The following is a 46,685-nucleotide window of genomic DNA, read 5'->3' on the forward strand; positions in this document are numbered from 1 at the left end:
TCCGCCTGGCGGCAAGACGGGGCCCATGGCGCGAGCGTGTCGCCTAGACGCCTTCCGCAGAGGCGCTCGCTGAGCGGACTCCCGGTGGTTGAGGTGCGAGGCGCCCCGGCGCCGAGCCTCGAAAACCTCCGGGCCCACGCACCGTGCTGTGCCCGTGGCGGCCGCGTGCGGCGGCGCGGGCCGAGGGCACCCGCGGGCGAGGCCTCGGCAGCAGCGAGGGCCTCACGTCGTACGGCCGGAACCCTCAGCCGGGCCGAAGTCCCGGCCGATGTGAGAAAGTCGGCACCCTTCGGCGTGTCGAGTGGAAATTACAACGATGTAGTTACTCACGGGACCTTTCCAGACTCCTGTGACTCATGTGAAAGTTGCTACTCGTGTGACTCCTTCCCCGCACACATGTCTGGAGCAGAACCATGTCGAGCAACACCCCGCAGGCGCCTGAGCAGGGCGGCCGGCTGCGGTTCGTGACCCTCAGCCAGCGCCTCCTGGCGCTCGCCCTCGTCGTCGCCGTGCTGACCCCGGCGGCCCGCACGCTGACGATGGACGTGCGACCGGCGGAGCCGGGGCAGGGGAGTGTCGTCCCCGCCGACGTCGCGCTGCGCGCGGCGGAGGTGGAGGTCCCGACCGAGCCGGTCGAGGCCGAGGTCGAGGAGTTCGCGCTGACCACCGCGCAGGGGAAGGCGGCCGGCAAGGCGGCGCGGACGGCGCGGTCCACGCCGAAGGGCGAGCAGGTCGTCGGCAGCGAGGTCGTGCCCGTCGAGGGCTACGGCACCGTCGGGGTCACCTGGGCCCCCGGCAGCGACGTGGCCGAGGACGACATCGAGGTGGAGGTCCGCACGAAGACCGGCGGCACGTGGTCGGACTGGACGGTCGCGGAGTACCACGACGAGCACGGCCCGGACCCGAGCACCGCGGAGGGCCGCAAGGCCCGTCCCGGCACCGACGTGCTGCTCGTCGGCGAGGTCGACGCCGTCCAGGTGAAGGTGACCACCGAGGGCGAGGCGCCGGCCGACATGAAGGTCGCCGTCATCGACCCGGGCAAGGCCAGCGCGACGAAGAAGGAGCGCCCGGCCATCGACACCGCGCGCCTCACCACCGAGGACGACGGCACCGCGACCACCGACGAGCCGGTCGAGGACCCGGCGCCGACCGGGGACGGCGACCTGTCGATGCAGGCCGGCTCCTACACCCCGAAGCCGCAGATCTACTCCCGCGCCCAGTGGGGCGCGGACGAGCGGATCCGGGACAAGGCCTCGCTGAGCTACTACGAGATCCACGCGGGCTTCGTCCACCACACGGTGAACGCGAACAACTACACCGCGGCCCAGGTGCCGGGGATCATCCGCGGCATCTACAACTACCACGTCAAGACGCGGGGCTGGAGCGACATCGGCTACAACTTCCTCGTCGACAAGTTCGGCCGGATCTGGGAGGGCCGCGCCGGCGGTGTCGACCGGCCCGTGGTCGGCGCCCACACGCAGGGCTACAACCAGTACGCCTTCGCCATGTCGGCGATCGGCAACTTCGAGGTCACCCGGCCGAACACGGCCATGATCATCGCCTACGGCGAGCTCTTCGCCTGGAAGCTCTCGCTGCACGGCATCGACGCCGGCAGCACCTCGCAGAAGGTCGGCAGCCGCACCTTCAAGGCGATCAACGGCCACCGCGACGCCGGGCAGACCGCCTGCCCGGGCCGCTATCTCTACGAGAAGCTCGGCGCCATCCGCAACCGGGCGAAGGGGTTCCAGAAGGCCTGGAAGGGCCGCGAGCTCGAGTCCAACTTCGCCGGCTCCGCGCTGCCCGACCTGGTCGCGCGCCGCAAGAAGGACGGCCGCGGCGTGATCCTCCCGATCACCAACGTGGAGGGCAAGTACCGCCTGGGCAAGGCCGTGGACACCGGACGGAGCTTCTCCGGCCTCTCGAAGGTGTGGTCCGTCGGCGACTGGGACCGCGACGGCAAGTCCGACGTCATCGGCCAGCGCAAGAGCGACGGCGCGCTCCTGCTCTACCGGGGCCGCGGCAGCGGCAAGCTGACGGCGCCTCAGGTGATCCGTCAGAACACCGGGAGCTGGACCATGATGGCCGCCGTCGGCGACGTCACCGGTGACGGCTACCCGGACATGATGGCGGTCCCCGGCAAGGGTGCGATGCGGATCCTGCCCGGCCGCGCGCTCAAGGGCTTCGGCAACAGCTACCCGGCGCACTCCGCGGTCCCGGGCAGCCTGCACATCGGCGTCGGCCGGTGGGACAAGGACGGCGCTCCGGACAGCATCGTGCGCGACGGCTCGAAGCTGCGGGTGTACGTCGGCAACGGACCCGGCGGCTGGACCCGCTCCTTCCAGCTGCCGCAGTCCGCGGCCGGCTACAACGCGATCGTCGCCAAGCCCAGCATCAACGGTGACTGGCACACCGACCTCGTCGCCCGCGACGGCGACGGCCGCTTCCACCTGCTGCGGGGGACGCCGGACCGGATCGCCGCCCCGATCGCCATGGGCCGCACGACGACATACGACCTCCTGGGGTGAGGAGTGACTAGCCCGTGCTGGTCGCCCGGGCAGGGAAGCGAGCGGTGGCGCGCTCGGCGGCGCAGGCCGCCTCGAGTGCCTGCTGCTCGGCCCGGGCGACCAGCACGAGCGAACCGCCCTGGGTGAGCGGTTCGCAGAAGGTGAGGGGCTCCGCGACGGGGTTCGCCACCGAGAGGAGGCGGCCGCCGCCGACCAGCGTGCCGGCGGCTGCCTCCCTCCACAGCTCGGCCTGGGTGGTGCCCGGGTCGAGCGCGGGGTCGTCGCCGGTCGGCGGGTCCCAGGGGATGAACGCGTCGGGCTGCGACCAGATCTCCACCCCCACGTCGTGCACGCCGTCCGGCAGCGGGTCCGTGAACCGCACGCCGAGGGGCAGCAGCGCGCAGGCGAGGACCTCGGTGCCGGGCTGCCCGGCCCACGCGGCGACCGTGTCCGGGCCGCACACCACGGCGGCGAGGTCCGGCGTACCTCCCGGCTCCGGGGCCGGCACCACCACCAGCCCGGCGCTCCACGCGGCGCCGAGGAAGACCGTGCCGAGCCAGTGCGGCGGCAGGTCGATGCCGAGCCGGTCGCCGCGCTCGAGGCCGAGCTCGTCGACGAGCAGCGAGCCGGCCTTCGCCACCCAGTTCGCCCACGTCGTCACGGACAGCTCGACGCGCTCGCCCGTGGCGTGGTCGTAGAAGGTCACCAGGGGCTGGCCGGGGTCGTTGCGCAGGCGTCGCTGGAGGACGTCGGCGAAGGTGGTCTCGGGAGTCACGTCACGAGCGTATTCGGCACCGACTAGGGTGCCGCGCATGCCTGCTGACGAGATCCCCGGCTTCTGGGCCGTCGTCCCCGCCGGGGGTGCCGGCACGCGGCTGTGGCCGCTGTCGCGCTCCGGGTCGCCGAAGTTCCTCCACGACCTCACCGGGTCGGGCCGTTCGCTGCTCGAGCAGACCCGTGACCGGCTCGCACCGATCGTGGGGGACCGGCTGGTCGTCGTCACCGGCACGGCCCACCGCGACGCCGTACGACGCCAGCTGCACGAGCTGCCCGAGGACGGTGTCATCGCCGAGCCGTCGGCGCGTGACTCGATGGCGGCCATCGGGCTGGCCGCGGCCTTCCTCGAGCAGCGCGGCGCCGAGGTGATGGGCTCGTTCGCGGCCGACCACGTCATCGCCGACGACGCTGTCTTCGCCTCGGCGGTGGCCGACGCCGTCGCCGCCGCCCGTGACGGGTGGCTGGTCACCATCGGCATCGAGCCGACCTTCGCCTCGTCCGCCTTCGGGTACATCCACCAGGGCGACACCCTCGACGGCCACCCCGGCGTGCGCACGGTCGTGGAGTTCGTGGAGAAGCCGTCGGTGCCGGTGGCCGAGGAGTACCTCGCGACCGGCAGCTACCGCTGGAATGCCGGCATGTTCGTCGTCCGCCCGAGCGTGCTCCTCGACCTGCTCGCCGAGCAGGACCCCGAGTTCGCCGCGAACCTGCGCGCGATCGCCGCCGAGCCCGACCGCCTCCCCGAGCTGTGGGAGAAGCTGCCGCGCATCGCCATCGACCACGCCATCGCCGAGCCCGCGGCCGCCGCGGGCAAGGTGGCCACCGTCCCCGGCGCCTTCGGCTGGGACGACGTCGGCGACTTCGACTCCCTCGCCGGCCTGCTGGGGGAGCAGGAGGACGTCACCGTCCTCGGCGACGACGCCCTCGCCCAGGTGATCGGCAGCAGCGGCATCGTCGTCCCCGGCTCCGGCCGCATGGTCGCCGTCGTCGGCCTCGACGACGTGGTCGTCGTCGACACCCCCGACGCCCTCCTCGTCACCACCCGCGCCCGCGCGCAGGAGGTCAAGAACATCGTCTCCGCGCTCAAGGACCAGGGGCGCACCGACCTGACGTGAGGCGGGCGGGAATCACCGCCTGGGCGGTGATTCCCGAGGTTGGTGGCTGCTGCAGCGGCCACCAAGTAGGAGAAGCGGCCACCAGGTAGGGCGGCGAGTCGGCCTCCCGGGCGTGAGGACTTCCTGACCGTTGCTGGTGCTTCCTGGCCGTTGCAATGGTCAGGAAGCGTGGGAATCGCCTCTGAGGAGGTGATTCCCACGGCGGCCGGTGGGGCGTCGACCCGCCAGAAATGACGTCTCAACCCGCCACAAGTGACGTCTCAACCCGCCACAAGTGACGTCTCAACCCCCGGCAGGACCACGGGGAGCCGGGTGCCCGCGAAAAAGCAGAGCGGGCGCGACCCGGGTCACCCAGGTCGCGCCCGCGCCGGGCAGCTCAGTAGACGAAGGGCTCCGGGGCGTCGGTGAACGGGTAGTCCGTCATGAACTTCTTCAGCGCCTCGCCGCTGGCCTCGGTGCAGTACTGCCACGCGCCCCACTGCTTGCTGGCGGCGGCGTCGTTGCGCCAGTGCGTGAAGGCGATGTGCTGGCCCTTCGGGAAGTCCTTGCCGGTCTCCTCGGCGTCCTCGGACGTCCACGGGGCGGCCTTGAACTTCAGGCGCTGGTTGGTGTCGTTGGCGTCGAGCGTGGCGGCCATGGCCTTGATCGCGGCGACCTGGCTGGAGTCGTCGGCGATGGTCTCGTCGTACCAGAGGATCGTGTAGCCGTGCTCGAGGTTGTGCACCAGCGACTCGAGCTCGGGACGGCTGTCCTTGGTGTAGTACCGCTCGTTGATCGGGGCCGGGGCCAGGCCCGCCTCGTTCCAGTGCGCACCGAAGGCCGGCGGGGCATGGTCGTAGGTGACCTGCTGGCTCTTGTCGACGTGGTCGCCGCTGCCGGTGGCCTCCTCCTCGGTGACCTCGCCGCAGACGTCGGCGCCCGCGCCGATGTCCGCGAGGTCCTTGCCGGAGTAGCGGGCCTTCTCGATAGCGGTCTTGATCGGGCTGTACGCCGCGGCACCGATGATCAGGAGTGCGACGAGCACGCACACGCCGACGATGGCCCTGCCCTGACGCTTGTCGGCGCTCTTCTGCTTGCGCCGGATCTCGTCGATGACTTGGCGACGGTCCGACTTCTCGGACTTGCTGGACTTGGCCACGGTGCGGGGTACCTCGTCTGGATGGGTGCGCGGAACGCGGGAAGTCTACGGACTGACCGGCTGGAGCCGCAGGTCGGTGCCGAACTCGGTCACGACCCAGCCGTGCGCGAAGGCCACGATGTCGACGGCGACGCGGCGGTCGGTGGGGCAGCGGACCTCGCCCGCGGGGCTGCCCTGGGCGGTGATCCCGGCCCGGGCGAGGGCGTCGACGAGCTCCTCGGCGCTCACCGGGGCGCCGAAGGGGGACCGGTCCTCGTCGCAGCCGGCGACGGCGCGCAGCACGGCCTCGCGGGCGCCGTACCCGAACAGGTCGGCGCCCTCCGCGCGGATGAGGGAGGCGGCACCGGGGCCGTCCTCGCCGGCGGGCAGGACGAGGTCGGCGCGCCCGCGGACCAGCGCGAACGGCCGGGCGCCGAGCTTGCCCTGCGCGAGCTCGACGGCGCCGGCGACCTCGTCGGCGACGGCCGGGGCGGTCACGGCGAGCTCGTTGCCGTGGCCGTCGACGCGTCCGGCGAAGGACTCCAGCACCGTGATGCCGGCGGCGCCGATCGCGATGTCGGTCTGGCCCTCGCGCCACGGTCGGCCCGCGGTGTCGGTGACGACCACGCCGACGTTGGCGCCCACCCGCTCCGCGACGGTACGACGGAGCGCCCGGGCCGAGGCGTCGGGGTCCTCGGGCAGCAGCACGATGGAGCCGGCGGCCACGTTGGAGCTGTCGATCCCGGCGGCGGCCATGGTCAGCCCGAGCCGGTTGCGCACGATGCGCGTGGCGCCGCGCTGCGCGACCACCCGGGTCGTCTCGCGGCCGATCCATTCCTCGCGGTCACCGGTGACGACGCGTCCCTCGGCCTTGCTGACGATCTTGCTGGTGACGACCAGCACGTCGCCGTCGGCGACCTGCTCGGGGGCGAGGGCGGTGAGCAGCACGGCGGCGAGGTCGTCACCGGCCACGACTTCCGGCACTCCGTCGGGGGCGAGGATGCTGAGCGAGCCGGGCATCAGGACCGCACCAGGGCGACGGCGGCCGCGGCCATGGCGGCGGTCGCGTCGTGGTCGGTCATCATCAGCGGGACCGCGGCGGTGGCGATGCCGGCCGCCTCGAGGCGCTCGACCTGGGCGGCGTCGCGCTCGTCGACGAGCCAGCCGTCCAGGACCCCGCCGGCGCTGCGGGCGCCGTAGTTGAGCCCGACGCCGGCGGCGCTGACCTCGACGCCGATCGCGGTCAGCACCTGCTCGGCCATCCCGCGCACGTGGGAGGTGCCGACGATGGGGGAGAGGCCGACCACGCGCGCCGCGGTCGCCCGGACCGCGTCACGCAGGCCGGGCACGCCCAGGATGGTGCCGACCGAGACGACCGGGTTCGACGGCGGCAGCACCACGAGGTCGGCCCCGGCGATCGCCTCGAGCACGCCGGGCGCGGGGGTGGCCTGGTCGAGGCCGACGAAGACGATCGTCTCGGCGGGCACCTCCGCGCGCAGGCGCACCCAGTACTCCTGGAAGTGGACGACCCGCTTGCCGCTGGGCGCCTCCGGGTCGGCGATCGCGACGTGGGTCTCGGCGCGGTCGTCCGTCATCGGCAGCAGGGTCAGCTGCTCGCCGTACCTCGGAGCGAGCCAGCGCTCGCACAGCGCGGCGGTCACCGCGGAGAGCGGGTAGCCGGCCTCGAGCAGCTGGGTGCGGACCAGGTGGGTGGCGATGTCGCGGTCGCCGAGTCCGAACCAGGTGGGCTCGACGCCGTAGGCGGCCAGCTCCTCCTTGGCGCTCCAGGTCTCCGCGCGCCGGCCCCAGCCGCGCTCGAGGTCGATGCCGTCGCCGAGCGTGTACATCACGGTGTCGAGGTCCGGGCAGACCTTGAGGCCGTGGATCCACCAGTCGTCGCAGGTGTTGGCGACGACGGTCACCCGGGCGTCGGGCGCGACCCCGGGGAGCGTGCCGGCGGTGATGCCGTGCAGCAGGCCCTGGAGGAACTTCGCCCCACCCATGCCGCCCGACAGGACGGTGATGCGCCGGACCGGATCCGGTGTCGTCTTGCTCGAGTCCACGGGGCACAACTGTGCCTCACGGCCGGGACGATCGTCCTCCGGGGCGGTGTATAGCAGATTCCGCCTTGACTACTGGGGTATGACACATATGTAATTCCAACGATGTCACTTGGTCCTCAACTGGCATCGGGTCGAGTCAAAGGGGCGTCACATGAGGGAACTCTTCCTGGTCGAGGCAGAGACAGAGGAGCTGGGGTGGCAGGAGCGCGCACTGTGCGCGCAGACCGACCCCGAGGCGTTCTTCCCCGAGAAAGGCGGATCGACGCGCGAGGCGAAGAAGGTGTGCCAGACCTGCGAGGTGCGCCTGGAGTGCCTCGAGGCCGCACTGGGCAACGACGAGCGCTTCGGCATCTGGGGCGGTCTCTCGGAGCGTGAGCGCCGCAAGCTGAAGAAGCGGGCAGTCTGACTCGGGTCAGGCCCTGGCGCGACGGTTCGCCCCCTTCGGACCGTCCCACTAGGGTCTGACCTCGTGTCGCACGAAGCCAGGGTCGCCGTCCTCCTGGTGAGCCACGACGGCGCCTCGTGGCTCCCGGCCGTCCTCGACGGCATCCGCGCGCAGACGGCACCCCTCGACTCCGTCGTCGCAATCGACACCGGCAGCAGGGACGACAGCCCCGAGCTCGTCCGGCAGGCACTGGACGGGCACGTCCCGCTCGCGGTGCGCCGGATGCCGGCCACCACCGGCTTCCCCGACGCCGTCGCCGACGGCCTCGCCGCGCTGGCCGCCGCCGGCCGCGACCCCGAGTGGGTCTGGATCCTCCACGACGACGCGAAGCCGGCACCCACCGCCCTCGCCGAGCTGCTCGCCGTCGCCGCGCAGCGGCCCGAGGCCGACATCCTCGGCCCCAAGCTGCGCGAGTGGCCCTCGCTGCGCCGCCTGCTCGAGCTGGGCGTCACGATCAGCGGCACCGGCCGGCGCGAGACCGGGCTCGAGCGCGGCGAGTACGACCAGGGCCAGCACGACGAGGTCCGTGAGGTCTTCGCCGTCAACACCGCCGGCATGCTCGTGCGACGCGCCGTGCTCGAGGAGCTCGGCGGCTTCGAGCCTGCGCTGCCGATCTTCGGCAACGACCTCGACCTCGGCTGGCGCGCCGCCGCGGCCGGCCGCACCACGCTCGTCGTCCCGCGCGCCGTCGTCTTCCACGCCGAGGCCGCCCACCGCGGCGTACGACGCACGGAGCTGACCGGGCGCCACACCCACTTCCAGGAGCGGCGCGCCGCCCTGTTCACGCTGCTCGCCAACGCCCGCACCCCCGCCCTGCCGTTCAAGGTCGTCCGGCTCGCGCTCGGCACGGTGCTGCGGGTGCTCGGGCTGCTGTGCGTGCGCGCCGTCGGTGAGGCCCTCGACGAGGTCGCCGCGCTGGTCTCGGTGCTGCGCCACCCCGGGCGCATCCTCGCGGCGCGCCGGGACCGGCGGCAGGCGGTCGCCGCGCTGCGGGGCCCGGAGGGACCGGACCGGGCCCGCGTCCGCCGGCTGCTGGCGCCGTGGTGGCTGCCCTACCGGCACGGCCTCGACCTCGTCGGTGACCTCGTCGCCGCCGCGACCAACCAGGCCGCCGACGTCGCCGAGCGCCGCCGGGCCGCGGCTGCCGAGCGCGACGCCGCGGTGGCCCCGCCGCCCGCGCGGCACCGGGACGAGGAGGACGACTACGCCGACACCGGCTGGGTCGTCCGGTTCTTCACCAACCCGACCGCCGTCGCCACGGCGGTGGTCGTCATCGCCCTGCTGGTCGGGGTGCGCGACGCCTTCGGCGGCGTCAGCGGTGGGGCGCTGTCGCCGACGCCGGACGGCGTCGGCGCCTGGTGGCGCCTGCACACCGAGGGCCACCACCCCATCGGCTTCGGCTCCGACCTGCCGGCGCCCGCCTACGTCCTCCCGCTCGCCGTGCTCGGCCTGCCGGTCGGCCCGTCCGCGCTCATCGGCCTGCTGATGGCGCTCGCCGCCCCGGTCGCGCTGTGGGGCGCGTGGCGGTTCCTGCGCGTCGTGGGCCGCTTCGCCACGCCGTACGGCGCCCCGCGGTGGCTGCTGCTGTGGGGCTCGGTCGTGTGGGCCCTCGTCCCGCTCGCCTCCGGCGCCTGGGGTGGCGGCCGGTGGGGGGTCGTCGTCGCCGCTGCGGTGCTGCCGTGGCTGGCGCACGCCGCCCTCGGCTTCGCCGACCCCGACGCCGGCCACCGCTGGCGCGCCGCGTGGCGCACCGGACTCGCGCTGGCCCTGCTGACCGCCGTCGCGCCGTCGTCGTGGCTGGTCGTCGCCGTGCTGATCGGCGTCGTGCTCGGCTGTGCCTTCCGGCTCGCGCCGGGGGAGGTCCGCGACCGGTCCGTGTGGGGCCCGCCCGTCGCCGCGCTCGGCGTCCCCCTGCTCGTGCTGCTGCCGTGGTGGCTCCCGGCCCTGCTGGAGGGCGCCGCCGGCACGCTGGTCCTCGACGTCGGCCGCTGGCCGACCGAGGCGACCTCCGGGTGGGACCTGCTCGTCGGCCGCCTCGGCGACCTCGGCGCCCCGGCCGTGATCGGCCTCGTCCTGCCCGTCCTCGCGCTCGCCTCGCTGCTGCCCGCCGCGACCCGCGTCGCGGTCGTCGCCTGCTGGGTGCTCGCCGCCGTCACCGCGATCGTCGGGATCCCGCTCGCGGTCACCTCCGTCGGCCTCGCCGGCGGCGACGGCCAGCAGCCCGGCCTCGGGGTCGTGCTGCTCCTGCTGCAGGGCGCCTGGCTCACCGCAGCCTTCCTCGGCGGCCTCGCGCTGCACCACCTCGGCGAGAAGCCGCGCCCGGCCCAGGCGGGCCTCGCGGTCGCCGGGCTCGCCGGCCTCGTCGCGCCCCTGCTCGGCCTGGTCTGGTTCGCCGGCTGGGGCGGCGAGGACCTCACCGACCACCCGCCGGCCGACGTGCCGGTCTACATGGCCCAGCGCGCCGAGCAGGCCGACCACGACGGCATCCTCGTGCTGCGCGGCAGCATCGAGGACGGCCTGCGCTACGAGGTCCACCGCGGCGACGGGCGCACCCTCGGTGAGGACGAGATCACGGCGCTGACGCCCGAGGACCGCGACGCCACCGCGGCGATCCGCAGCCTCGTCACCGCGCCCGATCCCGAGGCCGTCCAGGAGCTGTCCCGCCGGGGCATCCTGTACGTCGTCCAGGCGGCCCCCGCCGACGGCGCGGTCGCCGCCAGCCTCGACGCCACCTCCGGGCTGGTCCAGGCCAGCACCAGCCGCGGGACCCGCGCCTGGCAGGTCGACCCCGCACCCGGGCCGCTGCCCGAGCACCACGCGTGGGGGCGCACCGTCCTGCTGCTCGTGCAGGGCGCCGCGATCGCGGTCCTGCTCGTGCTGGCCCTCCCGCCGATGCGAAGGAGCCGAGATGACTGAGCCCGGACCCGCCGCCGACCGCAGCACCGGCCAGCGCGCCGGTCGCCGCGCCGCCGTGTCCCGCAGCCGCCGCATCGACCTGCTCGTCGGCCTCGCGATCCTCGCGCCCGCCGTCGTCGTGCTCAGCGTCGGCACCATCGGCGGCGAGGACAACCAGCTCGCCGGCCCCCGGCCGCCCGACACCTCCGCGCTGACGTCGGCGACGACCGTCTGCCCGAGCGGCCTGCGCGGCGCCGGCCCGGTGCGGGTCACCCGCACCCCGGACGTCCCCGGCGGCGAGCTCGCCGTCGCCACCGCACCCGCCGGCCGCGGGGAGGCCGCCGCCACCGAGGCGGGGGAGCCGGTCACCGTCGACCAGGGCAGCAGCGTCGTGGTGCCGTCCAGCACCGGCCCGACCGTCCTCGACGGCCGCGGTGCCGCAGCCCCCGGGATCGCCGCCGGCCGGGACGGCCGGCTCGCCGTGCCCGAGTGCCGCGGCCCGTCGTACGACGAGTGGCTGGTCGGCGTCGGCGCGTCGGCCCGGCACGCCACCACGATCGAGCTGGTCAACCCCGACGACGGCGACGCGGTCGTCGACCTCGCCCTCCACGACAGCACCGGCCCGGTGGAGGAGCCCGCGCTGCGCGGCATCGAGGTCCCGCCGCACGGTGTGCGCCGGATCGACCTCGCCACCGCCGCCCCGCGCGCCGAGGCCACCGCCGCCCACCTGACCGTGGTCCGCGGCCGGGTCACCGCGTCGGCGCAGACCACCTGGGACCCGCTCGGTCGCGGCCGCGTCACCACCGACTTCCTGCCCGCCGACGCCGAGCCGTCGGCCCGCAGCCTGATCCTCGGTGTCCCGGCCCGGCCCGTGCAGCCCACGCTCCACCTGGCCAACCCCGGCTCCGACGAGGTGCGGGTCAGCGTCCGCTTCGTCACCGAGCAGGCGACGTTCAGCCCGACCGGGGCGCCGGACGTCACGGTCGCGCCCGGCGCGATGACCTCGGTCGACCTGCGGCGCCTGTTCCGCGGTGCGGCGGCCGAGGGGGTCCTCGGCATCGAGCTCGAGGCGACCGGACCGGTGGCGTCGTCGTTCATGGCGTTCACCCGCGACGACCTCGTGCTGCTGGCCCCGGCGCCGGTCCTCGAGGAGCCGGCCGCGGCCGTCGTGCCGTCGGGGAGCAAGGGTGTCGTCCTCGGCGGCGCCGTGCGGACCGCCGTGGTGCACGTCGTCTCCTACGACGCCCGCGGGCGCGAGGTCCGTGCCGACCGGGTCGAGATCGGCGCCGACCGCGGCGCGGTCCTGTCCCTGCCCGACCGGGCCACCTCGATCACCGTGGTCGCCCGCAGCACCCCGGTGCGCGCCGTCGTCACCGCCACCGCACGCGGCCGCGAGGCAGGCCTCGCGACCCTGCGGGTGCGTCCGGCCGACCTGCGCGCCTCCATCCCGGCCGTCTCGCCCGAGTAGGTAGCCCGAGCAGGTGGCTCAGTCGTCGTCGCGGGGGTAGCGCGGGTCGACGTCCGCCGGCTCGATGCCGAGCAGTTCGGCGACCTGCTCCACCACGACGGTGAGGATCAGCGCCTCCAGGTCGGCGCGGTCGCTGGCGCGGTGCTCCACCGGGCGCCGGAAGACCACGAGCCGGGTCGGCTGCTGCCCCGACCCGCGCACCAGCGACGACAGCGGCACCCGGTCGGAGTCCCAGTCGTCGGGCAGCTGCGGGGTGTCCTCGACGGCGTACTCCACCAGCCCGAGGTGCTTCGACCACCGGGCGTCGACCTCGGTCACCACGTCGAGCAGGATCCGGTCGAAGAGCTCGCGGCGGCGCAACGGGCGGGGCGGCCGGTGGCCGGGCTCGGGCCAGGTCAGGGGGAGCACGGCAGGGCCGCGCATCCCGCGCCCCCGGCGGTCGCGCCGGGGCCGGGCGACCCGGGGCCACGCAGCGTCGTCTGGCTCCACGACCAGCGAGCCTATCCAGCCGGACGAGCCGGGGACGGTACCGTCTGCCGCGTGAGCGCGATTCCGGCACCGCAGGGCATGCGTACCTGCTCGCGCACCGCGTGCGCCCGGCGCGCGGTGGCGACCCTGACCTACGTGTACGCCGACTCCACGGCCGTCCTCGGCCCGCTCGCGACCTTCGCCGAGCCCCACGCCTACGACCTGTGCGAGCAGCACAGCGAGCGACTCTCGGCCCCGCGCGGCTGGGAGGTCGTGCGGCTCTCGCTCGGCACGCAGCAGGCCGGGCCCAGCAGCGACGACCTGCTCGCACTCGCCGACGCGGTCCGCGAGGCGGCCCGCCCGGTCCCGCCGCCGGCCGTCGAGCAGCCCCGGGAGACCGGTCGCGAGGTCGCCCGCAAGGGCCACCTGAGGATGCTCACCACCGACTGACCGGGGCGCTGCGCGGGTGCACTAATGTCCGGTGCATGGCCACGACCTCACCCGACAACCTGAGCAAGTGCTTCAAGGCCTACGACGTGCGGGGCATCGTCGGCGAGCAGCTCGACGAGGACCTGGCGCGCGCGACCGGCGCGGCGTACGTCGAGGTCCTCGGCGTCGACGCGATGGTCATCGGCTACGACATGCGGCCCAGCTCGCCCGGCCTGGCCGGCGCGTTCGCCGAGGGCGCGACGGGTGCGGGCGCCGACGTCACGATGATCGGCCTCGCCTCGACCGACCAGCTCTACTTCGCCTCGGGCCACCTCGGCCTGCCGGGCGCGATGTTCACCGCCAGCCACAACCCGGCGCAGTACAACGGCATCAAGATGTGCCGCGCGCACGCGCAGCCCGTCGGCATGGAGAGCGGCCTCGCCGAGATCCGTGACCGCGTCGCCGCCGGCGCCCCGGCCACCGCGGAGCGCACCGGCTCCACCAGCGAGCAGGACGTGCTCGAGGCGTACGCCGACCACCTGCTCTCGCTCGCGCCCGTGCAGGGTCGCCGGATCAAGGTCGTCGTCGACGCCGGCAACGGCATGGCCGGGCACACCGCGCCCGCCGTCTTCGGCAAGGTCGGCGACGCCGTCGAGATGGTGCCGATGTACTTCGAGCTCGACGGCACCTTCCCCAACCACGAGGCGAACCCGATCGAGCCGGAGAACCTGGCCGACCTGCAGAAGCGGGTGCTCGCCGAGGGCGCCGACATCGGCCTGGCCTTCGACGGCGACGCCGACCGCTGCTTCCTCGTCGACGAGCGCGGCGAGCTGGTCTCGCCCTCTACGCTGACCGCGCTGATCGCGGCCCGTGAGCTCGCCAAGGAGCCCGGCGCGACGGTGATCCACAACCTGATCACCTCCCGGGCGGTGCCCGAGATCGTCTCCGAGCTCGGCGGCAAGCCGGTGCGCACCCGCGTCGGCCACTCCTTCATCAAGGCGACGATGGCGGAGACAGACGCGATCTTCGGCGGCGAGCACAGCGGGCACTTCTACTTCCGCGACTTCTGGCGCGCCGACTCCGGCATGCTGGCCGCGCTGCACGCGATGGCGGCCCTCGCCGAGGCCGACGTCCCGCTCTCGGAGCTGCTCTCGACCTACGAGCGCTACCCGCTCAGCGGCGAGATCAACAGCACGGTCGAGGACCAGGCTGCGGTGCTCGCGGCGCTGGAGGAGACGTGGGGCTCCCAGGAGGGCGTCACCGTCGACAAGCTGGACGGGCTGACCGTCAGCCACGCGGACTGGTCGTTCAACGTCCGTGCCTCGAACACCGAGCCGCTGCTGCGGCTCAACGCCGAAGGGAAGGACGAGTCCACCATGGCCCGAGTCCGCGACGAGGTCCTCGCCACCATCCGGGGCGGGGCGAGCGCATGAGCACCCCCGAGATCTCCCCGGAGCTGCTCGCGATCATCGTCTGCCCGGCGTGCCGGGCCGACCTGGCCGTGACCCCCGCCGGCGACGCCACCGAGCTGCTCTGCAGCGGGTGCGGCCTGGCCTACCCCGTGCGCGACGGCATCCCGGTGCTGCTCGTCGACGAGGCCCGCAAGCCCGCCTGACCGGGAGGCCCGCCATGGTCTGGTTCGACGAGTCCCGGCTGGACGACGAGAGCGCCCTGGCCACCGCCGACCTGCGGCTGCGCACGCTGGCCGAGTCCGGCTCGCGGGTACGACGCGAGGTCGGTGGCTCCTCGGAGGCCATCGCCGAGGCGGTCGCCCGCGCCAGCGAGACCCGGCCGCGCGCGGTGATCGCCGCCGGGCCCGACTCCCGGTTGCTGCGGGCGGTGCTCGAGCCGTTCTGCCCGGTCCCGTTCGTCGCCTGGCCGTCCCCGGCGCTGCCGGGCTGGGCCGGCAGCCTCGACCTGGTCGTCGTGCTCGCGCCCGAGGGCGGCGACGCCGGCACCGCGCTGGCCGTCGCCGAGGCCGCCCGCCGCGGCTGCCAGCTCGTGGTCGCCACCCCGCCGGACTCGATCGTCGCGGAGCACGCCACCGGTCGCTGGACCACGCTGCTGCCGACCGGCACCGGCGACCAGCTGGCCACCGCGGTGGCGATGCTGTCCTTCCTCGACCAGGTCCAGCTCGGCCCCACCGCCGACCCGGAGGCGGTCGCCGAGGCCCTCGACGACGTCGCCATCGCGTGCTCGCCGAACCGTGACATCTCGATCAACCCGGCCAAGATGCTCGCCATCGCGCTGGCCGACGCCAGCCCGCTGGTCTGGGGCGGGTCCGTGCTCGCCGCCCGGGCGGCCCGCCGCGTCTCGGAGTCGATCCGTCGTACCTCCGGGCGCACGGCGCTCGCCGGTGACGCCGAGCACCTGCTGCCCGTCATCGAGGCCGCCCGGCCGCGCAACGTCTTCGCCGACCCGTTCGCCGACGGTGCGGGGGAGCGGCGCCCGGTCCTCGTGATCCTCGACGACGGCGTGGACGACCCGGTCGTGCGCGACCAGCGGATCCGCCTCGAGGAGGCCTGCGCCGCCCACGACGTGCGCATCGAGCACGTCTCCTCCGACGCGGTCGGCGAGGTCGCCCGCTACGCGTCGCTGCTGCTGCACGGCACCTACGCCGCGGAGTACCTCCGCCTGGGCCTCGTCGCCGACTGACCGCCGAGACTGACCGCTGATCCACCACGACCGGCGCGGTCCCGCGGTTGTCTGACACTTCGACTCGACCGCGGGCGAGCGGGTACCAAGGAGTGATGCCTGCCGTTCGCGATCCCTGGCTCGACAACGCGAAGATGGGTCTCATCGTCCTCGTCGTGGTCGGGCACACGTGGGCCCTGCTGCCGACCGACGACACGGTTGCCTGGCACCTCTACGACTTCGTCTACCTGTGGCACATGCCGGCGTTCATCTTCCTGTCCGGCTACCTCTCCCGCGGCTTCGCCTACCACCCGGCGCGGATGTGGAAGCTGGTCACCGACCTGCTCGTGCCCTACGTCCTCTTCGAGGGTGCGCTCGGGCTGTTCCGCCTCCACGTCGGCGGCGAGGACCTCCAGGACCTGTGGCTCGACCCGCACTTCCCGATGTGGTACCTCCTCGCCCTCGCCGCCTGGCGGCTCGCCACCCCGTTGCTGCGGCCGCTGCCCGGCGCCGTCCTCGTCGCGGTCGGCATCAGCCTGGCCGGCGGATTCGTGCAGGGCGCGTGGACGGAGTACCTCGACCTGCCGCGGATCCTCGGCTTCCTGCCGTTCTTCGTCCTCGGCCTCAAGGCGACGCCGGAGTCCCTGGAGTGGCTGCGCGGCCGGTTCCCGGCCCTGCTCGGTGTCGTGGCGTTCGGGATCGTCGCCGTGCTGGCGGTGGACCTCGACCGCTGGGCGTCCACCGAGTACCTCTACTACCGACCCTTCGACGTCGTCGGCGACGACGGCGGTGAGGCCGTGCTGGCCCGCCTCGGCGTGCTCGCCCTCGGCCTCGTCGGTACCTTCGCCTGGCTCACCCTCGTCCCCCGCGTCAGCGGCTGGTTCACCCGGATGGGCGCCGCGACGATGATCGTCTACCTCTTCCACGGCTTCGCGGTGAAGGGCCTCGAGTACGCCGGCTTCCGGGACGCGGTCGCCGGCAGCCCCGCCCTCGGCCTGGCTGCCGCCACCGGCCTCGGCGTCGCCGTCGCCCTGCTGCTGGCCCTCCCACGGGTGCGCGGCGTGCTGGGCCACGTGGCCGACCCGTTCGGCCTCGCCCACCGCCGGGTCGGCGAGGCGGTCGACCTCGCGGTGGTCGTGCAGGAGCACGAAGCGGCACAGGACGCCGGTCCCGAGCCGGTGGAGCGGCACGAGGAGACCGGCGCCTCCCGGTAGCCTTCGGGGCATGAGCGCCGGCCTGTTTGGACTCCTCGACGACGTCGCTGCGATCGCGAAGCTGGCCGCAGCCTCGGTGGACGACGTCGGCGCGGCCGCCGGTCGGGCGACCGCCAAGGCCGCAGGCGTGGTCATCGACGACACCGCGGTGACCCCGCAGTACGTCCACGGCCTCGCCGCGGAGCGCGAGCTGCCCATCGTGAAGAAGATCGCGCTGGGCTCGATCCGCAACAAGCTGCTGATCATCCTGCCCGCCGCGCTGCTGCTCAGCGAGTTCCTGCCCGGCCTGCTGCCGGTCATCCTGATCCTCGGCGGGACCTTCCTCGCCTACGAGGGCGCCCACAAGATCTGGCACATGGTCTCCCACCACGACGACCACGAGACCCCGGTCGCCGAGGTCGGCCCCGAGGCGGAGAAGGACCTCGTCGCGGGCGCGGTGCGCACCGACCTGATCCTGTCGGCCGAGATCATGGTCATCGCCCTCGACTCGGTCAGCGACGAGAGCTTCTGGACCAAGCTCGCCACCCTGCTCGTCGTCGCCTTCGTCATCACCATCGGCGTGTACGGCGTGGTGGCGCTCATCGTGAAGATGGACGACATCGGCCTCCGCCTCGCCCAGCGCAGCTCCGCCCTCGCCAAGCGCGTCGGGCTCGGCCTGGTCTCGTTCATGCCCAGGCTGCTCTCGATCATCTCCGTCGTCGGCACCGTCGCCATGCTCTGGGTCGGTGGCCACATCCTCATGGTCAACGTCGCCGACAACCACGGTTCCGGCCTCGACCTCTGGAACGCGCCCTACGACTGGGTCCACGGCATCGAGCACGACATCCACCACGCCATCGAGGGCTTCCTCGGCGACGCCCTCGCCTGGCTGGCCAACACCGGCATCTCCGCCGTCATCGGCCTGGTCGTCGGCGCCGTCGTGGTCCTCGTCGTCCAGCTGCTCCCGTTCGGCAAGAAGGACCACGCCTGAGCACCACCTCAGGCACCGGCGGTCGGGCCTGCCCGATGATTGCCCCTCGGTCGGAGCCCGCTTGTAGGGTGGGTCACGTCATGCGCGGGAGATCCCGACGAAGCGCAGATGCGCCGCAGGACGTCACTCTCGAACCTCGAGGATCTGTTTCATGGACTACAAGGTTGCTGACCTGAGCCTGGCCGAGTTCGGCCGCAAGGAGATCGAGCTCGCCGAGCACGAGATGCCCGGCCTCATGGCGATGCGGGAGCGCTACGGCGCCGACCAGCCGCTCAAGGGCGCGCGCATCGCCGGCTCGCTGCACATGACCATCCAGACCGCCGTCCTGATCGAGACGCTCACCGCCCTCGGCGCTGACGTCCGCTGGGCGACCTGCAACATCTTCTCGACCCAGGACCACGCCGCCGCCGCGGTCGTCGTCGGCAAGGACGGGACCGTCGACGCGCCGGCCGGCACCCCGGTCTTCGCCTGGAAGGGCGAGACCCTCGCCGAGTACTGGGACGAGGCCGAGAAGGTCTTCGACTTCACCGACGCCGACGGCAACCCGGTGGGGCCGAACATGCTGCTCGACGACGGCGGCGACATCACCCTCCTCGTGCACAAGGGCGTCGAGTTCGAGAAGGCCGGCGCCGTGCCGAGCCAGGACTCGACCGACAACGAGGAGTACAAGGAGGTCCTCCGGGTCCTCGCGCGCTCCGTCGAGCGTGACCCCAACCGCTGGACCAGCATCGCGGCCGGCATCAAGGGCGTCACCGAGGAGACCACGACCGGCGTCCACCGCCTGTACGAGCGGTTCAAGGAGGGCTCCCTGCTCTTCCCGGCGATCAACGTCAACGACTCGGTCACCAAGTCGAAGTTCGACAACAAGTACGGCTGCCGCCACTCGCTCATCGACGGCATCAACCGCGCCACCGACGTGATGATCGCGGGCAAGACCGCCGTCGTCTGCGGCTACGGCGACGTGGGCAAGGGCTCCGCCGAGTCGCTGCGCGGCCAGGGCGCCAAGGTCATCGTCACCGAGATCGACCCGATCTGCGCGCTGCAGGCCGCGATGGACGGCTACGAGGTCAAGCGCCTCGAGACCGTCGTCGAGCACGCCGACATCTTCATCACCACGACGGGCAACTACGACATCATCAAGGTCGAGCACTTCGAGAAGATGAAGAACCAGGCCATCGTCGGCAACATCGGCCACTTCGACAACGAGATCGACATGGCCGGCCTCGCGAAGATCCCGGGCATCGTCAAGGACGAGATCAAGCCCCAGGTCCACCAGTGGATCTTCCCCGACGGCAAGAAGATCATCGTGCTGTCCGAGGGCCGCCTGCTGAACCTCGGCAACGCGACCGGCCACCCGTCGTTCGTCATGTCGAACTCGTTCACCAACCAGGTCCTGGCGCAGATCGAGCTCTTCACCAAGACCAGCGAGTACGAGACCGGCGTCTTCGTCCTGCCCAAGCACCTCGACGAGGAGGTCGCCCGGCTGCACCTCGACGCCCTCGGCGTCGAACTCACCGAGCTGACCAAGGAGCAGGCCGCCTACATCGGCGTCGACGTGGCGGGCCCCTACAAGCCCGACCACTACCGGTACTGATTGCGCGAGCGTGTCGCCGCTGATCGCCGCCGCCGCGGACGGCGTCGGCGGCGACACGCTGCCGCGCCGCAGTTGGCTCCCGTAGGTCCTGCCTCCGCCTGGCGGCAAGCGTGCGTGCCAGCCCTAGGATGGTGGACATGACTACCGCCGCCGGCGCGTCGTTCGCCACCAAGGGTCGCGTCCTCGTCGTGGACGACGACGCCGCGCTGGCGGAGATGCTGGCGATCGTCCTGGGCCAGGAGGGCTTCGAGTCGCGGATCTGCCCGCGCGGCGACACCGCGCTGGCCGAGTTCCGCGACTACCGCCCCGACCTGGTGCTCCTCGACCTCATGCTGCCCGGCAAGGACGGCATCGACGTGTGCAAGGAGATCCGGGCCGAGTCGGTGGTCCCGATCGTGATGCTGACCGCCAAGGGCGACACCGTCGACGTCGTCGTCGGCCTCGAGTCCGGCGCCGACGACTACGTCGTGAAGCCCTTCAAGCCCAAGGAGCTGGTCGCCAGGATCCGGGCCCGCGTGCGCCGTACCGAGCCGGTCGCGCCGGAGACGCTGTCGGTGCGCGACGTGCAGATCGACGTGGCCGGGCACTCGGTCACCCGCGACGGCGTCGAGATCCCGCTGACGCCGCTGGAGTTCGACCTCCTGCTCTGCCTGGCCCGCCGGCCCGGGCAGGTGCTGACCCGCCAGGTCCTCCTCGAGGAGGTCTGGGGCTACCACCACGCAGCCGACACCCGGCTGGTCAACGTCCACGTGCAGCGGCTGCGCTCCAAGGTGGAGCACGACCCCGAGCACCCCGAGATCGTGCTGACCGTCCGCGGGGTCGGCTACAAGGCCGGCTCCGCCTAGGAGCGCACTGTGCTGCGCGACCTCTGGAACCGACTCTCCCCGGCGGTACGACGGGCGCTCACCTTCTGGCGACGCTCGATCCAGGCGCGGGTCGTCGCCAGCACGCTGGTGCTGTCGGCGGTCGTGGTCAGCGCGGTCGGCTGGATCCTGGTCGAGCAGGTCCGGCAGGGACTCCTCGAGCACCGCGTCGACGTCGTCCTCGGCGAGGTCGACGCCGAGATGGCCGAGGCCCGGGCCCGGCTCGAGGCTGCGTCCGGCCGCGAGGTCAACGTCGGCCGCCAGCAGCGCGACCTCGTCGACCCGATCATCGACCGCGGCGCCGGCCGCGGCTACAGCGTCGTCCTCGCCGGCCCCGAGGGAGAGGGCGGATCGCTGCGCGACGGTGGCAGCGAGTACACCAGCGGCCTCGACCTGGTCAGCGTGCCCGACTCGCTCGAGGAGCACTTCGACGCCGCCGGCCGCAGCACGGCGTGGACCTACACCGAGATCGTCACCCGCGCCGACGGGCGGGGCGAGGCCACCTCGGAGCCGGGCATCATCGTCGGGTCGCAGCTGCAGCTGCCGGCCGACGGCAAGACCTACACCCTCTACTACCTCTTCCCGCTGACCGAGGAGCAGGAGACCCTGCGGCTGGTGACCCGCGCCCTGCTCACCGCCGCGGGCCTGCTGCTGGTACTGGTGGCCGGCATCACCTGGCTGGTGACCCGGCAGGTCGTGACCCCGGTCCGGATGGCCCGCAAGGTCGCCGAGCGGCTCGCCGCCGGACGGCTGCAGGAGCGGCTGCAGGTGCGCGGCGAGGACGACATCGCGCGGCTGGCCTACACCTTCAACCAGATGGCGACCAGCCTCCAGCGGCAGATCCGCCAGCTGGAGGAGCTCAGCTGGGTGCAGCGGCGCTTCGTCTCCGACGTCTCGCACGAGCTGCGGACCCCGCTCACGACCGTGCGGATGGCCTCCGACCTGCTGCACGACGCCCGCGAGGACTTCGACCCCACGGCAGCCCGCGCCGCGGAGCTGCTGCAGAAGGAGCTCGACCGCTTCGAGAACCTGCTCGTCGACCTGCTCGAGATCAGCCGGTTCGATGCCGGCGCCGCGGTGCTCGCCCCTGAGGACGTCAACCTCGACGACATCGTCAACCGGGTGGTGACCGCCGCCCAGCCGCTGGCCGACCAGCGCGGCGTCCGGGTCGTCGTCGAGCACCCCGACGACCCGGTGCGCGCCGAGGTCGACAGCCGCCGCGTCGAGCGGATCCTGCGCAACCTCGTCACCAACGCCATCGACCACGCGCTCGCCGACGACCCGACCGAGGCGGTCGTGGTCCGGCTCGCGTCCGACGAGGAGGCGGTCGCGATCACCGTGCGCGACCACGGCGTCGGCCTCGCCCCCGGGGAGGCGGCGATGGTGTTCAACCGGTTCTGGCGCTCCGACCCGGCCCGCACCCGCACCAGTGGCGGCACCGGCCTGGGCCTGGCCATCGCCCAGGAGGACGCCCACCTGCACGGCGGCTGGCTGCAGGCGTGGGGCCGCACCGGGCAGGGCGCCCAGTTCCGGCTCACCCTCCCGCGCCGGGCCGGCGGCACCTTGCGGCACAGCCCGCTGCCGCTCATCCCCGAGGACGCCGCCTCCGTCGACGCCGCGATCGTGGCCGGGCCCGGCGACGTCGTACCCGCCCGGGAGGTGGAGCGATGAGCCAGGCGCGCCGTGCCACCACCGCGGTTGCCGGGCTGCTCGCGGGCCTGCTGCTCGCCGGCTGCGTCTCCCTGCCGACCGAGGGACCGGTCGTCGACGCCGACGTTGCCGGCGCGGACAGCCCCCACCGGGCCAGCGACATCGACGCCCGGCCCCCGACCGAGGGCGCCTCGCCCGCCGAGGTCGTCAGCGAGTTCCTCGACGCGATGACCGCGTGGCCCCAGCAGATCAACGTCGCCAAGCGCTTCCTCACCGAGGAGGCGGCCGCCAGCTGGAACCCCGAGCTCGCCACCGTCGTGTACGCCGACGCCCCGCTCTCCGTGCGCGAGACCGGCAACGCGGTGCGGGTGGACCTGCCCGCCGCCGACGGCCTCGACCGCGCCGGTGCCTGGCGCGGGCAGCTCCCGGCCGCCGACCGGGCGATGACCCTGCACCTGTCCATCGAGCGGGGCGAGTACCGCATCGCCGACCCGATGGACGCCCTCGTCGTGCCCGCCAGCTGGTTCCAGCAGCGCTACCGCCAGGTGTCGCTCTACTTCTTCGACCCGATCGCGCAGATCCTGGTGCCGGAGCCGGTGTTCGTGCCGCAGGGAGAGCAGCTCGCGACCAACCTCGTCGCCGGCCTGCTCGACGGCCCCCCCGCCGCGTGCCCGTGGGGTCGTGCGCTCCTTCCTGCCGAGCGGCCTCTCCGTGGGGCTGTCCGTCCCGGTCGACGACAAGGGCGTCGCCAACGTCGACCTCGTGGGCGACGCGCCCCGGCTGACGGCCGAGGAGGCCGAGCTGATGTTCGCCCAGCTCGCGTGGACCTTGCGCCAGGCGCCGGGGATCGCCGCGCTGCGCGTCACGATCGGCGGGGAGGACGTCCCGGTGCCGGGCGGCGCCTCGCAGTACCCCGTCGACGGCGGCGGCGCCTTCGACCCGGCGGGCACCCGCGGCACCACCCTCGCCGGCCTGAGCAAGGGCCGGCTCGTGCTCGGCCGTCCCGGCGACCTCTCCTTCTCGACCGGCCCGTTCGGCGTGGCCGGCGCGAGCCTCGACGCCGTGGCGCTCCGGCCCGACGCCGAGGTGGTTGCAGCGGTCGACACCGGTGGCGACCGGGTACGCACCGTCGAGGTCGGCGCCGACCCCGACGACCCGGTCCGGACGGTGGTCACCGGCGGTGACTTCGCTCGCCCCACCTGGGACGTGGCGGGCCGGCTGTGGGTCCTCGACCGGCGCGGCGGCAACGCGCGGGTCCTGCTCCTCGAGGCCGGCCGGGTCCGCGAGGTGCGGGTGCCCGGCCTCACCGGCCGCGCCGCCAAGGCGATCGTCGTCTCCCGGGACGGCACCCGGGTGGTCGGCGTCGTCACCACCGCCGCCGGCGACCAGGTCGTCGGAGCCCGCGTGCTGATCAACGGTCGCGGCCGGGTGGCGCGGGCCGGGTCGCCGTTCGTCGTCCGACCGGCCGAGGACGCCGCGATCGCCGACCTCGCCTGGAGCGGGCCGAACAGGATCGCACTGCTCTCCTCGAGCTCGCCGACGTCCTTCCACGAGGTCGACGTCGTCGCCGCCGACGGCGCCACCGTCGGCGTGGACGGGCTCTCCACGATCCTGTCCGGGAGGGTCGTGGGCCTCGCCGGCGCGCCGGTCTCCAGCTCACTGGTCTACGCGGTCTACGGCGACCGCTACGTCGACCTCGTCGCGCAGGAGGAGTACGACGCCGGCAGCCTCACCCTGACCCAGCTCGACTTCGCCGGCTGACGCCGGGGGCCGACGCCGCCATCCACAGGCCCGCGCCGCCGCGTTGTGCCGCCCGCCCGGCCTTGGTGGGGTGGGGGAGTGCCGCTCCTCCCGGACCTCGCCGACGCCTTCCGCGACCTCGTCCTCGGCGTCGCCTGCGTGGGCTGCGGACACCCGGGCCGGGCGCTGTGCCGCTCCTGCCACGCCGGCCTCCCGGCCCTGGCCGCCCCGCACTGGCCGACACCCACGCCGCCCGGCCTCGTGCCGCCGTACGCGGTCGGCGACTACGACGGGGCGCTGCGGGCGATGGTGCTCGCCCACAAGGAGCGCCGCGTCCTCGCGCTGGCGCGCCCGCTCGGGGAGCTGCTGGCGCGGTCGGTCACGCAGGCGCTCGCCGACCTCGCCGTGAGCGGCCCGGTGGTGCTCGTGCCGGTGCCGTCGCGGCCGCGGGTGGTGCGCCAGCGCGGGCACGACCCCACGGCCGCCACCGTCCGTGCGGCCGTGGCCCGGCTGCGCGCCGAGCACGACGTGGTCAGCGCCCGGCTGCTGCGCGTGCGGCCCGGCCTGCAGGACCAGGCCGGCCTCGACGCCGCCGCCCGGGCAGCCAACCTCGCCGGGTCGATGGCGGTCCCCGCGACCTCGCTGCGCCGGCTCGCCCGGGGCTGCCCGCGGGCCCACGTCGTGGTGTGCGACGACGTCCTGACGACGGGCGCCACGCTGCGCGAGGCGCAGCGCGCCCTGGAGTCCAGCGGCCTGTCGGTGGCCGCCGGGGCGACGGTCGCAGCGACCCGGAGGAGGGCGCCGGCAGCGGGCCGCACCCCCACTTTCGGGCCATCCCTTCCGCCGTCACCACCGACCGACTAACGTCTCAACATGGAGTCCGCTCGGGTCCGTGGTTGCGCCGCCCAGGCAGGGCGCGAGCCCCGCCGGGGCTGGCAAGCCGATGCCAGTCGCAGGCGAAACGGCCCACGTAAGTCGACCCCCGGGTCGACGATCACGGTGCGGCTTAGTCGTAAGTCCTGCCTCGGACCGGACGTCAGATGCGTCCGGCTCCGGGAGAAGGCCGGTAGTGGCAACAAGCTGCGGAAGCCTCAGCAGGCGGGTGTGGGGACGAAGACCAGGTCGGCCGACCGGACTCCGAGGCAGGGCCCGGGACACTTCTGCTCCCGTGGCCCTGCCGACCCCTCTCACGCGTCCCGTCCAGCAACGGCGGGAGACCCCATCACCGAATCCCCTTGGAGGTAACTGATGGACGTTGTGGTCACCGGAAGGCACTGCGAGATCTCGGACCGGTTCCGGGCGCACGCCGCGGAGAAGCTCTCGAAGCTGGAGAAGCACGACCATCGGATCATCCGGGTGCACGTGGAGGTGGATTGTGAGCCGAACCCCCGCCAGCACCCCCAGGCCGTCCGCGTGGAGCTGACCGCCTTCTCCAAGGGCCCGGTGATCCGGGCCGAGGCCGCAGCCGACGACAAGATGGGTGCCCTCGACCTGGCCCTCGACAAGATGGCCTCGCAGATGCGCAAGGCCGCCGACCGCCGCCGCGTCCACCGCGGTCGCCGCACCCCGGTCTCGGTCGGCAAGGCGCTCTCCGACGTCCCGCTCGACATCGACGACACCACCGAGGACGAGGAGGACGTCGCCAAGGAGCGGAAGGTCGGACCGATCACGGTCACCGGCGACGGGCCGCTGGTGGTCCGCGAGAAGACCCACCCCGCCAGCCCGATGACCCTCGACCAGGCCCTCTACGAGATGGAGCTCGTCGGCCACGACTTCTACCTGTTCGTCGACAAGGAGAGCGAGCGTCCCTCGGTCGTCTACCGCCGCAAGGGCTACGACTACGGCGTGATCTCCCTCGACGTGGACCACCAGGGAGGGTGAGCCGAACGTGCGACGACGGCCGATCGGGCGGCTGAGCAGTCCGGGGCGTGCGGCGTGCCGGAACCGGTGCGCCGCGCGCTTCCGTCGGGGGCTCGTGCCATGATGCCTCCGTGGCGAGTGGGAATTCGCCGGCAGCGACAGGACCGGGACACCCTGTGAGCGAGCCGGTACGTGTGGTCGTTGTCGACGACCAGGAGCTGTTCAGGCGCGGCCTGACCATGCTCCTGGGCATCGAGCCCGGGATCGAGGTGGTCGGGGAGGCCAGCAACGGCGTCGACGGTGTCGCGCTCGTGGTCAGCTCCGCACCCGACGTGGTGCTCCTCGACGTGCGGATGCCGAAGCAGTCCGGCATCGAGGCGTGCGTGGCCATCAAGGAGGCCGTGCCGACCACCAAGATCATCATGCTCACGATGTCCGACGACGAGGCGGACCTCTACGAGGCGGTCAAGAGCGGCGCGTCCGGCTACCTGCTCAAGGACTCCTCCATCGAGGAGGTCGCCCAGGGCATCCGCGTCGTCGCCGACGGCCAGTCCCTGATCAGCCCCTCGATGGCGGCCAAGCTGATCGACGAGTTCAAGACGATGTCGAAGCCCGAGCGCACCGCCGGCCCGGCCCTCAAGCTCACCGAGCGTGAGCTCGAGGTGCTCCGCCTGGTCGCCAAGGGCCTGTCCAACCGCGACGTCGCCGGCGAGCTCGCCATCAGCGAGAACACCGTGAAGAACCACGTCCGCAACATCCTCGAGAAGCTGCAGCTGCACTCGCGCATGGAGGCCGTCATGTACGCCGTCCGCGCGAAGCTAGTCGAGCTGGATTGAGGGAGCGCCCGCGGCTTGTCGGTGGACATCCCTAGCCTGAGGGCGTGAGCACGACGCAGGTCCTCTCGCGGGCGCAGGCGCGGCGGGTCGCGCTGGCGGCGCAGGGCTTCCTCGACCCCGCCCACGCGGTGCCGACGCTGCGCACCTTCGACCGCACCCTGGCCCGCACGGGGGTGCTGCAGGTCGACAGCGTCAACGTGCTGCAGCGCGCCCACTTCATGCCGCTCTACTCGCGGATGGGGCCCTACGACGTCGACCTGCTGCGGCGGGCGGCGTCGGGCCGGCAGCGCCGGGTGGTGGAGTACTGGGCGCACGTGCAGGCCTTCATGCCGGTCGAGCTCTGGCCGGTGATGCGGCACCGGATGGAGGACTACCGCGCCCGCCGCGGGAAGTGGTTCACCCTCGACGAGGACGACGAGCTGGAGCGGGCGCTCCTGGCGGAGATCGCCGACCGCGGCGCCAGCACCGCCCGCGAGCTCGACGACGGCCTGCCCCGCAGCAAGGACCAGTGGGGGTGGAACTGGTCGCGCACCCGCCGGGTGCTCGACTACCTGTTCACCACCGGCGACCTGGCCATCACCGACCGCACCAGCCAGTTCGAGATCCGCTACGACCTGCCCGAGCGGGTGCTGCCCCGGCAGTACGTCGAGGCGCCGGCCGTGCCCGCGGCCGAGGCGCACGTCGAGCTGGTCCGGCGGGCGGCCCGCTCGCACGGGGTGGCGAGCGCGCAGTGCCTCGCCGACTACTACCGGCTGCGACCGGCGGACGCCCGGGCCGCGGTCGAGGCGCTGGTCGACGCCGGCGAGCTCGAGCCCGTCCGCGTCGAGGGGTGGCACCGCCAGGCCTACCTCCACCGCGACGCGCGCCTGCCGCGGCGGGTGCGGGCGAGGGCGCTGCTGAGCCCCTTCGACCCGGTGGTCTGGGAGCGGGCGCGGGCGGAGGCGCTCTTCGACTTCTCCTACCGCATCGAGATCTACGTGCCGGCCGCACGGCGGGTGCACGGCTACTACGTGCTGCCGTTCCTGCTCGGCGACCGGATCGTCGGCCGGGTCGACCTCAAGGCCGACCGGGCCACCTCGCGGTTGCTGGTGCAGTCGGCGTGGGCCGAGCAGCACGCCCCGTCCGAGACCGCCGCTGAGCTGGCGGTGGAGCTGGGCCGCCTGGCCGGCTGGCTGGGCCTGGCGGACGTGGTGGTGGCGCCGCGGGGAGACCTCGCCCCCGGCCTGGCGGACGAGGTCTCCCGGGTGGCGTGAGCGGTCAGCCCACGCGGGCACGGCTCACGCGTAGAGCCGCTCGAGCACGTCGGCGTACTTCGCGTGCACGACGCGCCGCTTGAGCTTCAGGGTCGGCGTCAGCTCCTCCGACTCCGCGGTCCACTCGACCGGCAGCAGCTCCCAGGCCTTGACCTGCTCGGGCCGCGACAGCCGCTCGTTGGCCGCGTCGACGGCCTGCTGGGCCATGGCGAGGATCGCCGGGTGCTGGGCGAGCTCGGCCAGCGACGTGCCGGCCGGGATGCCGAGCTGCTGCGCGACGACCGGGGCGATCTCGGCGTCGAGGGTGAGCACCGCGACGACGTACGGCTTGCCCTCGCCGAAGACCAGGGCGTGGCCGACGACCGGGCTCTCCTTGAGGTAGTTCTCGATGTTGGAGGGCGCGATGTTCTTGCCGGAGGAGGTGATGATCATCTCCTTCTTCCGGTCGACCACCTTGAGGAAGCCGTCCTCGTCGATCTCGCCGATGTCGCCGGTGTGCACCCAGCCGTCGGCGTCGATGAGCTGCGCGGTCGCGTCCTCCTGCTTGTAGTAGCCCTTCGAGGCGACCGGGCCGCGGGCGAGGATCTCGCCGTCCTCGGCGAGGGTGACCTCGATGCCGGGCAGCGCCTTGCCGACGGTGCCGAGACGGAACTGGTCGGGTCCGCACGCGGTGACGGCCGCACAGGTCTCGGTCATGCCGTAGACGTCGTAGATGCGCATGCCCAGGCCCGCGAAGAACTTCGCGACCTCCAGCGGCATCGGGGCCGCGGCCGACGCCGCCCACTCGCAGCGGTCCAGGCCGAGCAGCGCGCGCAGGAAGGACAGCAGCCCGGCGTCGGCCGCCTGGTAGCGGGCCTCGAGCTCGGGGGTGACCGTGCCGCCCTGCTGGAGCGCCTCGACGTACTCCAGCCCGATGGCGAGCGCGCCCTCGACCTGCGCCTTCTTCTCCGGGTCGGTCTCTGCGGCGAGCTTGGCCGAGACGCCGGTCTTGATCTTCTCCCACACCCGCGGGACGCCGAAGAAGCGCGTCGGGTGCACCTCGCCCAGGGCGCCCAGCAGCAGCGCCGGGTCGGAGATCAGGTGCACGTGCGCGCCGTACGACTGCGGGATGTACATGCCCAGCGTGCGCTCGGCGATGTGCGCGAACGGCAGGTAGGAGATGAAGTCGTTGTGCTGGGTCGGGGCGGCGACCTCGAGCGAGCAGGCGCACTCGTAGAGCACGGCGTGGTGGGTGAGCACGACGCCCTTCGGGTTCCCCGTCGTGCCCGAGGTGTAGAGGATCGTCAGCGGGTCGTCCGGCGAGATCTGGTCGATCCGCTGCTGCAGGGCGTCCGCGTTCGCGGCGCGCCACGCGGCGCCCTCGGCGACGAAGTCGTCCCAGGTCGTGAACCGGTCGTCACCGGCCGGCGCCTCGGCGTCGATGACGACGACGCGGCGCATTGAGGAGCTCTCGGCGAGCGCCTTCTCCCACCGTGCGACGTGGTCGGCGGACTCGAGGACGGCCACCGCCGGCTCGGCGTGCCCGGCGACGTAGGAGACCTGCTCGGGGGAGAGGGTGTTGTAGACCGACATCGACACGGCCCCGGCGTGCACGGCGCCGAGGTCGGCGATGACGTGCTCGATCCGGTTGCTGGCCATCAGCGCCACCCGGTCGCCCGGCGCGACGCCGGCAGCGGCCAGCGCACCGGCCACGTCGAGGGCACGCTCGCCCAGCTCGTTCCAGCTGACGGTGCGCCAGCCGGGTGCGTAGCCGCCGGACAGGTCGATGCCGACCTTGTCCGAGTACGCCGGGGCGTCGCCCTCCGCGGCGACGGTCCGGGCGAAGGCGACCGGCAGGGTGAGGCCGGCGATCCGCTCCTCGATGGCGGCGCGCTGGGCCAGGGTGTCGGTGCTCATCGTGTCTTCCTCTCGGGATGGGGGTGGTGCGGTGAGGTCGTGGGCGTCACTGCCGGGGGACGGTGGCCGAGCCACGCCCCTGGGTGCCGTCCGGCGGGTCGGTGCAACGGACGTGGGTCTGCGGCTTCCGCTTCGTGACGTCCTGGATGTCGCGCTGGACCGAGCGGTCGTAGACGCAGTTCTTCAGCACGCGGGGCACGAGCAGGACGCGTCCGCTGCCGCCGCGGGTGCTGCCGGCCATCACGTCGGCCTGGAGCGGCACCCAGTCCAGCCAGTGCTGGAGCCCGCGCAGGTGCCGGGCAGCCATCTCGGTGAGCGGCACGCCGGAGCGCAGGAGGCGGCGCACGTCGGGCGACGCGTCGCGCCACCAGCGCTCGAGGCGGGGGAGCAGGTCCAGCGAGGTGACGACGGTACGACGCACGTCGGGTGCCGCCTCGGCCAGCGACGCGGCGATCAGCTCGAGGTTCGCGGCCATCGCGCGGATCCGCGGCCCGAGGTCGGCGACGGTGCGCAGCGGCCGCTCGGCGCGCCGGGCGAGGCGGGTCAGGTCCGGCTCCAGGCGGCGCAGCATCGCGAACGCGGTCTCCATCTCCACCGCGAGCGCGCGCAGGTCGACGTCCTCCGCGCCGTTGCCGAAGATCGCCTCGGTCTCGGCGGCGATGGTGCGGATGTCGGCCACGTCGAGGTGGGACATCAGGCCCTGGGCGTGGGCCAGCACGTCCGGGACGCTGACCGGCACGGCGACCGAGGAGACCGGGACCGTGGCGCCGTCGGCGAGCCAGGGCCCGCCGGCGCTGCGCGGGCGGACGTCGAGGTACTGCTCGCCCACCGCGGACAGGTTGCGCACCTCCACCGCGCTGTCGACGGGGATCTCGACGTGCGACTCGATCTCCAGCTCGGCGACGGCGCCGACGCCCTCGTCGGCGCTGAGCCGCACGTCGGTGACCTCGCCGATCCGCTGGCCGCGGTAGGTGACGACCGACCCCTCGTGCAGCCCGGCGGCCTGCGGCAGCTGCACGGAGAGGTGGTAGGGGTTGCGGAACAGCGAGCCGCCGACGACGGTGTCGGCGACGTAGAGGACGCCGGCGACGAGGATCACCAGGATCAGCACCTGCGCGGTGTGCACGCGGCGACGCCATCGCCGGGCGGTGCTCGCGAGCTCGTCGGAGGGGTTCACCGGTGCGCACCCCCCGTCGCGGCGAGCGCCTCGAGGTCGAGGAGGACGGTGAGGTCGAAGTTCACGAAGTCGCCGGGGGACGCGACGTCACTGCCCCCGGCGAAGGCGATCAGCCCGCGCATCACGCCGTCGATGTCGCGTCGTCCGGCCAGCAGGGTCCGCAGGACCGGTTCCATGTCGCGCAGCTGCGCCAGCAGGTCGCTGCGGACGGCGTTCGTCAGCGGGGTGGCGACCACGTCGAACTGGTTGAGGGACTCCATGGCCGCGACCAGGTCGGCACGCTGGCGGTCGAAGGAGGTGACGAGGTCGGTGAGGTCGGTGAGGGAGCGGGTCACCTCGGGCAGGTCGCCGGCCAGCCGCGTGGTGAGCCGGTCCAGCGCCCTGGTCAGCCGGTCGATGCGGGGGAGCTCGCCGTCGAGGTCGGTGACCGCGGTGTCGAGCCGCGACAGCAGCCGCCGCACGTCACCGGCGTTGCCGGTCAGGGCGGTGTTGAGCTCGGTGATGATCGTGGAGATGTCGGAGAAGCTGCCGCCGGTGACGACGGTCGACAGTGCGGAGAGCAGGTCGGTGACGTCGGGCGCCGACCCGGTGGCGGCCGCGGGCAGCGTGGCGCCCGCGGCGAGCACGTCGCCGCCGGTGCCGGGGAAGAGCTGGACGAAGGCGGTGCCCATCGGCGAGGTGAGTCGGATCTCCGCCCGGGAGGTGTCGCGGAGCTCGACCGACGTGGACAGCGCGAGCTCGACCTCGGCGACGTACTCGCCCGCCTCGACGGCGGTGACCTGGCCGACGGTGGCCCCGTCGAGCTTGACCGGGGCGTCCACCGGCAGGTTGAGGGCGTCCTCGAACTCGACGGTGAGCTCGTAGGTCGGGCCGTCGACCAGCGACGGCAGCGGCACGTCCTCCAGCTCGAGGCCGCAACCGGCCGCGCCGGCACCGACCCCGATCAGGACCGTCGCGGCGACGAGGGCGCGCCGCACGCCGTACCGACTCACGGGATGCCTCCCGGCAGGCCGTCGTAGATGCCGTCGAGGAGCGGGTCGAGCAGGCCGCGGCCGTCGGTGGTGAAGAGCAGGCCGCACATGTCGGTGCCGAGCTCGCCGGCCATGGCCGCGAAGACGTTGCAGGTGTGGCTGCGGAAGGCGGCCGAGAAGGGGCCGGCGCTGAACGCGAACTGCACCCGCAGCCGGCCGAGGTCCCAGTCGTAGGCGCGGGCGAAGTTCTCCGCCATCGTGGGCATCACGTCGAAGGCCTCGGCGAGGGAGTCCTGGTGCTCGCGCACGGTCCCGACGACGTCGGCGAGCCCGGCGAGGTCGTCGCCGAGCACCTCGGCGTTCTCCGTCAGGATGGTGTTGGTGAGGCGGGTCAGCTCGTCGAGGGCGTCGAGCGTGGCGACCAGCTCCTCGCGCTGGTCGGCCAGCACCGCGGTGGTGTCGGCCGTCGCCGTGGTGAAGTCGCGGATCCTCTTGTCGCGGCGGCCGAGCGTGGTGACGAGCTCGACGAGGTTCTCCGACACCGCGGTCAGGTCGGCCTCCTTGGCGTTGACGACCTCGAGGGCGTCGCGGCTCTCGGCGAGGGCGCGGCGCAGGTGCGCGCCGTTGCCCTCGAGCGCCGCGGCCGTCGTGGAGAGCATCTCGCCGAGACCGGCTCCGCCCTTGCCGTCGAGCCCGGCGTCGAGCGCCAGCACGAGGTCGTCGATCGCCTTCGCGACCTCGTCGACCGTCGCGGGGGACCGGGTGTGGGCGGCGTCGATGTGGGCGCCCGACGCGAGTGTCGGGCCGCCGTCCCAGGCGGGGCCGATCTCGATGAACCGGTCGGTGACCAGCGAGCCCTGCAGGATCTCCGCCCCGGCGTCCTCCGGCACGCGGGTGCGCGGGTCGAGGTGCATGACGACGCGCATCGTGGTGCCGCGAGGCTCGACCTCGACGATCTCACCGACCTCGACCCCGAGGTAGGTGACGTCGTTCCCGACGTACACGCCGGTGGTGTCGGCGAAGTCGGCGGTGACCCGCAGTGCCTCCGGGTCGTCGCCGCCGAGCCAGCCGACCAGCCGCGCGCCGGACACGGCGAGGGCCAGGACGAGCGCGCCAGCGAGGACGCCGAGGACGGTGCGCCGGCTCATCGGCAGTCCTCGGGGGTGATCGAGCAGACCAGGTCGTCGGGGATGACGGCCCACGGCGCGTTGACGCCGAGCCACGGCCCGTCGCCGGTGGCGTTGGTGAAGACCCGCATGGTCGGGCCGGCCAGCCGCATCGTGCGGTCGAGCTGGGCGTCGTGCTTCTTCAGCACCCGCAGCACCGTGCGCAGGTCGCGCAGCGCCGGCTCGAGCTGCGGCGACGTCGTCCGGACGAGCGTCGACAGCCCGGTCACGAAGCGGTGCGCGTCGCGGAGCAGGGCCCGCAGCACCTCCTTGCGCTGCTGGACCATCAGCATGACGGCGGCGCCGTTGGTCATCACCCGGTCGAGCTCGTCGGTCTGCTCCAGCACCAGGGAGGTGACCTTGCGGGTGGAGGCGAGCAGGTCGTCGACCTGCTGCTCGCGCTCGGTGACGATCGCGGACACCCCGGCGATGCCGTCGACGGCGTCGCGCAGCGCGGTCGGGGTCACCGCCAGGTCCGTGGCGAGCACGTCGACCGCCTCCTGGACCCGGTCGAGGTCGAGCGCCTGCACCTGCGGCGTCGACTCCAGCCAGAACCGCTCGATCGTGTAGCTGTCGACCGCGTGCTCGAGCCCGATCGTCGCGCCGTCGGCGAGGGTGTCGCCAGAACCCGGCGTCAGCGACAGGAAGCGCTCGCCGAGGATCGACAGCAGCTTCACCTCGACCGTGCTGTCCTCGGTGAGGCCGAGGTCGGCCGGGGCCTGGTTGAGCGAGAACTCCACGTCGACCTGGTCGCGCACGGCCTCGACACCGGTCACCTTGCCGACCTTCAGCCCGGCCACCCGGACGTCGTCGCCGGACTCGATGCCGGCCGCGTGCCGCAGGCGCACGTGGTACGACGCCTCGCCGGCCAGCGTGCGCACGCCGACCACGACCAGGCCGGCCACGAGGGCCAGTGCGACGACGCGGAGCGGCCAGCCGAGGCCGCGCCAGGTGAGCAGGGCGGTCATCGGCGGCACCTCCGCGAGAAGCGGTCGCCGGTGACCCCGAGGTCGACCTTCGTCGGGACCCCGTCGAGCTGGGCCGACAGCGTGCACACGTAGGTGTTGAGGTAGCTGCCGTAGCCGAGGGTGCGCAGGTAGACCTCGAGCTGCTGGGGGACCGCGGACCCGGTGCGGGCGAGCAGGTCGCCGCGGCTGGCGAGGTAGTCGAACCACGGCACGGACGAGGCCACCACGTCGGTCAGCGGGGAGCGGGCGTCCTCGACGAGGTCGGCGGTGGTGGCGGAGAGCCGCGCGATGCCGTCGAGGCTGGTGGCGATCCGGCTGCGATCCTTCGCGAGCCCCGCCGTGAGCGAGTCCAGGCCGCGAACCAGGCCGGTGATCTCGGCACGGTGGGCGTCGGTGGTCTCCAGCACCAGGGTGACGTTGTCGACCACCCGGGCGAGCGTCTCCTCGCGGTCGGTGAGGCCGGTGGTCAGCTCGGCGGTCTGCTCCAGCAGGTGCTGGATGGTCGGGCCCTGGCCCTGCAGCACCCGGACGATGTTGGCGGCGAGCAGGTTGACGTCGCCGGGCTGCAGCAGGTCGAAGACCGGCTTGAACGCGTTGAACATCGCGGTCAGGTCGAGGGCCGGGCGGGTGCGCTCGAGGGGGATGTGCGCGTCGCCGTCGAGCCGCCGCGCCTTCGCGCCGGTGCCGGGGCGGGCGAGGGCGACGTAGCGCTGGCCCATGAGGTTGAGGTAGTCGATCGTCGCCGTGACGTCCTCGTGCAGCACCTGGTCGGCCGAGACGCTCATCGTGACGACGGCCAGGCCCTTGTCGTCCCCGGTGCCGACGCGGGTGTCGGTGACCCGGCCGACCCGGACCCCGGCGACCCGCACGTCGTCCCCGGCGCGCAGGCCGGTGGCGTCGCGGAAGACCGCGGTCAGAGTGATCGAGTCGCCGCGCTGCGAGCGGGAGAGGGTGCCGGCGACCATCGAGGTCAGCACCAGCGCGAAGGCCGCGAACAGGGCGACGCCGATGGCCGCGCCCTTGTGGCGCCGGAGCTCGCTGAGCTGGCGACTCATCGCGCACCACCCCCGCAGGAGCCGCGGAGGCCGCGGTAGGTCGGGCAGTCGTCGGGGTTCGTGGCGTCGTACGGGTCCATCAGCTGGGGCGCGAGGACGCCCTCCATCTGGACCCGGCCGTCCTTCGCGGCGTTCGCGCCGTTGCGCAGCAGCGCCGGCAGCTTGTCCAGCAGCGAGGCGAAGGCGGGGTAGCGGTCCGCGAAGACCTCGAGGTTGGCGGCGGTCGCGTTCAGCAGCCGCGCGGTCTCGTCGCCGTTCTCACGCAGGAAGGCGGTGACGCCCTCCTCGCCGCTGAGCAGCCGGGAGATGCCGCGCAGGAGCGTGCGCGTCCCCTTCTCCTGCGAGACCAGGGTCCGTGCGAGCGGGCGCGAGTCCCGCAGGGCGGAGACCAGCTGTGGCTCGACGTCGGCGAGCAGGTCGCTGTCGCGGGTGAGCAGGTCGAGGTCGCGGCGCAGCTGCGGCTGCAGGTCCGTCCAGCGCCCGAGGAAGGCCTCCCCGTCGCGGACGAGGGTGGCGAGCCGGGCGCCGCGGCCGTCGAGGGAGTCGGCGAGCTGGGAGAGCGCGACGTCCCACTGCGCCGGGTCCACCGCGGCGAGGAGCCGCTGCGTCGCGGAGAAGGTGTCCATCAGCCGCAGGGTGGCCCGCGACGTGTCGGCAGGTACGACGGCGCCGTCGGCCAGGCTCGCGGCGCCGTTGCCGCGGGCAGCCACCAGGTCGACGTACTCGTTGCCGAAGAGGGTGCCGGGCAGCACCCGGGCCCGCACGCCGCCGGGGATCAGCGCGGCGTGGTCCGGGTCGACGAGCACCTCCGCCGTCGGTCCGTCCCACCCGGTCTCGCCGGCCTGGGCGACCGGCTCGACCCGGACGACGCGACCCACGCGCAGGCCCTGGTACTTCACGTCGGAGTTGATGCCGAGGGTGTCGCCGACGGTCGTCAGCTGCACCGTGAGGCGGACGTCGCCGCTGAGGGTGCCGAGGGTCTGCAGCGCCAGCACGCCGGCGAGCAGGCCGAGCGCGGCGACGCCGGCGAGCCCGGCCAGGGCCAGCCGCAGGCGCAGCCCGCGCCGGTCGGCCCCGTGGTGGGGGAAGAGGATCTCGCTCATCCGACCCGCCTACCCCGAGATCTGGACCTGCTGGTCCGCGCCCCACAGCAGCAGCGTCAGCAGGATGTCGACGACGGTCAGGGAGATGATGCTGGCGCGGATCGCGCGACCGGTCGCGCGGCCGACGCCCTCGGGGCCGCCGCTGGCGGTGAAGCCGTGGTAGCAGTGGATGAGCGTCACCACGGTCGTCAGCACCACCACCTTGATCGCCGAGTAGAAGACGTCGATCGGCGCCACGAACGTGCGGAAGTAGTGGTCGTAGGTGCCCGCGGACTGGCCGTAGAAGGTGGTCACCATGAAGTCGGTCGCGACGTAGGTGCCCACCAGGCCGATCAGGTAGAGCGGCAGCACGATGATCCATGCCGCCACCAGCCGGGTGCTGACCAGGTAGGGGATCGGCCGGATCGCCATCGACTCCAGCGCGTCGATCTCCTCGCTGATCCGCATCGCGCCGATGCGGGAGGTGAACCCGCAGCCGATCCGCGCCGCGAAGCCCAGCGCCGCGACCATCGGCGCCAGCTCACGGGTGTTGGCGTAGCCGGAGATGAAGCCGGTGAGCGGGGCGAGGCCGATCACGTCGAGGCCCTGGTAGCCCTCGAGGCCGACCTCGGTGCCGGTGAGGGTGGAGAGCAGCAGCACGACACCGACCACGCCGCCGCCGACGAGGAAGATGCCCGAGCCGAGGGTGACCTCGGCCAGGACCCGGGCGACCTCGCCGCGGTAGCGGGTGACGGCCACCGGCAGCGCCGCGATCGCCCGCCACGCGAGCACGAGCTGGAGGCCGATGCCCTCCAGCGGCCCGACGGCCCGGTCGACGGCCCGGTCGACAGCCTGCTCGATGGCGGTCACCCGATCGGCCCTCCCGCGAAGGTGCTGTGCACCTGGGAGATCACGAAGTTGGCGGCGAAGAGCAGCACGAAGTTGGTGACCACCGCGCTGGTGACGGCCTCGCCGACGCCGGTCGGGCCGCGGCTCGCGCCGAGGCCCTTGTACGACGCCACGACGGCGCAGATCACCGCGAAGATCGCCGCCTTGGCCAGCGACAGGTAGAGGTCCGAGACCTGGGCGAGTGTGGTGACCGAGGCCAGGTAGCTGCCCGGCGGCAGGTCCTGGACCACGACGCTGATCGACAGCGTGGTGAGGATCGTGAAGAACATGACGACGCCGTTGAGCAGCACGGCCACCACGACGATCGCGAACATCCGCGGCACGACGAGCCGCTCCATCACCGACAGGCCCATGACCTCCATGGCGTCGATCTCCTCGCGGATGCGCCGCGAGCCGAGGTCGGCGCAGATCGCGGAGCCGGCCACGCCGGAGAGCATCAGCGCCGTGATCAGGGGAGAGGCCTGGCGCACGACGGCCAGGGTGTTGCCGGCGCCGGTGAACGCGACGGCGCCGACCTCCTGGGCGAGCACGCCGACCTGCAGGGCGAGGATGATGCCGAAGGGCACGGACACGGCCAGCGCGGGCAGCGTGCAGACCCGGATGGCGTACCAGGTCTGCACCACGGTCTCGGCGAGCGGGAAGCGGCGCGCGGTGAGGGAGGTGAGCACCGCGCCGAAGACCCGGCGGGTGAACCGGACCATCGCGACGACCTCGGCGAGCGGCCTGCCGAGCGCCGGGAGGACGTGCGGTTCGCTCGTCGCCGACATGGTGCTCCTGGTGCTCGCTCGGGTCAGGTCCGTGGGGAGGCCGAGAATGACAGTGGAACTGTCACACCCGTACTGTTCCCCGCAGTGTGACCTACGTCAACCCCGATCGTTGAACATCCCAGGACGGGCTCAGTTCACGCCTGAGCAGGGCAGTCCTGCCCTCGTTGCGCGGATTGGATGACAGTCGTACTGTGACAGTCATGAGCGCTGCCGTCGACGCCAACCCGACCCCGGAGCCCGGCGACGACAGCGGTCTGCGCACCATCGACGAGCTCGCGGCCGCAGCCGGGCTGACCGTGCGGACCACCCGCTACTACGCGAGCCTGGGCCTGCTCCCGCCGCCGGCGCGGCGCGGCCGGATGGCGTGGTACGACGACACCCACCTCGCCCGCCTGGAGATGATCCGCGCGCTCCAGGGGCACGGCTTCACCCTGCAGGCGATCGAGAAGTACCTCGCCTCGCTGCCCGCCGACGCCGGCGTCGAGGACCTCGCGGTCCAGCGCGCGATGCTCACCTCGTGGACCGTGGGGGAGCCCCAGGAGCTCACCCGGCGCCAGCTCGACCAGCACGCCGGCCGCAGGCTCAGCGACGAGGAAGTCTCCCTCATCGAGGACTTCGGGTTGCTGCGGCGCTCGACCGACGAGCGCGGCGCCGAGCGGTTCACCCCGGTCCACGGCTTCGACGTCGCCGTGGAGCTGCTCCAGGTCGACATCCCGGTCGCCGGGATGCGGGCCGCGGGGGAGGCGATCGAGCGCCACATGTCCGCCCTCGCCGAGGACCTCACCCGGGTCCTGCACGACGAGGTCGTCGAGCCGTGGCGCCGCGACAGCCGCTCCCGCGAGGACGCCGCACAGCTGGAGGACACCATCGGCACCCTGCGCCGGCTGACCCTCGAGGCGATCGTGCGCGGCTTCCAGCGCTCGGCCAACAAGCTGATCACCCGGTCCCTCGATCGTCGCTGAGCGCGGTGGAGCGATAGGGTCACGCACGTGACCCAACGCACCTTCGTCCTCCTCAAGCCCGACGCGGTCCGCCGCGGACTGGTCGGCACCCTGCTGGCCCGCTTCGAGGCCAAGGGCCTGGAGATCGTGGCCATGGAGCTGCGCCACATCGACGGCGAGCAGGCGGACGCCCACTACGCCGAGCACGTCGAGCGCGACTTCTACCCGCCGCTGCGCGACTTCGTCACCAGCGGCCCTCTGGTCGCCCTCGTGCTGCAGGGCGACGAGGCGATCGAGGTGGTCCGCACGCTCAACGGCGCGACGGACGGCCGCAAGGCCGCCCCCGGCACGATCCGCGGCGACCTCTCCCTCTCGAACCGGGAGAACCTCGTGCACGGCTCCGACTCCCCGGAGTCCGCCGAGCGCGAGATCGCGCTCTGGTTCCCCGGCCTGGCCTGACCCGCACCTGACACCCGCACGCCACGCCGTACGGCGTGGCTCCCCGGCAACCCCGGCCGCCTTACCTACCCTCGCAACCGGAGGCGGTCGGTCCGTGCGCCCGGCCGTCGCCCCTTCCCCGAAACGCGCACGAGGACCTGGTCGACGTCGACCCGGTCCGGCGACGTCTTGCGAGGAAGCGTGAGGGCGAATTCCATCATCGGCCGGGACATGGCCGTGGACCTCGGCACCGCCAACACGCTCGTCTACGTCCGCCGTCGCGGCGTGCTCCTGGACGAGCCGAGCGTCGTGGCGCTCAACGACACCACCGGCGAGGTCATCGCCGTGGGCCACCAGGCCAAGCAGATGCTGGGCCGCACCCCCGACAACATCACCGCCCTGCGCCCGTTGCGCGACGGGGTGATCGCCGACTTCGAGGCGACCGAGCAGATGCTGCGGCACTTCATCGCCCGCGTGCACCGGCGCCGCTACTTCGCCAAGCCGCGGATGGTCATCTGCGTGCCGAGCTCGATCACGCCCGTCGAGCAGCGCGCCGTGAAGGAGGCCGGCTACCAGGCCGGCGCCCGTCGCGTGTACGTCGTGGAGGAGCCGATGGCCGCCGCGATCGGTGCCGGGCTCCCGGTCCACGAGGCAACCGGCAACATGATCGTCGACGTCGGCGGCGGCACCACCGAGGTCGCCGTGATCTCCCTGGGCGGCATCGTCACCTCGCTGTCCATCCGCACGGCCGGCGACGACCTCGACGCCGCGATCATCGCGTGGATGAAGAAGGAGCACGGCGTGATGCTCGGCGAGCGCACCGCCGAGGAGGTCAAGGTGACCCTGGGCTCCGCCTTCCCGCGGCCCGGCGAGCCGGAGGGCGAGGTCCGCGGCCGCGACATGGTCACCGGCCTGCCGCGCACCGTCACCGTGACCAGCGCCGACATCCGCCACGCGCTCGAGGAGCCGCTGCACGCCATCGTCGACGCCGTCCGGGTCACCCTCGACCAGACGCCGCCCGAGCTGGCCGGCGACATCATGGACCGCGGCATCGTGCTGACCGGCGGGGGAGCGCTGCTGCGCGGCCTCGACGAGCGGATCCGGCACGAGACCGGCATGCCCGTGCACGTCGCCGAGGACCCGCTGGTCTCCGTCGCCATGGGCGCCGGCCGCTGCGTCGAGGAGTTCGAGGCCCTCCAGCAGGTGCTCGTCACCAACCCCCGGCGGTTCTGACCGATGGCCCTCGACACCCGTCCGGTCCGTCCCGCCTCCTCCGGCGCCCCGCAGCGCCCGGACGACGACCGTGGTCGTCCGTCCCGCTCGCTGGTCGTGGCGCTGCTGCTCGCCTGCGCCACGCTGATGGTCGTCGACAAGGCCGGCGGCGAGGGTTCGCCGGTCGCGGCGGTCCGCGACGTGGTGGGCGAGGTCGTCGGCCCGGTCCAGGCGGGGGTGGCGACCGTCGTACGCCCGGTGGCGGGGATCCCCGGCGCCTTCCGCACCAACGACCAGCTCCGGGAGCGGGTCGCCGACCTCGAGGCCGACCTCGCCGAGCGCGACCAGCGCCTCGCGAAGGCCGGCTACGACGAGCAGCGGCTCCAGCAGCTCGCCGGGCTCCGCGCGCTCGCCGGGGACATCGGCTACGCCCTGGTCCCGGCCCGGGTGATCGCGATCGGACCCGCGCAGAACTTCACGAGCACCGTCACGATCGACGCCGGCACCGACGCGGGCCTGCGCCCGGACATGACCGTCGTCGCGGCGGAGGGCCTCGTCGGCCGGGTCACCTCGGTCACCAGCCGCACCGCGACCGTGCTGCTCATCATCGACGACACCTCGCGGGTCGGCGGCCGGGTCGGGGAGAACATGGAGCTCGGCTTCGTCAGCGGCCACGGCACGCTCGGCACCGAGGACCGCCTCGAGATGGAGCTCGTCGACGGCACCGTGGTGCCGAAGGTCGACCAGCAGGTCCTCACCTGGGGCAGCAAGGGCGGCGCCCCCTACGTCGCCGGCGTGCCGATCGGCCGGATCGCCAAGGTCTTCGAGTCGGTGCGCGAGACGTCGTACCGCGCGGTGATCGAGCCGGCGGTGGACTTCACCAGCCTCGACCTGGTCGGCGTCGTCGTGCCGTCCGGCACCGGGGACCGCGTCATCGAGGCCGACGGGAGCGTGCGCCGATGAGGACCAGCCCCGCCGGACGCCTCACCGCCGTCGTCCTCGCGGTCCTGGCTGCGCTGCTGGTCCAGGTCACCGTGCTCCCGCACTTCGCGTGGGAGGTCGGCGGCCTCGGGGTCGTGCCCGACGTCGTGCTGCTCGTCGTGGTCGCCACCGCGCTGGCCACCGACACCCGCTACGGCACCCTCACCGGCTTCTTCGCCGGCCTCCTGCTCGACCTCGCGCCGCCGGCCGACCACGTCGCCGGCCGCTGGACGCTGGCGCTCATGGTCGTCGGCTACGTCGTCGGCCGGCTCGCCCACGACAACACCTCCGACGTCGGCCGGCTCGAGCTCGAGGGCTCCCGCCGACCGCCGCTCGGCCTCGTGCTCGCGGCCGCTGCCGGCGCCTCCTTCGTCGGCACGTCCGTCTTCGCGCTGAGCGGGCTCTTCCTCGGCGACTCCGGCGCCTCCGTCGGCGAGCTGCTGCAGGTCGCGCTGGTGGCGCTGGTGCTCGACACGGTCGCGGCGCTGCTGGTGGTCCCGGCGACGTACTGGCTGCTGCGCCGGCTCGGCCAGGAGCGCCCCGTCGCGGCGAGGTGGGCGCAGACGTGACGGCCGCCTCGCACCGCAGCCAGCTGCGCCTGATCGTCATCCAGACGCTCGTCTTCTCGCTGCTCGCGACGCTCGGGGTGCGGCTCTACTACCTGCAGGTCGTCTCCGGCGAGGAGTACCAGGGCCAGGCCGCGTCCCAGTCCGTGCGCGAGATCGTCGTGCAGCCCCAGCGCGGGCTGATCGTCGACGCGATGGGCCGACCGCTCGTCACCAACCGGCTCACCTGGGTGGTCTCGCTCGACCGCACCCTCATCGGCCGGATGTCCGAGGAGGACCGCGCGGAGCTGCTCAGCCGCACCGCGCGCGCGATCGGCGTCAAGGTGCCGAGGATCCGCGCCCGGCTGCTGCTCTGCGGCGACGAGGGCGCCGTCGCGGGCACCTGCTGGAACGGCTCGCCCTACCAGCCGGTCCCGGTGGCGCAGGACGTGCCCGAGACCGCCGCGCTGCGCATCCTCGAGCAGCCGGAGGACTTCCCCGGGGTGGTCGTCGACCGGCAGAGCGTGCGGGAGTACCCCTCGCCGTACGGCATCAACGCCGCGCACCTGCTCGGCTACCTCAGCCCGATCACCAAGGAGGAGCTGGAGGCCGCGGAGGCCGAGGGCGACAGCTCCGTCAACGGCGCCTCGGTCGTCGGCCGCGCCGGCGTCGAGAAGGAGTACGACGAGTTCCTGCGCGGCCAGCCCGGCTACCAGCAGGTCGCGGTCGACTCCCGCGGGCGGGTCCGCCAGGACGTCTCCGACCTCGCCGCCCAGCCGGGCGACACGCTGGTCACCTCCATCGACGCCAACGTGCAGTCGGTCGTGGAGGAGCAGCTGTGGAAGATGATCCAGACCCAGCGCGGGCTGCGCGACCCGGTCACCAAGCGCAACTTCGAGGCCGACTCCGGCGCCGCCGTGGTGATGGAGGCGCGCACCGGCCGCATCGTCGCGATGGCCAGCCAGCCGACGTACGACCCGTCGGTGTGGGTTGGCGGCATCAGCGACAAGCAGCTCAAGCGGCTCTACTCCGAGGCCGCCGGCACCCCGCTGCTCTCGCGGGCCTTCCAGGGCCAGTTCGCGCCCGGCTCGACGTGGAAGCCGTTCATGTCCGCGGGAGCGCTCACCAACGGCTACTCCACCGACACCGTGCTCGGCTGCCCGTCGGCCGTGCAGATCGGCAACCGCGCCTTCCACAACCACGAGTCCGGCGCCTACGGCTCGATCGGCTTCGCCCGCGCGCTCGAGGTCTCCTGCAACACCTTCTTCTACCAGGTGGGCATGCACTTCTGGAGCACGCTCGGCTCCGACCCCGACGACGTCGACGCCCGCGACCCGCTGGTCAAGCAGGCCCAGAAGTTCGGCTTCGGCAGCCGCACCGGCGTCGACCTGCCCGGCGAGGCGTCGGGCCGGGTCGCGGACCGGAAGTGGAAGAAGGCCTACTACGAGTCGATGAAGGACTACTACTGCGGCATCGCCGACAAGCCGCAGGACGAGAAGACGTCCGACTTCGTCTACAAGTTCGCCCGCGAGTTCTGCATCGAGGGCTGGAAGTACAAGATCACCGACTCGGCGAACTTCGCGATCGGCCAGGGCGACACCATCGTCACGCCGCTGCAGCTGGCCCGTGCCTACGCCGCGCTCGCCAACGGCGGCGTGCTGTGGCACCCGCGCGTCGGCAAGGCGGTCGTCTCGCCCGACGGCGAGGTGATCCGGCAGATCAAGCCGAAGAAGGAGCGCAAGCTCAAGATCCCCAAGCGGGTGCTGCGCTACCTCGACGACGCGCTCAAGGGCGTCGCGTCGCACGGCACCATGGCGTGGAAGCTCGGCGGCTTCCCGCTCGACGACGTGACCATCCGCGCGAAGACCGGCTCCGCCGAGGTCTACGGCAAGCAGTCGACCGGCTGGGTGGCGTCGTACACCGAGGACTACGTGGTGGTCATGATGATCACCCAGGCCGGCACCGGCTCGGGCTCGACCGGTGAGGGCATCCGCGCCATCTGGGAGGCCCTCTACGGCGTCGACGGCGAGACGGTCGACCGCGACAAGGCGGCGATCCCGGGCGTCCTCCAGCCCGCCGCGCTGCCGACCTTCGCCGACGACGGCTCGATCCTGCCGCCCGCACGGAAGGACCGGTGACCCCGTGAGCAACCGCATCCAGGCCGGCCGCTCAGCCGCCCGCCCCACCCGGACCACCGCCTCGCGCCGGGTCAGCTTCGTGCGCTGGGGCGACATCGACCAGCTGCTGCTCGTCGCCGTCGTCCTGCTCTCGCTCGTCGGCTGCCTGCTGATCTGGTCGGCGACCATCGAGCGCGACGACCTGACCGGCGGCGACGACCGGGCCTTCCTGCTCAAGCAGCTGGTCAACATCGTGATCGGGTTGGTGCTGATGGCGATGGTGGTGGTCACCGACCACCGGTGGGTGCGCATCCTCGCGCCGGTCGCCTACCTGGGCGCCGTCGTCGGGCTGGTGCTGGTGCTCGTCATGGGCTCCACGATCAACGGCTCCCGCTCCTGGCTGATGATCGGCGGGATGTCCCTGCAGCCCTCGGAGCTCGCCAAGCTCGCGGTCGTCGTCGGCATGGCGCTCGTCGTCGCCGAGCGCAGCGAGGGCCGCTGGCGCGACCGGGTCGGCACGACGGACGTGCTGCTCATGCTCGTCGTGGCCGGCGTCCCCGCCACCTTGATCCTCGCCCAGCCCGACCTCGGCACGATGCTCGTGCTGACCGCGACGGTGTTCGGCGTCATCGCCGCCTCCGGCGCCCACCGCGGTTGGCTCGCCGCGCTGGCCGGCGGGGGAGTCGCGGTCGCGGTGCTGGCGGTGACGAGCGGCTTCCTGAAGGAGTATCAGGTCGACCGCTTCCTGGCCTTCACCGACCCCGACCTCGACCCGCGCGGGGCCGGCTACAACGTGGAGCAGGCCCGGATCGCCGTCGGCAACGGCGGCCTCTTCGGCCAGGGGCTCTTCGACGGCTCGCAGACCCAGTCGGGCTTCGTGCCCGAGCAGCACACCGACTTCGTGTTCACCGTCGCCGGCGAGGAGCTCGGCCTGGTCGGAGCGGCCTTCATCGTCGCGCTGCTCGGCGTCGTCCTCTGGCGCGCGTTGCTCATCGCGACCCGCACCGACGACGTGTTCGGCCGGATCGCCGCCGCCGGCATCGCCTGCTGGTTCGGCTTCCAGGCGTTCCAGAACATAGGGATGTGCCTGGGCATCATGCCCGTCACCGGTGTCCCGCTGCCGTTCGTGTCGTACGGCGGCTCCTCGATGTTCGCCGGCATGCTGGCCGTCGGCCTGCTGCAGAACATCCACCTGCGCACGCTCACCGCCCCGGCCTCGCGGCTCGCCCCGCAGAAGCGGGTGCTGGTCCGCTCGTGACCGACGACTTCCGCCTCGACCGGGTCGGCTCCGCCCTTGCCGGCGCCAACCCGACCGTCCTGCGCCGCCTCGACGCCGGCTTCGCCGTCATCGGCGACGTCCAGCACCTGCCCGGCTACTGCGTTCTCATCGCCGACGACCCGGACGCCGACCAGCTGACCGACCTGCCCGTCGACTGCCAGCTCGCCTTCCTCGCCGACATGGCCCTGCTCGGCCGTGCCGTCTCCGCCGTCTGCTCGCGCCGCGACCCTGCGTTCCGGCGGATCAACCTGGAGATCCAGGGCAACACCGACGCCTTCCTGCACGCCCACGTCACGCCCCGCTACGACTGGGAGCCCGACGACCTCGTCCGCTGGCCCGCCGCCCTCCACCACCGGGAGAAGCGTGTCGACCTCGAGCGCCACGCCCTCGGCGCGCAGCACGACGAGCTGCGTGCCGAGCTCGCCGCGGAGATCGACCGCCAGCGCGCCGCTGCCCCCTAGCTCCCGGGCTTCCTGTTGACCGCGAGGATCGCGTCCCGCTCCGGCGCGGTGAGCCCGGAGGCCGCGAGCACGCGCTGCAGCACCTCGCTCTTGCCCTCGATGTAGTCGCCCATGTCCGCGAGCTCCTGCCCGGCCAGCCGCAGCTTCACTGCCGCGTACGCCTCCCGCAGCTCCGGGTCGTCCCGCAGCGTGTCCCGCACCGCCAGGTGGTTGCGCAGCGACAGCGCCCCCTCCACGCAGACGTAGACGTTGCGGGTGATCGCCGCCAGCTCGTCCTCGGTCGACGCCCGGAACGCGTGCCGCCCCTCCACCCCGAGGTCCCCGAGGTGTTCGTACCCCGCGACCGCCATGGCTTCAATCGCGGCGTCGAGGTGCCCGGCTGCCACCACCACGTCCACGTCGATGACCGGCTTCGCCGCCAGCCCCGGCACCGACGTGCTCCCCACGTGCTCGATGCCGAGGTGCGGGACGTCCGCCAGGGCCTCGACCAGCGCCGCCCGCACCACCTCGAACCTCTCCGGCCACGTCGGGTCGTAGGGCACCACCGTCACGCGCATGCCGCCATTGTCGCTGGGAAGTAGGCACCAAGTACGGCGTCGAGCGGTTGATGGGACTTCGTGGCTGTTCCCGGCGGCCGCGCACCGTAGCCGACCGGCCCCCGGCGTCAAGGACGTCGCTTCGCTCCGCCGCTGCGCGGTCGCTTCGCGATCCTTGACCCCGGGGCCCTGCCGGTCGGCTGGTCGGCGCGGTTGTCGGCACGGACTGCGTCCGCGCCGCCCTGTGTTGTCTGGCGCGAGCGCGTCGCCTGTCGAGGGCTGCGCGCAG

Annotated in this window: 42 protein-coding genes; 27 read left to right on the forward strand and 15 right to left on the reverse strand. The window is 73.1% G+C overall.

The window, feature by feature from the left end; genetic code table 11:
- Positions 1–413 precede the first annotated feature (413 nt).
- Positions 414–2,525 carry an FG-GAP-like repeat-containing protein gene (locus tag NOCJ54_RS28495; protein ID WP_051486020.1) on the forward strand — a complete coding sequence of 704 codons (2,112 nt, stop codon included), beginning with the start codon at positions 414–416 and terminating at the stop codon, positions 2,523–2,525.
- A gap of 7 nt (positions 2,526–2,532) precedes the next feature.
- On the opposite strand, the gene NOCJ54_RS0117810 is transcribed toward NOCJ54_RS28495, so the two are convergent.
- Complete coding sequence (locus NOCJ54_RS0117810; RefSeq protein ID WP_028656571.1) at positions 2,533–3,279, reverse strand: TIGR03089 family protein; 747 nt, start codon at positions 3,277–3,279, stop codon at positions 2,533–2,535.
- Between the two features lie 37 nt (positions 3,280–3,316).
- Here NOCJ54_RS0117810 and NOCJ54_RS0117815 point away from each other — a divergent pair, with 37 nt between their 5' ends.
- Positions 3,317–4,396: a mannose-1-phosphate guanylyltransferase gene (locus NOCJ54_RS0117815; RefSeq protein WP_036518537.1), complete on the forward strand. Its 1,080-nt coding sequence runs from the start codon at positions 3,317–3,319 to the stop codon at positions 4,394–4,396.
- A gap of 376 nt (positions 4,397–4,772) precedes the next feature.
- Here NOCJ54_RS0117815 and NOCJ54_RS0117820 read toward each other — a convergent pair whose 3' ends face one another.
- Genes NOCJ54_RS0117820 through cofD form a run of 3 tightly spaced genes read right to left on the reverse strand, consistent with a single transcriptional unit; the run spans position 4,773 to position 7,576 of the window.
- Positions 4,773–5,534 carry a DUF3105 domain-containing protein gene (locus NOCJ54_RS0117820; RefSeq protein WP_028656573.1) on the reverse strand — a complete coding sequence of 254 codons (762 nt, stop codon included), beginning with the start codon at positions 5,532–5,534 and terminating at the stop codon, positions 4,773–4,775.
- Between the two features lie 45 nt (positions 5,535–5,579).
- Positions 5,580–6,533, reverse strand: a complete 954-nt coding sequence (gene cofE / locus NOCJ54_RS0117825) for a coenzyme F420-0:L-glutamate ligase (RefSeq protein WP_028656574.1) — start codon at positions 6,531–6,533, stop codon at positions 5,580–5,582.
- Positions 6,533–7,576 carry a 2-phospho-L-lactate transferase gene (gene cofD / locus NOCJ54_RS0117830; protein WP_232221825.1) on the reverse strand — a complete coding sequence of 348 codons (1,044 nt, stop codon included), beginning with the start codon at positions 7,574–7,576 and terminating at the stop codon, positions 6,533–6,535. Before cofD ends, cofE begins: the two co-directional genes overlap by 1 nt.
- 151 nt (positions 7,577–7,727) lie before the next feature.
- Between cofD and NOCJ54_RS0117835 the strand changes: the two genes are divergently transcribed.
- The 3 genes from NOCJ54_RS0117835 to NOCJ54_RS26715 all read left to right on the forward strand — a co-directional run bounded on the left by NOCJ54_RS0117835 (position 7,728) and on the right by NOCJ54_RS26715 (position 12,384).
- Positions 7,728–7,982, forward strand: coding sequence for a WhiB family transcriptional regulator (locus NOCJ54_RS0117835; RefSeq protein WP_028656576.1), 255 nt, complete (start codon positions 7,728–7,730; stop codon positions 7,980–7,982).
- A 63-nt stretch (positions 7,983–8,045) separates the two neighbouring features.
- Complete coding sequence (locus NOCJ54_RS0117840) at positions 8,046–10,937, forward strand: glycosyltransferase (protein WP_028656577.1); 2,892 nt, start codon at positions 8,046–8,048, stop codon at positions 10,935–10,937.
- Positions 10,930–12,384, forward strand: coding sequence for a DUF5719 family protein (locus NOCJ54_RS26715; protein ID WP_036518523.1), 1,455 nt, complete (start codon positions 10,930–10,932; stop codon positions 12,382–12,384). Before NOCJ54_RS0117840 ends, NOCJ54_RS26715 begins: the two co-directional genes overlap by 8 nt.
- An 18-nt stretch (positions 12,385–12,402) precedes the next feature.
- Here NOCJ54_RS26715 and NOCJ54_RS26720 read toward each other — a convergent pair whose 3' ends face one another.
- Positions 12,403–12,873 (reverse strand): metallopeptidase family protein, encoded by a 471-nt coding sequence (locus NOCJ54_RS26720; RefSeq protein ID WP_232221826.1) that lies wholly within the window; start codon positions 12,871–12,873, stop codon positions 12,403–12,405.
- A gap of 78 nt (positions 12,874–12,951) precedes the next feature.
- On the opposite strand from NOCJ54_RS26720, the gene NOCJ54_RS0117855 reads away from it, so the two are divergent.
- From NOCJ54_RS0117855 to NOCJ54_RS0117925, 14 genes are all read left to right on the forward strand, one after another.
- Complete coding sequence (locus NOCJ54_RS0117855; RefSeq protein WP_036518527.1) at positions 12,952–13,302, forward strand: DUF3499 domain-containing protein; 351 nt, start codon at positions 12,952–12,954, stop codon at positions 13,300–13,302.
- A gap of 35 nt (positions 13,303–13,337) precedes the next feature.
- Positions 13,338–14,714, forward strand: a complete 1,377-nt coding sequence (locus tag NOCJ54_RS0117860) for a phosphomannomutase/phosphoglucomutase (RefSeq protein WP_051486022.1) — start codon at positions 13,338–13,340, stop codon at positions 14,712–14,714.
- Complete coding sequence (locus NOCJ54_RS0117865; protein WP_028656580.1) at positions 14,711–14,896, forward strand: Trm112 family protein; 186 nt, start codon at positions 14,711–14,713, stop codon at positions 14,894–14,896. Before NOCJ54_RS0117860 ends, NOCJ54_RS0117865 begins: the two co-directional genes overlap by 4 nt.
- A gap of 14 nt (positions 14,897–14,910) precedes the next feature.
- Positions 14,911–15,936, forward strand: coding sequence for an SIS domain-containing protein (locus NOCJ54_RS0117870; RefSeq protein WP_028656581.1), 1,026 nt, complete (start codon positions 14,911–14,913; stop codon positions 15,934–15,936).
- Between the two features lie 95 nt (positions 15,937–16,031).
- The gene (locus tag NOCJ54_RS26725; protein ID WP_051486023.1) at positions 16,032–17,129 is read left to right on the forward strand and encodes an acyltransferase family protein; all 1,098 of its coding nucleotides are present in this window, start codon (positions 16,032–16,034) and stop codon (positions 17,127–17,129) included.
- 10 nt (positions 17,130–17,139) lie between these two features.
- Positions 17,140–18,099, forward strand: a complete 960-nt coding sequence (locus NOCJ54_RS0117880; RefSeq protein ID WP_028656582.1) for a DUF808 domain-containing protein — start codon at positions 17,140–17,142, stop codon at positions 18,097–18,099.
- A 151-nt stretch (positions 18,100–18,250) separates the two neighbouring features.
- The gene (gene ahcY / locus NOCJ54_RS0117885; protein WP_028656583.1) at positions 18,251–19,693 is read left to right on the forward strand and encodes an adenosylhomocysteinase; all 1,443 of its coding nucleotides are present in this window, start codon (positions 18,251–18,253) and stop codon (positions 19,691–19,693) included.
- A gap of 137 nt (positions 19,694–19,830) precedes the next feature.
- Positions 19,831–20,538 (forward strand): MtrAB system response regulator MtrA, encoded by a 708-nt coding sequence (gene mtrA / locus NOCJ54_RS0117890; RefSeq protein ID WP_028656584.1) that lies wholly within the window; start codon positions 19,831–19,833, stop codon positions 20,536–20,538.
- Positions 20,539–20,547: 9 nt separating this feature from the next.
- Complete coding sequence (gene mtrB / locus NOCJ54_RS26730) at positions 20,548–22,227, forward strand: MtrAB system histidine kinase MtrB (RefSeq protein WP_051486024.1); 1,680 nt, start codon at positions 20,548–20,550, stop codon at positions 22,225–22,227.
- 660 nt (positions 22,228–22,887) lie between these two features.
- On the forward strand, positions 22,888–23,967 hold the full coding sequence (locus NOCJ54_RS0117900; protein WP_028656585.1) for an LpqB family beta-propeller domain-containing protein: 1,080 nt from the start codon (positions 22,888–22,890) through the stop codon (positions 23,965–23,967).
- A gap of 78 nt (positions 23,968–24,045) precedes the next feature.
- Positions 24,046–24,810 (forward strand): ComF family protein, encoded by a 765-nt coding sequence (locus NOCJ54_RS26735; RefSeq protein ID WP_157514953.1) that lies wholly within the window; start codon positions 24,046–24,048, stop codon positions 24,808–24,810.
- Between the two features lie 384 nt (positions 24,811–25,194).
- Entirely contained in the window at positions 25,195–25,827 is a 633-nt protein-coding gene (gene hpf, locus NOCJ54_RS0117915; RefSeq protein ID WP_028656586.1) for a ribosome hibernation-promoting factor, HPF/YfiA family, read from the forward strand.
- 173 nt (positions 25,828–26,000) lie between these two features.
- Positions 26,001–26,642: a response regulator gene (locus NOCJ54_RS0117920; RefSeq protein ID WP_028656587.1), complete on the forward strand. Its 642-nt coding sequence runs from the start codon at positions 26,001–26,003 to the stop codon at positions 26,640–26,642.
- A gap of 44 nt (positions 26,643–26,686) precedes the next feature.
- Positions 26,687–27,895, forward strand: a complete 1,209-nt coding sequence (locus NOCJ54_RS0117925; protein ID WP_028656588.1) for a winged helix-turn-helix domain-containing protein — start codon at positions 26,687–26,689, stop codon at positions 27,893–27,895.
- Positions 27,896–27,919: 24 nt separating this feature from the next.
- On the opposite strand, the gene NOCJ54_RS0117930 is transcribed toward NOCJ54_RS0117925, so the two are convergent.
- The 9 genes from NOCJ54_RS0117930 to NOCJ54_RS0117970 are packed head-to-tail and all read right to left on the reverse strand — an operon-like array spanning position 27,920 to position 37,886.
- Entirely contained in the window at positions 27,920–29,791 is a 1,872-nt protein-coding gene (locus NOCJ54_RS0117930) for an AMP-dependent synthetase/ligase (protein WP_028656589.1), read from the reverse strand.
- A 46-nt stretch (positions 29,792–29,837) separates the two neighbouring features.
- The gene (locus NOCJ54_RS28500; protein WP_028656590.1) at positions 29,838–30,968 is read right to left on the reverse strand and encodes an MlaD family protein; all 1,131 of its coding nucleotides are present in this window, start codon (positions 30,966–30,968) and stop codon (positions 29,838–29,840) included.
- The gene (locus NOCJ54_RS0117940) at positions 30,965–31,960 is read right to left on the reverse strand and encodes an MCE family protein (RefSeq protein WP_028656591.1); all 996 of its coding nucleotides are present in this window, start codon (positions 31,958–31,960) and stop codon (positions 30,965–30,967) included. The genes NOCJ54_RS28500 and NOCJ54_RS0117940 overlap by 4 nt, the downstream gene beginning before the upstream one ends.
- A complete protein-coding gene (locus NOCJ54_RS28505) occupies positions 31,957–33,087 on the reverse strand; it encodes an MCE family protein (RefSeq protein ID WP_051486026.1) in 1,131 nt (376 codons plus the stop codon). Before NOCJ54_RS28505 ends, NOCJ54_RS0117940 begins: the two co-directional genes overlap by 4 nt.
- Positions 33,084–34,073 carry an MCE family protein gene (locus tag NOCJ54_RS0117950; protein WP_028656592.1) on the reverse strand — a complete coding sequence of 330 codons (990 nt, stop codon included), beginning with the start codon at positions 34,071–34,073 and terminating at the stop codon, positions 33,084–33,086. The genes NOCJ54_RS28505 and NOCJ54_RS0117950 overlap by 4 nt, the downstream gene beginning before the upstream one ends.
- A complete protein-coding gene (locus NOCJ54_RS26755) occupies positions 34,070–35,128 on the reverse strand; it encodes an MCE family protein (RefSeq protein WP_051486027.1) in 1,059 nt (352 codons plus the stop codon). Before NOCJ54_RS26755 ends, NOCJ54_RS0117950 begins: the two co-directional genes overlap by 4 nt.
- Positions 35,125–36,231, reverse strand: coding sequence for an MCE family protein (locus NOCJ54_RS0117960; RefSeq protein WP_028656593.1), 1,107 nt, complete (start codon positions 36,229–36,231; stop codon positions 35,125–35,127). Before NOCJ54_RS0117960 ends, NOCJ54_RS26755 begins: the two co-directional genes overlap by 4 nt.
- Before the next feature lie 9 nt (positions 36,232–36,240).
- Positions 36,241–37,080, reverse strand: coding sequence for an MlaE family ABC transporter permease (locus NOCJ54_RS0117965; RefSeq protein ID WP_084255406.1), 840 nt, complete (start codon positions 37,078–37,080; stop codon positions 36,241–36,243).
- Positions 37,077–37,886, reverse strand: a complete 810-nt coding sequence (locus NOCJ54_RS0117970; RefSeq protein ID WP_028656595.1) for an MlaE family ABC transporter permease — start codon at positions 37,884–37,886, stop codon at positions 37,077–37,079. Before NOCJ54_RS0117970 ends, NOCJ54_RS0117965 begins: the two co-directional genes overlap by 4 nt.
- A gap of 200 nt (positions 37,887–38,086) precedes the next feature.
- Between NOCJ54_RS0117970 and NOCJ54_RS29550 the strand changes: the two genes are divergently transcribed.
- The 8 genes from NOCJ54_RS29550 to NOCJ54_RS0118010 all read left to right on the forward strand — a co-directional run bounded on the left by NOCJ54_RS29550 (position 38,087) and on the right by NOCJ54_RS0118010 (position 45,860).
- The gene (locus NOCJ54_RS29550; RefSeq protein ID WP_028656596.1) at positions 38,087–38,848 is read left to right on the forward strand and encodes a MerR family transcriptional regulator; all 762 of its coding nucleotides are present in this window, start codon (positions 38,087–38,089) and stop codon (positions 38,846–38,848) included.
- A 27-nt stretch (positions 38,849–38,875) separates the two neighbouring features.
- Positions 38,876–39,286, forward strand: coding sequence for a nucleoside-diphosphate kinase (ndk, locus tag NOCJ54_RS0117980; protein ID WP_028656597.1), 411 nt, complete (start codon positions 38,876–38,878; stop codon positions 39,284–39,286).
- Positions 39,287–39,466: 180 nt separating this feature from the next.
- A complete protein-coding gene (locus NOCJ54_RS0117985; RefSeq protein WP_028656598.1) occupies positions 39,467–40,498 on the forward strand; it encodes a rod shape-determining protein in 1,032 nt (343 codons plus the stop codon).
- Between the two features lie 3 nt (positions 40,499–40,501).
- A complete protein-coding gene (mreC, locus tag NOCJ54_RS26760; protein ID WP_084255408.1) occupies positions 40,502–41,440 on the forward strand; it encodes a rod shape-determining protein MreC in 939 nt (312 codons plus the stop codon).
- Positions 41,437–42,027 carry a rod shape-determining protein MreD gene (gene mreD / locus NOCJ54_RS26765; protein ID WP_051486028.1) on the forward strand — a complete coding sequence of 197 codons (591 nt, stop codon included), beginning with the start codon at positions 41,437–41,439 and terminating at the stop codon, positions 42,025–42,027. Before mreC ends, mreD begins: the two co-directional genes overlap by 4 nt.
- Entirely contained in the window at positions 42,024–44,141 is a 2,118-nt protein-coding gene (gene mrdA / locus NOCJ54_RS0118000) for a penicillin-binding protein 2 (RefSeq protein ID WP_028656599.1), read from the forward strand. Before mreD ends, mrdA begins: the two co-directional genes overlap by 4 nt.
- A gap of 4 nt (positions 44,142–44,145) precedes the next feature.
- Positions 44,146–45,378 carry a rod shape-determining protein RodA gene (gene rodA, locus NOCJ54_RS26770; protein WP_051486029.1) on the forward strand — a complete coding sequence of 411 codons (1,233 nt, stop codon included), beginning with the start codon at positions 44,146–44,148 and terminating at the stop codon, positions 45,376–45,378.
- Positions 45,375–45,860 (forward strand): diadenosine tetraphosphate hydrolase, encoded by a 486-nt coding sequence (locus NOCJ54_RS0118010; protein WP_028656600.1) that lies wholly within the window; start codon positions 45,375–45,377, stop codon positions 45,858–45,860. The genes rodA and NOCJ54_RS0118010 overlap by 4 nt, the downstream gene beginning before the upstream one ends.
- On the opposite strand, the gene NOCJ54_RS0118015 is transcribed toward NOCJ54_RS0118010, so the two are convergent.
- Complete coding sequence (locus NOCJ54_RS0118015) at positions 45,857–46,417, reverse strand: GrpB family protein (RefSeq protein ID WP_028656601.1); 561 nt, start codon at positions 46,415–46,417, stop codon at positions 45,857–45,859. The genes NOCJ54_RS0118010 and NOCJ54_RS0118015 overlap by 4 nt on opposite strands.
- Between the last annotated feature and the right edge of the window lie 268 nt (positions 46,418–46,685).

The organism is Nocardioides sp. J54 (genome assembly GCF_000519005.1).
In the GTDB taxonomy this organism is placed as follows: Bacteria; Actinomycetota; Actinomycetes; order Propionibacteriales; family Nocardioidaceae; genus Nocardioides.

Excerpts from the sequence above, each read along its gene's own strand:
- NOCJ54_RS28495 (WP_051486020.1), top strand. The coding sequence starts at position 414 with ATGTCGAGCAACACCCCGCAGGCGCCTGAGCAGGGCGGCCGGCTGCGG.
- NOCJ54_RS0117815 (WP_036518537.1), top strand. The coding sequence starts at position 3,317 with ATGCCTGCTGACGAGATCCCCGGCTTCTGGGCCGTCGTCCCCGCCGGG.
- cofE (WP_028656574.1), bottom strand. The coding sequence starts at position 6,533 with ATGCCCGGCTCGCTCAGCATCCTCGCCCCCGACGGAGTGCCGGAAGTC.
- NOCJ54_RS0117835 (WP_028656576.1), top strand. The coding sequence starts at position 7,728 with ATGAGGGAACTCTTCCTGGTCGAGGCAGAGACAGAGGAGCTGGGGTGG.
- NOCJ54_RS26715 (WP_036518523.1), top strand. The coding sequence starts at position 10,930 with ATGACTGAGCCCGGACCCGCCGCCGACCGCAGCACCGGCCAGCGCGCC.
- NOCJ54_RS0117855 (WP_036518527.1), top strand. The coding sequence starts at position 12,952 with ATGCGTACCTGCTCGCGCACCGCGTGCGCCCGGCGCGCGGTGGCGACC.
- NOCJ54_RS0117860 (WP_051486022.1), top strand. The coding sequence starts at position 13,338 with ATGGCCACGACCTCACCCGACAACCTGAGCAAGTGCTTCAAGGCCTAC.
- NOCJ54_RS0117865 (WP_028656580.1), top strand. The coding sequence starts at position 14,711 with ATGAGCACCCCCGAGATCTCCCCGGAGCTGCTCGCGATCATCGTCTGC.
- NOCJ54_RS0117870 (WP_028656581.1), top strand. The coding sequence starts at position 14,911 with ATGGTCTGGTTCGACGAGTCCCGGCTGGACGACGAGAGCGCCCTGGCC.
- NOCJ54_RS26725 (WP_051486023.1), top strand. The coding sequence starts at position 16,032 with ATGCCTGCCGTTCGCGATCCCTGGCTCGACAACGCGAAGATGGGTCTC.
- NOCJ54_RS0117880 (WP_028656582.1), top strand. The coding sequence starts at position 17,140 with ATGAGCGCCGGCCTGTTTGGACTCCTCGACGACGTCGCTGCGATCGCG.
- ahcY (WP_028656583.1), top strand. The coding sequence starts at position 18,251 with ATGGACTACAAGGTTGCTGACCTGAGCCTGGCCGAGTTCGGCCGCAAG.
- mtrA (WP_028656584.1), top strand. The coding sequence starts at position 19,831 with ATGACTACCGCCGCCGGCGCGTCGTTCGCCACCAAGGGTCGCGTCCTC.
- hpf (WP_028656586.1), top strand. The coding sequence starts at position 25,195 with ATGGACGTTGTGGTCACCGGAAGGCACTGCGAGATCTCGGACCGGTTC.
- NOCJ54_RS0117930 (WP_028656589.1), bottom strand. The coding sequence starts at position 29,791 with ATGAGCACCGACACCCTGGCCCAGCGCGCCGCCATCGAGGAGCGGATC.
- NOCJ54_RS28505 (WP_051486026.1), bottom strand. The coding sequence starts at position 33,087 with ATGAGCCGGCGCACCGTCCTCGGCGTCCTCGCTGGCGCGCTCGTCCTG.
- NOCJ54_RS0117950 (WP_028656592.1), bottom strand. The coding sequence starts at position 34,073 with ATGACCGCCCTGCTCACCTGGCGCGGCCTCGGCTGGCCGCTCCGCGTC.
- NOCJ54_RS26755 (WP_051486027.1), bottom strand. The coding sequence starts at position 35,128 with ATGAGTCGCCAGCTCAGCGAGCTCCGGCGCCACAAGGGCGCGGCCATC.
- NOCJ54_RS0117960 (WP_028656593.1), bottom strand. The coding sequence starts at position 36,231 with ATGAGCGAGATCCTCTTCCCCCACCACGGGGCCGACCGGCGCGGGCTG.
- NOCJ54_RS0117970 (WP_028656595.1), bottom strand. The coding sequence starts at position 37,886 with ATGTCGGCGACGAGCGAACCGCACGTCCTCCCGGCGCTCGGCAGGCCG.
- NOCJ54_RS29550 (WP_028656596.1), top strand. The coding sequence starts at position 38,087 with ATGAGCGCTGCCGTCGACGCCAACCCGACCCCGGAGCCCGGCGACGAC.
- mreC (WP_084255408.1), top strand. The coding sequence starts at position 40,502 with ATGGCCCTCGACACCCGTCCGGTCCGTCCCGCCTCCTCCGGCGCCCCG.
- mreD (WP_051486028.1), top strand. The coding sequence starts at position 41,437 with ATGAGGACCAGCCCCGCCGGACGCCTCACCGCCGTCGTCCTCGCGGTC.
- NOCJ54_RS0118015 (WP_028656601.1), bottom strand. The coding sequence starts at position 46,417 with ATGCGCGTGACGGTGGTGCCCTACGACCCGACGTGGCCGGAGAGGTTC.